At 60.3% G+C, this 42456-nt stretch carries 31 protein-coding genes, 6 pseudogenes and 1 riboswitch; of the genes and pseudogenes, 11 read left to right on the forward strand and 26 right to left on the reverse strand.

The annotated features are described in order from the left end of the window. The 11 genes and pseudogenes from AC0L2L_RS32125 to AC0L2L_RS32175 form a co-directional block, all read right to left on the reverse strand. Window positions 1-776, reverse strand: a 776-nt coding sequence (locus AC0L2L_RS32125; RefSeq protein ID WP_473583831.1) for an efflux RND transporter permease subunit, incomplete at its 3' end; no start/stop codon positions are given. A 2-nt stretch (window positions 777-778) separates the two neighbouring features. Then, a complete protein-coding gene (locus AC0L2L_RS32130) occupies window positions 779-1948 on the reverse strand; it encodes an efflux RND transporter periplasmic adaptor subunit (RefSeq protein WP_473583832.1) in 1170 nt (389 codons plus the stop codon). A 1006-nt stretch (window positions 1949-2954) separates the two neighbouring features. Beyond that, the gene (gene ubiM / locus AC0L2L_RS32135; protein ID WP_473583833.1) at window positions 2955-4136 is read right to left on the reverse strand and encodes a 5-demethoxyubiquinol-8 5-hydroxylase UbiM; all 1182 of its coding nucleotides are present in this window, start codon (window positions 4134-4136) and stop codon (window positions 2955-2957) included. 415 nt (window positions 4137-4551) lie between these two features. Then, the gene (locus tag AC0L2L_RS32140; protein WP_473583834.1) at window positions 4552-5526 is read right to left on the reverse strand and encodes a hypothetical protein; all 975 of its coding nucleotides are present in this window, start codon (window positions 5524-5526) and stop codon (window positions 4552-4554) included. Window positions 5527-5957: 431 nt separating this feature from the next. Beyond that, a complete protein-coding gene (locus AC0L2L_RS32145) occupies window positions 5958-7292 on the reverse strand; it encodes an ISNCY family transposase (protein WP_473583835.1) in 1335 nt (444 codons plus the stop codon). A gap of 143 nt (window positions 7293-7435) precedes the next feature. Beyond that, window positions 7436-7798 carry a hypothetical protein gene (locus AC0L2L_RS32150; protein ID WP_473583836.1) on the reverse strand — a complete coding sequence of 121 codons (363 nt, stop codon included), beginning with the start codon at window positions 7796-7798 and terminating at the stop codon, window positions 7436-7438. A 741-nt stretch (window positions 7799-8539) separates the two neighbouring features. Then, entirely contained in the window at window positions 8540-9955 is a 1416-nt protein-coding gene (locus AC0L2L_RS32155; protein ID WP_473583837.1) for a mannose-1-phosphate guanylyltransferase/mannose-6-phosphate isomerase, read from the reverse strand. Next, window positions 9952-11385 (reverse strand): phosphomannomutase, encoded by a 1434-nt coding sequence (locus AC0L2L_RS32160; RefSeq protein WP_473583858.1) that lies wholly within the window; start codon window positions 11383-11385, stop codon window positions 9952-9954. Before AC0L2L_RS32160 ends, AC0L2L_RS32155 begins: the two co-directional genes overlap by 4 nt. Window positions 11386-11743: 358 nt before the next feature. Further along, window positions 11744-12369: pseudogene (locus AC0L2L_RS32165) on the reverse strand (DDE-type integrase/transposase/recombinase); the annotation flags it as partial. A gap of 177 nt (window positions 12370-12546) precedes the next feature. After that, a complete protein-coding gene (locus tag AC0L2L_RS32170) occupies window positions 12547-12951 on the reverse strand; it encodes a ubiquitination-like system serine protease family protein (RefSeq protein WP_473583838.1) in 405 nt (134 codons plus the stop codon). Continuing rightward, entirely contained in the window at window positions 12948-13661 is a 714-nt protein-coding gene (locus AC0L2L_RS32175; RefSeq protein ID WP_473583839.1) for a hypothetical protein, read from the reverse strand. The genes AC0L2L_RS32170 and AC0L2L_RS32175 overlap by 4 nt, the downstream gene beginning before the upstream one ends. Before the next feature lie 91 nt (window positions 13662-13752). Between AC0L2L_RS32175 and AC0L2L_RS32180 the strand changes: the two genes are divergently transcribed. The 5 genes and pseudogenes from AC0L2L_RS32180 to AC0L2L_RS32200 all read left to right on the forward strand — a co-directional run bounded on the left by AC0L2L_RS32180 (window position 13753) and on the right by AC0L2L_RS32200 (window position 20296). Continuing rightward, window positions 13753-14397, forward strand: a complete 645-nt coding sequence (locus AC0L2L_RS32180; protein WP_473583859.1) for an OmpW/AlkL family protein — start codon at window positions 13753-13755, stop codon at window positions 14395-14397. Window positions 14398-14492: 95 nt separating this feature from the next. Next, window positions 14493-15818 carry a cytochrome P450 family protein gene (locus AC0L2L_RS32185; RefSeq protein ID WP_473583840.1) on the forward strand — a complete coding sequence of 442 codons (1326 nt, stop codon included), beginning with the start codon at window positions 14493-14495 and terminating at the stop codon, window positions 15816-15818. Window positions 15819-15985: 167 nt separating this feature from the next. After that, a complete protein-coding gene (locus tag AC0L2L_RS32190; RefSeq protein ID WP_473583841.1) occupies window positions 15986-17488 on the forward strand; it encodes a M16 family metallopeptidase in 1503 nt (500 codons plus the stop codon). 4 nt (window positions 17489-17492) lie between these two features. Continuing rightward, the gene (locus AC0L2L_RS32195; RefSeq protein WP_473583842.1) at window positions 17493-18869 is read left to right on the forward strand and encodes a M16 family metallopeptidase; all 1377 of its coding nucleotides are present in this window, start codon (window positions 17493-17495) and stop codon (window positions 18867-18869) included. Between the two features lie 231 nt (window positions 18870-19100). Continuing rightward, window positions 19101-20296 (forward strand): annotated as a pseudogene (locus tag AC0L2L_RS32200) (IS256 family transposase). 700 nt (window positions 20297-20996) lie between these two features. Here AC0L2L_RS32200 and AC0L2L_RS32205 read toward each other — a convergent pair. The 3 genes and pseudogenes from AC0L2L_RS32205 to AC0L2L_RS32215 all read right to left on the reverse strand — a co-directional run. Further along, window positions 20997-21167 (reverse strand): annotated as a pseudogene (locus tag AC0L2L_RS32205) (ISAs1 family transposase); the annotation flags it as partial. A 90-nt stretch (window positions 21168-21257) separates the two neighbouring features. Then, window positions 21258-22232 (reverse strand): omptin family outer membrane protease, encoded by a 975-nt coding sequence (locus AC0L2L_RS32210; RefSeq protein WP_473583843.1) that lies wholly within the window; start codon window positions 22230-22232, stop codon window positions 21258-21260. Window positions 22233-22516: 284 nt separating this feature from the next. After that, window positions 22517-23215 (reverse strand): DsbA family protein, encoded by a 699-nt coding sequence (locus tag AC0L2L_RS32215; RefSeq protein ID WP_473583844.1) that lies wholly within the window; start codon window positions 23213-23215, stop codon window positions 22517-22519. 2613 nt (window positions 23216-25828) lie between these two features. Between AC0L2L_RS32215 and AC0L2L_RS32220 the strand changes: the two genes are divergently transcribed. From AC0L2L_RS32220 to metE, 3 genes and pseudogenes are all read left to right on the forward strand, one after another. Beyond that, window positions 25829-27961 carry a prolyl oligopeptidase family serine peptidase gene (locus AC0L2L_RS32220; protein WP_473583845.1) on the forward strand — a complete coding sequence of 711 codons (2133 nt, stop codon included), beginning with the start codon at window positions 25829-25831 and terminating at the stop codon, window positions 27959-27961. An 879-nt stretch (window positions 27962-28840) separates the two neighbouring features. Beyond that, a pseudogene (locus AC0L2L_RS32225) lies at window positions 28841-29044 on the forward strand (cytochrome P450); the annotation flags it as partial. A 289-nt stretch (window positions 29045-29333) separates the two neighbouring features. Next, window positions 29334-29533, forward strand: a riboswitch (cobalamin riboswitch). Between the two features lie 113 nt (window positions 29534-29646). Continuing rightward, a complete protein-coding gene (gene metE / locus AC0L2L_RS32230) occupies window positions 29647-31977 on the forward strand; it encodes a 5-methyltetrahydropteroyltriglutamate--homocysteine S-methyltransferase (protein WP_473583846.1) in 2331 nt (776 codons plus the stop codon). A gap of 709 nt (window positions 31978-32686) precedes the next feature. Here metE and AC0L2L_RS32235 read toward each other — a convergent pair. Together AC0L2L_RS32235 and AC0L2L_RS32240 are read right to left on the reverse strand one after the other, a co-directional pair. Continuing rightward, window positions 32687-32935, reverse strand: a complete 249-nt coding sequence (locus AC0L2L_RS32235) for a DUF982 domain-containing protein (RefSeq protein WP_473583847.1) — start codon at window positions 32933-32935, stop codon at window positions 32687-32689. Between the two features lie 271 nt (window positions 32936-33206). After that, window positions 33207-33509 carry a DUF982 domain-containing protein gene (locus AC0L2L_RS32240; protein ID WP_473583848.1) on the reverse strand — a complete coding sequence of 101 codons (303 nt, stop codon included), beginning with the start codon at window positions 33507-33509 and terminating at the stop codon, window positions 33207-33209. Window positions 33510-33751: 242 nt separating this feature from the next. On the opposite strand from AC0L2L_RS32240, the gene AC0L2L_RS32245 reads away from it, so the two are divergent. Further along, window positions 33752-34213, forward strand: coding sequence for a Ros/MucR family transcriptional regulator (locus tag AC0L2L_RS32245; RefSeq protein ID WP_473583849.1), 462 nt, complete (start codon window positions 33752-33754; stop codon window positions 34211-34213). Between the two features lie 256 nt (window positions 34214-34469). On the opposite strand, the gene AC0L2L_RS32250 is transcribed toward AC0L2L_RS32245, so the two are convergent. The 5 genes from AC0L2L_RS32250 to AC0L2L_RS32270 form a co-directional block, all read right to left on the reverse strand. Then, window positions 34470-34652: a cold-shock protein gene (locus AC0L2L_RS32250; RefSeq protein ID WP_473583850.1), complete on the reverse strand. Its 183-nt coding sequence runs from the start codon at window positions 34650-34652 to the stop codon at window positions 34470-34472. A gap of 107 nt (window positions 34653-34759) precedes the next feature. Beyond that, the gene (locus AC0L2L_RS32255) at window positions 34760-35065 is read right to left on the reverse strand and encodes a cold-shock protein (RefSeq protein ID WP_473583851.1); all 306 of its coding nucleotides are present in this window, start codon (window positions 35063-35065) and stop codon (window positions 34760-34762) included. Between the two features lie 371 nt (window positions 35066-35436). Further along, window positions 35437-36429 carry an adenosine kinase gene (locus AC0L2L_RS32260; protein ID WP_473583852.1) on the reverse strand — a complete coding sequence of 331 codons (993 nt, stop codon included), beginning with the start codon at window positions 36427-36429 and terminating at the stop codon, window positions 35437-35439. 100 nt (window positions 36430-36529) lie between these two features. After that, entirely contained in the window at window positions 36530-37726 is a 1197-nt protein-coding gene (metK, locus tag AC0L2L_RS32265) for a methionine adenosyltransferase (protein ID WP_473583853.1), read from the reverse strand. Window positions 37727-37782: 56 nt separating this feature from the next. Next, a complete protein-coding gene (locus tag AC0L2L_RS32270; protein WP_473583854.1) occupies window positions 37783-39120 on the reverse strand; it encodes a serine hydroxymethyltransferase in 1338 nt (445 codons plus the stop codon). Window positions 39121-39783: 663 nt separating this feature from the next. Between AC0L2L_RS32270 and AC0L2L_RS32275 the strand changes: the two are divergent. Next, window positions 39784-40064 (forward strand): annotated as a pseudogene (locus tag AC0L2L_RS32275) (transposase); the annotation flags it as partial. A gap of 66 nt (window positions 40065-40130) precedes the next feature. On the opposite strand, the pseudogene AC0L2L_RS32280 reads toward AC0L2L_RS32275, so the two are convergent. The 3 genes and pseudogenes from AC0L2L_RS32280 to AC0L2L_RS32290 all read right to left on the reverse strand — a co-directional run. Beyond that, window positions 40131-40280: pseudogene (locus AC0L2L_RS32280) on the reverse strand (helix-turn-helix domain-containing protein); the annotation flags it as partial. Window positions 40281-40538: 258 nt separating this feature from the next. Continuing rightward, window positions 40539-40754 (reverse strand): helix-turn-helix domain-containing protein, encoded by a 216-nt coding sequence (locus tag AC0L2L_RS32285; RefSeq protein ID WP_019863473.1) that lies wholly within the window; start codon window positions 40752-40754, stop codon window positions 40539-40541. A gap of 298 nt (window positions 40755-41052) precedes the next feature. Then, window positions 41053-41265, reverse strand: coding sequence for a helix-turn-helix domain-containing protein (locus AC0L2L_RS32290; protein WP_473583855.1), 213 nt, complete (start codon window positions 41263-41265; stop codon window positions 41053-41055). Window positions 41266-41360: 95 nt separating this feature from the next. Here AC0L2L_RS32290 and AC0L2L_RS32295 point away from each other — a divergent pair, with 95 nt between their 5' ends. After that, complete coding sequence (locus tag AC0L2L_RS32295; RefSeq protein ID WP_473583860.1) at window positions 41361-41645, forward strand: DNA -binding domain-containing protein; 285 nt, start codon at window positions 41361-41363, stop codon at window positions 41643-41645. 30 nt (window positions 41646-41675) lie between these two features. On the opposite strand, the gene AC0L2L_RS32300 is transcribed toward AC0L2L_RS32295, so the two are convergent. Both AC0L2L_RS32300 and AC0L2L_RS32305 read right to left on the reverse strand, forming a co-directional pair. Then, window positions 41676-42104 (reverse strand): DNA -binding domain-containing protein, encoded by a 429-nt coding sequence (locus AC0L2L_RS32300; RefSeq protein WP_473583856.1) that lies wholly within the window; start codon window positions 42102-42104, stop codon window positions 41676-41678. 121 nt (window positions 42105-42225) lie between these two features. Continuing rightward, the coding region (locus AC0L2L_RS32305; protein ID WP_473583857.1) for a transcriptional regulator domain-containing protein at window positions 42226-42456 on the reverse strand (231 nt) is incomplete at its 5' end.

The raw sequence follows: 42456 nt of genomic DNA on the forward strand, positions 1-42456 counted from the left end.
ATGGTGGCGACGTCCTTGGCCTGGACAACGGCGTTCGGCGTGGCCACGACCGGCAGGTTGGCGACGTCCTCGGGCCTCTCGATCAACGACGGCACCTTGACCGCGTATTTGCCCTGCGACCCTTCGATGTTGCCGGCGGCGACCACGCTGTTGGAAGCGCCGACGGCGCCGATGAACTGGTCGAGTTGCAGCTCGTAGGACGACAGTTTCATCGGATCGATGACCACTTCGACGAGGTCGTCGCGCGCCCCCTGCAGCGAGCCCTCGAGCACGCCAGGCACTTGCTCGATGCGGTCGCGCAGCTGGCGCGCGGCAGCCGTCAGCACGCGCTCGGGCACGTCGCCCGACAGCGTCACCACCAAAACGGGGAACTCGGAGACATTGACCTCGGTAACGACGGGCTCCTCGGCGGCCTTCGGCAGGTCCGCCTTGCCGTCCTGCACCTTGCGGCGCGTGTCCTGCAGCGCTGTCGCCAGGTCGGTCTGCGGCTGGAATTCGACCAGCACGTAGCCACCGCCCTGGAAGGCGGCCGAGCGCATCTCCTTGAGCCCTTTGAGGCTCTTGAGCTTGCTTTCCATCGGCCGCAGCAGCAGGCGCTCGGAGTCTTCCGGCGAGATGCCTTGGTAGATCAAGCTGACATACATCGTCGGAATCGGAACGTCCGGCTCCGCTTCCTTCGGTGTCGACTGATAGGCGACCGCACCGGCAAGGATGAGGAAGACCAGGACCGAAATGGTCAGCCGAGCATTGCTGATTGCAAGTTTGACGATGTCCATGATTACTGCGTCCCGGTCGTCGCTTCGCCCAACAACTTTTGGATGGTCGCCTGGTCGGCCTCTACGGGCTTCACCAGATCGCCCTCCTTCACCAGCTCCTGGCCGGCGACGATGATGCGCGCGTCTTGTGGAATGCCGCCCAGCACCAGGCCGTGCGGCGTGTCGTCGACGAGGTCGATCGGGAAGAAAGCCACCTTGTCGTCCTTGCCGACGGCGCGGATGCCGAGGTCGCCCTTGTCGCCGAGCGTCACCACCGAGCGCGGCAACAGCACCGCATCGGTCGGCTCGGCGCTGAGCGCGATCTCGGCCGTCATGCCGGCGGGAATCGAGCCGTCGCCATTGGGGATCGCCACTTCGACGCGGAAGGTGCGGGTCTGCGAAGAGGCATCGCGGCTGATATAGCGAACGGTGCCCGTGACCTTCTGGTCGTTGACCAGGCGCACATCGGCTTCGTCGCCGATCTTGAGATGGCGCAGGTCGCGCTCGCTGATCTCGCCACGCGCGATGATCGGGTTGAGCTTGAGGATCGTCGCGACCTCGCCCTGCATCACCGAACTGCCGAGCTCCACCGGGATGCGATCGATCACGCCGTCGAACGGCGCCTTGACCTCGTTGCGGTCGAGTTCGGCCTGCGCTGTATCGAGCTGGGATTGCGCCAGGGTCAGATTGGAGCGGGCGGTGTCGAGCTGCAGCTTGGGCAAATTGCCGGTCTTGGCCAGCCGCTCGGAAGCGTCGAGCTCGGCCTTGCGCTGCACCAGGAGCTGCTTGGCGTTGTCGACGTTGGAGATCTTCTCTTCCGCCGCGAGCATCAGCACAAGGTCGCCGGTCTTGACGTGATCGCCCTGCTTGACCGGCAGTTTTTCGATGACGCCGGCGACGCGCGTCGCAAGCACCGCGCGCTTGTCGGCTTCGGTCAGGCCGGAGACGCGGATGGCGCGAGCATAGGTCTTGCGCGGCGGCGTCACCACCGCGACGGTGCGCGGTGCGGCCTTCGGCTCGGCCTCTGCCGTCTTCGGCTTTTCAGCGCCGGATTGCGCTGCTTGGTCTGCTTCTCCCGCCTTCTGGTGATCGGTGGCGCTGCCCACGGACCAGAACTCGCCCGTAGCCATCCAGGCAGCGAACCCGACAAGCACGGCAATGGCTGCAAGCTTGTGAGGCCTGATTTTCGGCATCGTCGTTTTTTCCAGTGCGCGGGGTTCGGCCGGGCCGCGTCTTCTAACTCGGCGCGTTGTCGATATGGGTGCACGCTTGCCGTGATCGGCGAACGAGCTTCTAGATCAAAGTTGCATCGCAATATCGTCAAAAAAGTTGGTAGGTAATACTTCGCTGGGCTGGATACGGTCGCCGTGACGGCGGACCAGCGCGGCCGTTCAACTTCGACATAACACTCGGCACAGCGCGGATACTAAGCGCTTCCCCGTGTGGTTGCCCACCTCGCGCCCTTCTGGGACCATTCGGCACCAATTTCCACTGTCTTCGGATCGTTGCCTTCTGTACTCCAAAGGGCATAGGTGGTTGATGCTCAGGCTTTTTCCTCGGGTGTGCCTGCAGGCCGAGGCATTTGATTTCGGTCACATCCCTAATAGGGTCGGCAGGATTGTGAAAATTGATTGTTCGGATGACTGTCATCCACGCCCTAAAAACATCGAAGGCGGAGTCGGGCGTGGCTGGGTCCGCGCCTGTGTGGCGGCGGCCGGCAAACGCTTGGCGGCGGACGGAATTCCGCACACACAGCGATTGATCCGCTGACGATCCGCAATGTAAGAGGCTCGCGGCATTCAGCAGCCCCGTCTTCATCAACGCATGGACCCCTACCTTGTGCATTGTCGATCTCGTAGACGCGATCGACGTTGAGCACTGGCCGAGGGACTCCGCGATGTGATCCATGAAACACCCCTCACCGGTGCTACCAAGCACAAGACGCCTGACGCCGATCGGCGTGGTCCGCGATGCCTTTGTCGGCTTCGCGGAGCGAGCCGGATTCTGAAAGACCCCGAGGTGGAAATGCCGTGGATCGCTGCTTCCAATTCGGGCGGTGGACAGGTCTGGTGCGGCTGCGCCTTATCCGGCTGAGCATGGCGGAGAACGACAAGCGCGCAACCGGAACCGGCTGCGCGCTGCGGGTCCAAAATTGCGGATACGCCGGCACGCTGATGATGAGACTATGGTGTCTGGGGTTCACCGCCTCAGCATCGCCGCAATGCCATGACGGACAAAGGGAAGATGTTGTCCGAGGCGCAGTCCCACATGCCTTGCAAGCCGTGCCGCCGGATGCTCGCTTGAGTAGAGTCCGACGAGGATATTCGTAGCATGATAGAGCGGCGCCGCCGACAGGCGCAATCGGCTTTCATATCTGTGGAGCATGTCGGGATCGGCAATGTCGCGACGGTCACGCCATGCTGTCTGGATACCACGGGCGAGCTGCTTCTGGCTGCCGAGGCCGATGTTGAAGCCGTGCGCGGTCACCGGGTGCATGCCGATCGCAGCGTCGCCGATCAATGCGGCGCTCGGCGCCCGGAACCTGTGCGCCCAGGTCGTGACCAACGGATAAATATGGCGTCGGCTTGCCAAGCTCATCTTGCCGAGGCGCCCCCGACACCGCTTTGTCAAATCCATCAGAAACAACTCGTCGTCAAGGGCAAGCAGTCCGTCGGCATCGTTTGAGGGCAAAGTCAAAAGCAGCGACGACACGCCTTGCGCGAGGGGCAACATCGCTACCGTCTGACGGTGATCGAACCATTCGATCGCGATCTGGTGGTGGGGGCGCTCGTGTCTCACGCGGCAAATCAGCATCGAGTTGCCAAGCCGATTGATGTCGGCGCTGATGCCGAGCAGATTTCGGGTGGCGGACAAACGCGAATCGGCGGCAACGAGAAGCCGAGCGGTCAGCCGCCTGCCATTGGAGAGCGTTATGACTGCTCCCTGGCGGCTGTTTGTTGCACGCACGACCGCGTGGCCGCACAGCAGCCGGGCATGGCCCTGCAAGCGGATGATCTTGAAAAGGGCATCGCGGATCTGGCAATTCGGGACCAGAACGCCCAGTGGTTCGGGGGATCCGTCGGGGGAATCGAAACACAGCGCAAAAGGGCTCGATCCATTGAGCACGCGTGCGCCTTGAAGCGGTGACTTGTCCGAAGCAGGGATAACATCCCAGGCGCCGAGCTCGCGAAGGATGCCAATCGAGGCGTGGGTGAGCGCGATTTCGCGACCGTCGAAAGCGGGACTTGCCAGTCTTTCCAGGGATTGCCCTTCGACAACCGCCAGTTTGAACTCGCCGTGGGCAAGCGATGCGGCGAAGGAAAGTCCGACCGGCCCGGCGCCAACGACAATGATGTCGAAGCTGTCGTCACAGCCGGCCATCAGCGTGTCGCCAGCGCGTCGGCTCTCTTCGCGAGACGCTGCTGGAGTCGAGCCGCATGGCGTGCGTCGAACGCGCTGCGATCCATTGCCCGCCGCATCGCCTCGAGCGCGTTTCTCACGTCGGTTCTTGGCTGGTGAAGCGTCATTTGCCCGCCGTACGGTCCGGATTGTCAAGACGTTAGGGAGCGACGACCAGGCTGTCGGTCAGCACATGCGTTTTTCCCTGAAGGACTGGTCGATCAAACCACGCCGACCACGACTTCGCCTTGATCTGGGTCAGTCGAGGCCCACCGGCGTCGGATGACTCGATCCAGTCATGTGCCAGCTGACGCCATGACGATGCCATGGCATCAGCCAGCCCAAGGAAGAACCAGGCGTCTGATCTGGGGAAGGCTGTTTCAGGACCTTTGCGAGATCAGCGAATAACCGGCTCGCCATGGAAGCGCCGGCGCGAGGGCGGCGACACGCCGAAGCCGACTTCCATCATCAGCCGCGGCGTGCGCGAAGGCACGGTGCCCATATGGAAGCCAAACGGATCCTCGACAAAGCCGAGGCCGGCTTCACCGGTCAGCGTGACGGGGCTGTCATCGCCATAGACCTTGAGAACCTCTTGCGCCGGATGGCCGACGAGCAGCGTCAGTTGATGCTTGAGGATGCGCCGCTTGTGGCTGCCCCGGACATAGACATGCGGGCCGGTGCCCTCGTCGACCGGCGCCAGATAGAAGAAGAATTTCAGCATCCGCCAGTCATCGAGATCGAAATGATACTTCCCGAGTGAGGCACGGTTCTTGTCGGCGTCGGAAGCCTGGCCGGTCGGAAAGCTCCACCACACGCGTGTGGTGATCAGTTTTGCCTGAGCACCCAGATAATGCGCGGCGATGTCGAGCAGCAGCGGGTCGTTCTGGATGGCGACCGCTGCCTCGCAGCCGAGGATGCGTTCGAAATAGTGGCCACTGAGCAAGGAGCGGCCGAAACGCTTCTCGGCCTCGGCATGGTCCTCCGGCATGAATTCGAGACGGCGATCGAAATTACCGAAACAAGGCGTGCACCGGGCGAAGGCGGCGATCTCCTCATGGATGAAGGTCGGCAGGGCGAGCCCGCAAAACAGCCCGTCCGACCGCAGCGCCTCGACAACGTCCTGGCGACTGACGCCGGCAAACATCGTGTTATGGGCTTTTTGCGACACGCGAACCGGCTTTGCCCCACGCCAGTGCATCCTGCGGGCCGGCATGGTGCGAGCGAGCACGAACATCGGCAGCCATGCCGGGTTCTCGCGAATGTCCGACAGATAGGTCGGAATGCGCACGGCGATGCGGCGCAGCACGCCGCCGTTTCGCGCGATGGCCTCGATACTGGCGGCACCGGATTTGTCAGGGCTCGAAAGGGTCATGAAGGTCCTCAGCTAGAATGCGATATCGACGAAGCATCGGTTCTCGCTGCCTCGCCGCTGGGATCCAAGCCCGATTCCCGCAACGGAAGGACGTCTAGCCGTGGGTCGGATTTTGTGCAATGCACAATAGCCTTGCGTGAGGCAAACGCTGTTCGGATAAGGCCGCTCATCCCGTTTGCTCGGGTGGCCACAATATATGGTGCTGCGTCTGTCCTCCTTCTCCCAGTCGATCAGCGTAGACTAGTGCCCGTCCATAAACCCACTATTTTATTGCGTTTACAATAGTTTGCGACTCAATGGGCAGCGCCTTCGAAGCTGTGTGGTCGGCATGATGGGTGCAAATCGCCGGCGAAAGGGCTTTCTGGCGAGAATACGCGCACAGCCAGCGACCGGCGCTCGCCGGTCCATCTCGACCTGGTCGAATGGGGATGTCAGGTTAGCCTGAGATGCGCGAAGAGGGCGAGGTTGTAAGCCACCACTGAGGACCAGACGTAAGTCTTGAAGTGGTCGAGCCCGCGCCAGGTGCAGCGTCCCAGACCATAGGCCCGCTTGAGGCAGGAGATGCCGGCCTCGATGCCGGCGCGGAAGTTTCTGAGCTTGCGGTAGACCCAGCGGCTTTTGACCATGTCTTCGATCTTGAGGCCGGCCTTTTTGTGGAAGGCCATGTCGCTGATGCCGAGCTCCTTGGCCTGGCGCAGATTGTTGTGGCTGGCATAGCCGCCGTCGGCTGCCGCCTGCTGCGGCGCCTCGCCATAGAAGGCGATGTGGCGTTCCAGCATCGGCAAGAGACGCTCGCTGTCAGCCGGGTTGCCGGCTTCGATGACGAGATCGAGGATCAGTCCGCTTCTGCCGCTGGTGAGGTTGATTTTGTGGCCATATTGGACGTCGCGGCTGCCCTTGATGATGATTTCGGCATGCGGCTCGAACAAGCTCACCAGCTTCTCGCCGGCCGGCACCGCCTCGCCGGCCAGCACCCGCCGCTCGGTCTGGGCGATGATCCGCTCGATCAGCAGCCGGTAGTGGCCGACAACGGCCTGCCACAGTTCGCCGGCCGGGCCCGACGCCAAGGGCAACTGCGCCGCCGCCTGGTTCAGATACTCCAGGGTTTTGTGGGTGATTGTGAGCAGCTCGCGGTAGCGCTTGATCCGTTTCGGGCGACCGCGGGCATACTGGATCGTCCGGGCCCGCTTCTTTGCCGCGCGGCAGTGATCGTGCCATGGGATGATGCTGCCCAAGGCATCGGCCGCATCGAGAAGCCGCACCATCACCCGCACGCAGTCCCACAAAAGGCTACTGTCGCTCGGCTCGTGCATTAGCGCTGCAGTGACGGTGCTGTCGACACGCACGAGCTTGCCGCTTTCCATCTTGTCCCGCCGGGCGCTCAAAAGCAGCGTCCGATTGATTTCTTCCCAGGTCTCGGCCCGAAGCGCGCTGATCGTCTTGTGCAAGACCGACTTCTTCGGGCTCCAGCCCCACGGCAGCCGGGCAAAAGCTCGGAACGAGGCGGAGTCTTCCAGATGGAAGGCCAGCTCTTGATAGCTCAGTTGGCGGTGCTGCTTGAGCAAAGCGCAGCGCAGCACGGCCTCCGCCGGCAGTCCCTCGCGGCCGGTTTCCTTGACCCCATGCCGGCGCAAGTCCCCAGCCGCTAACTCGAGCAGGTCGCGATGGGCGTCCAGCCATTGCGACATCGCTTTCAGTTCACAGCCGATCTCGTGTCCGCAGAAAAGATCGAATATACTGCTCTGGACGGTGCGTTCTTGACGCATTGTTGGCTCCGGCGGTTGCGGGTTTGTCTTTAGAATCAGTCGCTTGATCTAAAGTGTACCTGAAACCGCCGGGCTTTACCTGCGGAAATGTCGCGATTCTTCCAACAAATTCAGCAGCTTGCCGTTTATGGATGGGCACTAGACTAGGCACGATTCGGTGTTGCCAGCATCCGGCCAATTTGGAGATCGCTCAGGCCTTGGCGCTCGCCAGCACCTGACATACTTTCCATAAGCAACTTGCGTAGGGATCGCGTGTGCGGCCCGATGACATCGATCTCGTTCTGGACGCTGACATTTCGGAGGACCCATACGTCCTCCTTGATGTCGCCACCCCCGATGGCGTGCTTCAGCTCTTGGGGGACGTGGAGATGGGTAGCAACCATCTGGTCATCCGTGACCTCCATATTGGGGGGCGATACCCAGGTCCGATGGGGTTGGTCCAAATTGCGCAAGCTCGGTCGAGTGATCGCGGAGAAGAGCTTAATGTCGACTACATCGAAGTTCATGGAGCGGTTCGGACAACGGGTGCGAACCCGGGACGTCGTCCGGGTGTCGTCAGGCTCTCCCGTCCGGCTGAGCCTCAGCTTTCTACACGGCGCGAATACTCCTGAGGCTGCTCGGATTCTCGTCAGGAGACAGCTGCCGCTGAGGACGGCCCATGCGGTCCTCACGGAGATGGTCGATCACGGCAAGGCGTTCGTGACTGTTCCTTGCGTCGACGACCTGCGGGCACTGAAGGACGAACTCTCGTCCGCAGGAGTGATCGCGAAGGTCATGCGCCGCGGCCGATAAGCGTTCGCGAAGTCCAGGGTAGCACGAAGCTGTCCCAGGAGGCGTTCTCCGTGAGGTATGGCCTCGATCTGGCAACGCTTCGAAACTGGGAGCAAGGTCGCTCGGAACCGGATGCAGCGGCGAATACTCTCCTTTGGACCATCGCCCGGAATCTGGAGGCAGTCGAAAAATCGCTCGAGATGGAGGACGAAGTGGCGGCGCCGTCTCACTAGGAGTCTAAGTCCAGGTAGAGGGCCGTCGGAACGGCCACTCCATCGCGCGGCTACTCGGCCGCCAACGCGATGCCGGCCGCCGGACGGGAGGCAACGCCAGGATCCGCGGGATGAGCGGATCCGGCCTGCTGTAGCGCCTTCCAACGCAATCTTCTCGCTAAACTCGGCACGCCATCAGCTTAACGAGGAAAGGAAAACGTGAACGAAGTTCCCTTCTGATCACGACCCCTAGACGTTGGACTGTCAGGTTCGACCGTATACGTCCTCAAGCCGCACAATGTCATCTTCACCTAGATACTCGCCGCTTTGGACCTCAATCATCACCAATCCGATATTGCCGGGGTTCTCGAGCCGGTGTTTGTGCCCGCACGGGATATGGGTGGATTGATTGGTTGTCAGCAGCAGTTCCTGGTCCCCGTTGACAATCTTGGCGGTGCCGCTGACCACGACCCAGTGCTCCGAACGATGGTAGTGCATCTGCAGGCTCAAGCGCCCGCCCGGCTTCACCTCGATGCGCTTGATCTTGAAGCGCTTGCCTTCCTCGAGCACAGTATAGGTGCCCCATGGCCGGTGCACCGTGCTGTGAAGCAGATGCGCCTCGTGCCCCGAAGCCTTGAGCCCCTCGAACAGTCTCTTGACGTCCTGGACGCGATCGCGGGATGCGACGAGCAGCGCATCGGGAGAATCGACAATCACCAGGTCGCTGACGCCGACCGTGCCGATGACCCGTTTGTCCGAGCTTATATAGGTGTCGAGGGTGTCCACCACATGGACATCGCCGCGGATCCTGTTGCCGCTCTCGTCGGGAGGGATCAGTTCGGCCATTGCGTTCCAGGAACCGATGTCGTTCCACCCCATCTCGCAAGGAACGACGGCGAGATTTTCCGCTTTTTCCATCACCGCCCGGTCGAGCGAGATTCGCGGAGCCAGGGCGAAATGCTTGGCCGAAAGCTCGATGCTGGCAAAGCGCTCACCGTCAACGATTTCGGCGTTCTCGTAGCTGCCGAGAACGGCATCGACTACCTCCTTGCAATGCAGGGCCATCTCATCGAGCATGACCTGCGCCTTGAAGCAGAAGATGCCAGCATTCCAGAAGAAACGTTTGGAGGCGACATAGGATTTGGCGGTCTCGACGTCAGGCTTCTCGACGAAACGGACGACGTTTTCGCCATCGGCCTCGATATAGCCGAACCCCGTGTCCGGCCTGTCCGCATTTATGCCTAGGGCAGCAATGCGCCCCTGCCGCGCATGCTCGATTGCCCGACTCATGGCGATTCGGAAAGTCGGAAGGTCGCCGATCATCTGGTCCGCGGGAAAAATGCACAGGATCGCATCCGGGCCCTGTGTCGCCTTGGCGTGGATGGTCGCCGCGGCGACAGCGGCGGCCGTGTCCCGACCCTCCGGCTCGAGCAGGAAGGTGCGCGGCAGCACGACGGAATCGAGCTCGTCAAAATGGTCTTTCGTGACGAAGAGATGGTCCTTGGAGGTCACGGTGACGAGCTCGGCCGCCTCCACCATCGAGGCCGCGCGCAAGGCGGTGTGCTGGATGAGCGAATGCCCGTCCGCCATCTTGAGGAAAGGCTTGGGATGCGATTGCCTGGAGGCGGGCCATAGTCGCGAGCCGGCTCCGCCGCTGATGATGACCGGAACCACTTTCATCGAATGCCCTCTACCGTCTTTGACGCGAATGCCTGTGCCCTTTTCAGCACCGAGGCGACGATCGCCGTGGCTCTGCTCTCGGTCGAAGCTTCCGAATAGCAGCGCAGTTCCGGGGCATTGCCGGAGGGCCGCAGATGTATGATCTCGTCTGTGCGCATGCGCACCCTGAAGCCGTCGGTTTCGTCAACCTCGGCTACCGTCCCGAACGGGGTGAGAAATTGCTGCAGCACGTCGAAATTTGCGAGCCGATCCATCAATCTGCTTGAACTTTCCGTGGAGAAATCCCGGAGCCGGTCGCTCGCGCACACCGGAAGGCTCCAGAGCTCGCGCAGTTGGGACAGCTTCTTTTTTGTCGATGCCATGGAGGCAAGAACAGCCAGGATGGGGAGAAGAGAGTCCCGTGTCGGCAGTGCGGTCAAAGTCTTTCCGTTCAATGTGCAATCCGACCCCAGGAGAACGCCGCCATTGGCCTCAAAGCCGAGGACGACGCCGCCGGCGGCGGACGATGCTTCCATGGCTTCGATGACAAATGGAGAACCGACCTTCGTCCTCCGGACTTCGAAGCCAAAGGCTTTCGAAATGCCTGAGTTTGAGGTCACCGGCGTCACAACGGTATCCGCCTTCAGGAAGAGAGCCGTGGCGAGCCCAACCAGATCGCCGCGAAACAGATCGCCATTTTCATCGGCAATGAGTGGCCGATCAGCGTCCGCATCGGTCGACACGATGGCGTCGAGGGCGAATTCGCGGACCCAGCCTTTCAATCTCGCAATCGTGTCGGCGTCGACCGCTTCAGTATCGACTGGCACGAAGGTTTCGGTTTTCCCGAAGGCGACCACGCCGGCGCCGAGAGATTGAAGAACTTCCACCAAAAGTCTTGCTGCTACCGAACTGTGCTGGTAGACGCCAAGTCTCATGCCGGAAAGGGAGCCCGGCTCCAGCATGTCATTGGCGCGCTCTCGATAAGAGGCCATCGCTTCTTCATGGCGGATGGGCCACGTCGTTTCCAGAAGAGCCGGTGGCAAGCAATATGCATTTGATCTTTCGGCTACAAAGCGCGTAATCGCGGCCTCATCCGCCTTGCTGATCTCACCATTCGGGCCGTAGAATTTGATGCCGTTGCGATCGGCTGGAATGTGTGAGCCAGTGACCATAAGAGCCGCCGCGCCGTGTCTGCGTGCATATAGTGCCAGGGCAGGCGTAGGTATGGCGCCGCAATCGATCGGCTGGAAACCATTTGCGGCCAATGCTGCCATGCAATTGTTGGCTATCGCCTGACTGCTGTCACGTAGGTCGCGGCCTATGAAGACCGAGCTATTCGGCTGAACCCCGCTCGAAATCAAATGCGAGGCGAAAGCTTCGGTATAAAGTCCGCTGGCCTTGCCGACCAATTCCGACCCCAAACCTCGAATGCCGCTTGACCCGAATTTCATGATTTCGCTTTGCTGGTGGACAGGCACGGTGGTGTAACGTTGCGGTGGGCTAGTGCTTCTATTGAAAGCGCCATCGTTCTCAGCCACCTGCTGTTCAGATATGCGGCTTCTACAACACGGTAACTGCCGATCAAATTTGCCGAACTATCCAAACAGGAACTCAAAACGGAAGTTGGAGCCTCCCACTGGCAGTCGGGGCATCCACAGCTGTCCTTCTATTGGAATCTCTTGGCGCGCTTCATCGAATGATCAAGCAGCGGAGTGATTGATCCTTGCCTGCCGGTATTTCCGCTATGCAGCATCATGACACATCCGTAAACTTGGTTGTTTGGATGGAATGCATCCATGCCATGGATAGGCTCGAAGCCGGCGTATAAGGCTTTGTGCGGACCTGCTTGAGCCCGAGCTTGCGGCAAGCAGCCTTGGACCTGTAGCAGGAGCCGCTGTCGGTATGACGCGCTCGACGGTAGTCCCGAGACCGGCATAAAAGGCGAGAGCAGCCTTAACGAAGGCGATGGCGCTTTCCTTCTTCTCGTCGGGCCAGATTTGCGAGAAGGTGACACGCGAAGCGTCGTCGATGCAGACATGGACGAACTTCCATCCGATGCCGCGGCTGTTGATTGTTCCTTTCGATCGCCGGTGATGCAGTGGCCAGACGATCGAACCGACTTTCTTGAAGTCGATGTGGATCATCTCGCCTGGCGTGTCGCGCTCATAGCGGCGAACAGGCTCGGCCGGCTCCATGTCCCTCAGCCGTGACAGGCCGGTACGTGTGAGCGCCCTGCTCACAGTCGTTGGCGAACACCTGTACGCTTGGCGATGTGCTGGCCCAACCGCCGTTGACGGCGCAGGGCCAAATCTGGTCGGCCACTGCTGCTGCAGTTCGCTTTGGAGTTGTCTCGGTCTCGATGAGCGGCCGCACATGCCAGCGCAGCCCTCAGCCGCGAATCGCTCGACCCAGCGCGCAACCACCTTCGGCTTCACCGAGGTTCGCGCCGGAGCTGCGTTCGGGCCATCGCCTCTCGAGGCCGCGGATCATCCTACTGCCGAACAGCCGCTAGTTGCAGGCGCAATAGTTGCGCTCGCGGGAGGCCGGCTTTCCCGAAGCCGTCGCCAACCTGATCTGTGGCTGCAAACGCTATGCCGTCGGCCGCACGCTGATTAGCCGATCAACTTGATCCACAGGCGCTTGAACCATGCGAGGACGGCCCTGAGCCCCTTCGGCTGGGCGCCGCGTTTGAGAAGGCGGTCATAGGCGCGGCCGGCTTCGATCTGCTCGCGAGACATCTTGCCGGCCCAATGGATTCGGCCACGTTTGATGATGTAGTGCGAGCCACAAGGGAAGTCATGGTTGCCGATCGAGGGCCAGATCGAGGCGCCCTCGTCCTCCATGACAAGGTCATATTCGGTTGGAACGAGCGGTGTTGAAACCTCCTCGCCACACCCACAGGCGCAATTATGGAGGGCAACGTGGCATTGGCGCGACACGTAAAGGAGCCCGTCTTCCAGCTGTTCGGGAATGTCTTCGACAAAGACTGTTGTAAGACAGTCCACCCGAGCCATCATGCCCCCCGGTTCGTGATGTTGTTGCCCTCGATCATGTATGTCGCATTCCTTTCGTTGCGCTCATCACGATAGAAGGTCAACCAGCGCTTCCAGCGCATGATCGCCATGATCGCGTTCAACGAATTCAGCTCGGCGGTCTGGATTTCGGTTCCGTACACATCGGCCTCTTCATCGTCGTCACCGAACGACAGATGGGTCGCCACCTCCGCCCACGGCGTGCCGGCGGCAATGAAAGTCGCCCGTGCGCAACCGTCGAGCGTGTTGTCATCGTGTCCGAGACCGATGCCAGTGTCGACGAATGGAATGCCCAGGCGAACCAGCCCTTCGGCAATCACGCGCCGCGACGATCCCTTGTCAACACAGACGAAGACGAAGTCATAAGCTGCAAATTCGTCAATGTTGTCAGCCTTGACCCTGGTGGCGTGCGGTTTCACGCCCTTGTGCATGCGCGCGTAAAGCGCTGCGTAGCAATCTACCTTGCGGGGAAAATTCTTCGCCAGCGCCAGTTCGGGAGCACCGGGCGAACGGAAAAGATTGAGGTTGAGAAGTTGGTCGTTGTCGGATCTCCGACGAAGTCGGACACGAGACATAGCGCCATTAGAATGATCGCGTTGTTTTGCAATGATTTTCTCATTTGGCACGACCTTTGCGGAGGCAATCCCGCATGAGCGCTCCGCCAATCTCGATTGATGCGAGCGGGATTGAATCATGGCGAAGTGCGTCGTTTCTGAAGATCAAGGAGAGAAGAGCATGGCGAGAGCGCGAATTGGGGTGGCTGGGGCAGTGACAGCGGGTGTCGTCATGATGCTGGTAGGGCAGCAGGCGGCTGCGGCCGACCTTCCAGAAGTCCCATGCGACCCGGATGAGGGTGCCGTATTCACGGAAGCGCCAAGCCCCTGGCAGATCCGTCTGCGGGCGTTGGGGGTGATCACGGAGGATTCGGGCTACGTCAACGCGGTGCCCGGCTCCGGTCTTTCGTATTCGAACACCGTGACGCCGGAACTCGATATTTCGTATTTCTTCACGGACAACATCGCCACCGAACTCATACTGGGCACCACCTATGCCAACATCACAGGCCAAGGCTCGATCGGCCCTCTGGGGGATATCGGTAAAGTTTGGCTGCTGCCGCCCACCCTCACATTGCAGTATCATTTTACCGATTTCGGCGCTTTCAAGCCCTATGTCGGCGCTGGCGTGAACTATACGATCTTCTATCATCAGCAAACCGGCAGCGCCGATGATCTGAAGGTCAAGAACACATTCGGCGCCGCGCTGCAGGTCGGATTCGACTACATGGTGGACCAGCACTGGGGCGTCAACTTTGACGTGAAGAAGCTTTTCCTTAAGCCCGACTTCGACGTCACTGTCGCCGGCGCCAAGCTCACAGGCAAGGCCGCGCTTGATCCCTGGCTGGTAGGCGCAGGTCTCACCTACCGCTTCTAAGGACGAAGCAACTCAAGGCGGCGCGTTTCGAAGTCCGCGCGCGGATGATCCGTGCCGAGAAGTGGACCCGCGATGGTTCTTAAAGGAGTGCTGGCATGCGCGTGGAAAACGATCATTGCGACGTGATCGGCGTGCCGGTCGCTCCCAAACAACTTGATAGTCTGTCTTCTGCGATTCTGCAGCAGGGAGCGATGGCGCGAGTGTCGCTGCCAGGCGATGTGGTGACCTGGGCGGCAGGCCGTCACCAGACGCTCAGGCGGATGCTTTCCGACCAGGGTTTCAACAGGGACTGGCGACAGTGGCGGGCGCTGCAGGACGGCGAGATTCCCGAGGACTATCCGCTGATCGGGATGTGCAAAGTGGACAACATGGCCACGGCGCATGGCGCCGATCACCGGCGCCTGCGCGGCCTGCTGTCCAGGAGCTTCGCGCCGGGTCGTATCGCGTTGCTGACGCCACAGATCGAACAATGCGTCGATCAACTCCTGACCGAGATGGCGCGGCGCGGCGGCAGGGCCGATCTGATGCGCGAGTTCGCCGCTCCGCTGCCCATCAACGTCATCGCCGAACTGTTCGGTCTGCCGGACGAACAGCGCGAGGAGATCGTCGCGCTCACCTACAGCCTGGCCCACACCTCCGCCACAGCCGCAGAAGTGCGACAGACGCGGCAGCGCATCCCGGAATTCTTCCGTCGCCTGATCGCGCTCAAGCGGGGACAGCTCGGCGACGATCTGGCTTCGGCCCTGATCGTCGCGCGCGAGAAGGGCGAGCTCGTTTCCGATACCGAGCTCATTGACATGCTGTTCATGGTGCTTTCTGCAGGCTTCGTGACCACCACCGGCGTCATCGGCAATGGCGTGCTGACGTTGCTGACGCATCCGCAGCAACTGCATCTGGTGCGCAGCGGCCAAGTTCCGTGGTCACAGGCGATCGAGGAGATCCTGCGTTGGGGCAGCTCAGCGGCCAATCTGCCGTTCCCCTATGCCACCCAGGATGTGGAGATCGACGGTTGCATGGTCCGCCGCGGTGACGCCGTCCTGATGGCGTTCCATGCGGGCGAACCGGGACGAAAGGACCTTCGGTTCCGGCGCCGACAGGTTCGATGTCACCCGGCAGCACAACCCGCACCTGGCGTTCGGCGACGGACCGCATTCCTGCCTCGGCGCTGCGCTGGCGCGCCTGGAATTGGGCTGCGCCTTCCCCGCGCTGTTCGGGCGCCTGGAGGATCTGGCGCTGACCATCGCCGCGGAGGACGTCGTTTACATGCCGTCTTACGTCATTCGCTGCCCGCAGAGCCTGCCGGTCACCTTCCGCCCCTCCATCGCTTAGAGAGTGCGGCATTCACCCCGGGTTCATTGATTCTGAGTGGAAGGCTCGACCAGTTGTTTCGCGATTTGCCTGAGAAGCAGGCACTCGCATAGCAGAGTCCGATCACTCACATTGCCGAAACGAGTCTTCTCGTTTGGCGGCATGTGCGCGGCCCCGCAACGCCCCACAGACTAAGGAGAAGCCATCCCATGATCACCCACCAAAGTATCCCCCTCACGTTGATTCACGCAAAGATGACGCTCGGGTCAGGCCTCGCAACATGCTGATGACCCGTCTGGCTCGGGGCTGCCCCCCGCCCGACTCTGTCTCACTCAGTGCAACGAGCACGCAGCACCCTCAAGACAAGGGACAACTCACCTTGCATCAAACCTTGCCCATTGGCCGGTCGCGACAACAGAAGCCATCAGCAAACCTCCTGTCCGGTTGGCCGCGCCGGACACTTTTTGCGATCGTGCTGGCTTTCGTCACCACCGCTCCTGTTCTGGCGGCCACTGATGACATCAAGGCAACGAATTTCCTGCTCGACAATGGCATGGAAGTGGTCGTCATTCCGGACCACCGCGCCCGCATCGTCACGCACGTGGTCTGGTACAAGGTCGGCAGCGCCGACGAGCCGGCCGGCAAATCCGGCATCGCGCATTTTTTCGAGCATCTGATGTTCAAAGCGACGGCCAATCATACCGCCGGCGACTTGAGCCGCGCAGTGGCCGAGATCGGCGGCTCGCACAACGCCTTCACCTCCTACGATTACACCGCCTTCTTTGAAACGGTGCCGCCCTCGGCATTGGAGCAGATGATGGGATTCGAGGCCGACCGCATGCGCAACCTCACCCTTACGGATGATGTGATCGAAGCCGAACGGGACGTGGTCCTGGCGGAGCGACGCTCGCGCATCGACAACGATCCGAAAGAAATACTCGACGAGGAGGTATTCACTACGCTCTGGCAGAGCCAACCTTACCGCATCCCGGTGATCGGCTGGATGCACGAGATCGAGAAGTTGAATCGCAGCGACGCGGTGACGTTTTATTACAAATATTACTGGCCGAATAACGCCGTGCTGGTGGTGGCGGGCGATGTCGAACCGGAGAGCGTGAAGGCGCTCGCCGAGAAGACCTATGGCAAGCTCCCGCGTGGACCGGAGCTGCCGCCGCGTGAGCGCGCGTCTGAGCCGGTGCAGAACACCAGGCGCGTATTGACGCTGAGCGACGACCGCGTTTCGGTCCCCTTCTTCTCCAGCCATTGGGTGGTGCCGTCCTATCGCACCGCTGAGCCCGGCGAAGCCGAGGCGCTGGACCTGCTGGCCGACATTCTCGGCGGAAGCAACCGCAGCCGGTTGTACCAGCAGTTGGTGGTGAAACAGGGCATTGCCGCCGAAGCCGCCGCTGGTTTCGAGGGCGACATGCTGGATGCAACCAGCTTCAACATTCATGCCTCGCCGCGGGGGGATGCCAAGCTTGCCGACGTCGAGGCTGCGGTCAACGCGGAGATCGCCCGCATCGTCAGGAACGGCGTCACTGCCGACGAGCTAGACATGGCAAAAGACCGCTATGTCCGCAGGGTAATCTTTGCGTACGACCATCACGCTTCCATAGCCATGATGTATGGCTCCGCGCTTGCCGCCGGAGGCACTTTGAAAGAGGTCGAGGAACGGCCGGACCGCATCCGCAAAGTCACCGCCGATCAGATCAGGGCCGTTGCCGCGCACTACCTGGTGTCCGACCATTCAACCACTGGCTATCTCTTGCCCAAGGAGAATTGAGACCATGACAAACCAATTCCGCAGCGCCATCGCACAGCCGTTGGGCGCCTCTCTTGTTGGAGCAGAGCGCATGGCCGCCTGGGGGCTGACCGTCCTTTACTTTGCTATTTTCTTCCTCATCCTGCCGGCGCTTACTGCCCGTGCTGCGGTGAACATCCAGGAGGTGAAATCTGAAAAGGGCATCACCGCCTGGCTGGTGGAAGACCATACGCGGCCGACCGTCACGCTGCATTTCCTCTTTGACGGCGGGACCACCCAGGACCCAGTCGGCAAGGAGGGGCTTGCCAATTTGATGACCGGGTTGTTCGACGAGGGCGCCGGTGATTACGACGGCGACACCTTTCAGGTGCGGCTCGATCATGCGGGCGTTGAGATGAGCTTCAGCGCGCGGCGTGACGGCATCTATGGCTCGGTGCGCATGCTTTCCGAACGTCAGGGCGCCGCTTTCGATCTCATCAGGCTCGCGGTGAACAGGCCTCGCTTCGACCAGGAGCCAGTTGACCGCATCCGCGCCCAGATTCTATCCGATGTCATAGCCAACGAGCGCGAACCTCGCGCGATCGCCGAGCTTGCATGGCGGCGCGAACTCTTCGGCACGCATCCGTACTCGAGGCCGAACGAGGGCACCAAGCAAAGCCTCGCCCGCATTACGCCCGCCGATCTTGGCACCTTCCATAAGGCCGCTTTCGCGCGCGACGGGCTGCACGTGGCGATCGTCGGCGACATTGATGCCAAAGCCCTGAGTGCAAGGCTCGACCAGTTGTTCGGCGATTTGCCTCAGAGGCAGGCCCTCGCCCGGGTACCTGCTGTCACCCCGAAACTGGGCCGGTGGATGTTGGTCGAATACAACCTGCCTCAGACTTCGCTCCAGCTGGCTTTCCCCGGCATCGGACGCACTGACCCGGAATTCTATGCCGCAGAGCTGATGAACGATGTACTCGGAGGCTCGCCATTTACCTCACGTCTGTTCCAGGAAGTGCGCGAAAAGCGCGGCCTTGCCTACGGCGTCTCATCTAGCTTGGGGTCCAAAACGCTCGTCGTGACCACGTCGACCCGTGCTGACAAGGCGGCCGAGACCCTCGACCTCATAAGACAAGTGATCAAGGAGCTGGCGGACAGGGGCCCAACAGCGGCCGAGCTCGATGCGAGCAAGAAGTATTTGGTCGGCGCCTATGCTATCGGCAATCTGAGTTCCTCCAGCTCTATTTCAGCCACGCTTCTCGCGTTGCAGCGTGACAAGCTCGGCATAGATTACATTCAGCGCCGCCCGGCCCTCATCGAGCAGGTGACGCTCGACCAGGTCAGGGCGGCGGCGAAGAAGCTGCTTTCTGCCGAGCCCGCGATTATGAGCGTGGGCCCGCTCCTTACGGGTGTCCCGTGACGACGAATAATCCCGCCTCTACAATAGTTGCTGACCGTCTCCGCCGCAGAGATGCATAGAAATACATCTGTCCATTTGATGCGTCTCCATTCGCCACCGACGCATCCCAGGCCTGGGAACCAGCGGTCGGCAAGGTAGTGTGCTGAGAGTTCTGCAAATTCGCTGAGAGAGGGGCGGTCATGGCAGGCTGGTGATTGTTCACGTCACCGATTCCCGCGAAGGAACGCCACCATGACCAAGATTGAAAGTAAGACCGCCAGCGCTGCCGTCAAAGACATTCTGCTTTCGAACCCGGACGGACTGCACGAAGTGATCCGCGCGGTGATGCAAGAGGTGCTCGAGGCCGAGATGGACGAAGCGCTGGGTGCTTCGAAGAGCGAGCGCACGCCGGAGCGTCTGGGCTATCGCTCTGGCTATTACGGCCGCACCCTTGTGACGCGGGTCGGCAAACTTGAGCTGCGGGTTCCGCAGGACCGTGCCGGGCGCTTCTCCACCGAGTTATTCGAGCGTTACCAGCGTTCCGAGCGGGCCTTGGTGGCGACGCTGGCCGAGATGTATGTGCAGGGTGTGTCGACCCGCAAGGTCAAGGCGATCACCGAAGAGCTGTGCGGCCATGCCTTCTCGGCCTCGTCGATCTCGGCCATCAACAAGCGGCTGGACGAGAGCCTCGCTGCCTTTGCCAGGCGCCCCCTTCAAGAGCCGTTTCCTTACCTCATCCTCGACGCGCGCTATGAGAAGGTGCGTGAAGCCGGCGTCGTCATGAGCCAGGCGGTGCTGATCGCGGTTGGCATCGACTGGGACGGCCGGCGCCAGATCCTGGCTGTGGAGATGGCCAATCGCGAGAGCCGTTCGGCCTGGAAAGACTTTCTCGTCGCGCTGAAGGCGCGCGGCCTCAAGGGTGTCGAGCTGGTCGTCTCCGACGACCATGCCGGCCTGGTCGCGGCGATCGGCGAGGTGATCCCGGAAGCAGCCTGGCAACGCTGCTACGTCCACTTCCTCAGGAACGCGCTCGATCACCTGCCGCGCAAGCACGGCGACGACTGCCTGCAGGAACTGCGCTGGCTCTACGACCGGCGCGATCTCACCGAGGCCAGGGCCGATCTCGCCGCATGGCTCGCCAAATGGTCGCCTCGCTATCCGCGCCTGACAGGCTGGGCCGAGGATGCCATCGAACAGACCCTGACCTTCTTCAGGCTGCCGAGACAGCACCACAAGCATCTCAAGTCCACCAACATGCTCGAACGCCTCAACAGGAAATCCGCCGGCGCACCTATGTCGTACGCATCTTCCCCAACGCCGAGAGCTGTCTGCGCCTCGTCAGGGCCTTGGCTGTCGAGACCAACGAAAACTGGATGGAGGCCAACCGCTACATCAACATGGACGACCTGCGCGAGCACAAGAAGCTCGCTCTACGCCAAGCCGCATGACCAGCATCATGGCCGCCCCAATTTGCAGAACTTGACGCACACAACCGTCGGCAATGGGAATCCACAACTCCCGGGCCAGAAGAACGGCTGCTCCACCCGCGCTCGGATGGAGTAATCGGTTCGATGTCCGACGGGCTCGCGCCAATATCTCGCAATCCGTCGTTGCATCTCCTCCAAGGACTCAGCGCTGTTGATCACGCCGAATGCTCCACGCGGGTGAGATGGGCACAATCGACGCATGTCCGCACAACCCCAACCGTACAGTCGTGGGGAGAACCGAAACGGCACGATCTTGAACCGCTTGCCATTCGACCGGTGCTGATCCGCCGAGGTGAGAATGGCGTTCGAGATGAACTCGCTGCCGTAGCTGACCTGTGGTGAGCCGATCCAAAGCGCCTGGGCGCTCTTTGGACCTACCTAGCTATTAGGTCAGAACGACCGCGGCCTGCCAGGGTTTGGTTAGGCGGGGCCATGCGCTGAGCTACGGATATGCGCGCTTCGAAGCGGCTTCGCACACCAGTGCCAGACGCCCGCCGGAACTGAAAATTTTGTCGGCCGGCGAACAACACCTTCACGCCCGCCGGGTCACGCCCGCCCGGATAATCCTGAGATCCTGGCCGAACTCGGCGCCCTTTGGGCAGGCTCCGAATCGGGGTTAACGGCGAAGTTCTCCGAGGATTGTAGCGAGAGAGTCGGTGCTTCAACCGGCCTTTTTGCCCCTGAGCTTGATGAAGCGGTTGTCGCTGACGGCACGGTTGATGGCGAAATCTCCTGACGATCGCCATGTTGCGCGCCCCGTGCCCCCCTTTCCGAGGCGGGATTGATCCTCGCTGAAGGCGACGTCGAGGATCCAGTGCAGCGCGTTCTCGATCAGGATTGCCCGCAGATGTATTGTGCGTCCTTACTCCAAATCATCACTCCACGCATCATCTTTACGGCTCAGCGTCAGACACGACTGCGCTCAAAACGTCAGCTTGAAGCCGGCCGACAGGGTGAAGGCATAAAAGTCCATGCCAGCGCTATCCTTGTAGGCTCCTTGTTGTTGGCCGCTCGCGATGCTGTAGGTCGTTGTGTCGCCTTTCCTGCGAAAATATTTATCGCCATTGCCGGCCAGGGAGACGCTGGCGCGGTCGGTCATCTGATAATCGATCTTGGCGCCGGCCGAGATGAACGGCACCGTGAAGAAGTCGTCCTCAAATCGCAGACCGCGCCCCCCGTAGCGCAGCCAGTGATGGTCAACAGCGCTTGCATCAACGGCCAAGCCGCTGCGGAGCAGCCCCGAGAGCGTCAAGTTCCCGAGCGTCGTGGTCGTTTCCGCACCCAGGAACAGGCCCAAATAGCGCTGTTCGTAATCGATGATCGGTTCGCCATGGGCGAAGTCGCCGGAGAGATCCCGGAAGCCATGCTTGCTGCTGTCGGTGTAGGAGCCGCCATAGGCCTTCCACTTCATGTTAGTGTATTTGACACCGCCATGCAGGTTGATAACCGTGGCATCGTTGATCACAAAGTCTGGGCCTGCTGCGATGTCAAGATCCATGTATCGGTGAAGTTCGGTGTCGGGGCTGATCGAGCGTGCCGACCAATCTCCTTCGGCAAACCCAAAGCGTTTCGCCCAATCATAGTCTTCCATATGGCTGTTGCCAGAGAAACCGAAGACGGCGTTGGCTGAAATGATCCAGTTGTTCCAGACCTCGGCCTTTAGCCCGGTGGTCAGAACCGGCGCGCCGGTTTCCCAGATTAATTTGCTGATACGATTTCCCACTTCGTCGTAGGCAAGCTCGTTGCCCTTTAGCCATGTGTAGCCAACACCACCAAGAATGGTGACGCTTTTATCGGGCGCTGAATAGATGGTCGAATGCGCCGCCATGGCGATGGTCGACGATGTGCAGAACGTGCCGAAAGCAAGAAGTGCAAATAATGATGCGCCGCGATTCATGAGGCAGCCTCGTCGGGATGGCGTTGGGTGATCTTTCGTTGAACGACGGGGCTCTCAACCCCGTTCGCAGGAGTTATTGTCGCGGGGATCATTCTTGGGGTTCCTGCAAAGACCTTGAACTCCGATACGATGTCCAGGACGGCCTGGCATTGCTCTTGGTCTGATGCGCTGCATAGACCGCGTGGTCCGGCCACTACCATGTTGCCGGCATATCAGAGATTTGGCCCGGCGCGAGAGGCGATACTCGTGGCGAGAGAACGGGATTGCACCGGCCGCCGGCGCTATCAAAATGCCGAAGTTGGTGATCCGGCAGGACGCTTAGCTTTCTCCCGCTCTTCGGCGATTAGGCGTTCCAGCTTGTGAATGTTGGGCACGCCTGGGATCACTTCGAGGCCGAGAACGAACGCAGGCGTGCCGTCGATGTACAGATCCTTGGCGACCGCGCGATTGCGCTCGAGGAGGTTTTGGAGGGCGGGGTCTCCCATCTCCCGCTTGAGCTGTTCAACATCGAGGCCCAGGTCTCGTGCGATAGTCAAAATGTCGAATTCGCTGAGCTGGCCGCTAGTAGCCATCAGGGCGTGATGGAACGCCTCATATTTTCCCTGTTTGATGGAGGCGAGCGCCGCCAGTGCGGCAAATTTGGAACCGGGTCTCTCGCCCGGATAATGTTTGTATACAACCGTCAGCTTGGGATCATCCCTGAGGGCTTGCTGGATTATACTGTCTTCCGCCCGGCACTGCGGGCAGTTGTAGTCCAAAAATACGACGAGGGCGACGTCGCCATTCGGGTTGCCAGCAGATGGCGCAGCGGCGTCATTTAAGAGTGCGTCGCGCCGCTCTGGAATGAGCTTCCGCCAATCCGCGGCGAGCCGGCGATAGTTTTCGTGCTCGTGCACGTAGTCTATGGCAACTGGACCAAATCGCATCGCCATAAGCAGGGCTAGGACTGAAAGGGCGATAGCGCCGGCTTTTGGATTAAGCATAGGGGCTCCAAGCAAACGGTGAACGGCAGGGCAGCAACAGCCGGCTTCTGACACCCTTAGGTGACAGCAGCCTGAAAGCCTCAGGACATTTGCGTCACGCGAGATTCAGCGTAGCGTCACGTTCAGAATGGATCCTGCCCTCGAACTGGAGCTCGGCACCCCCCTGATTAATCTCAATTGGATCCATTTTGATTTGCCATGACCGTCTATGGCATTCCCGATGGGCGCGGCAGATCGAGGACTTTTTGAAAGAACGATAATCAAAAGGCATCTGCCTTCACTGGCTGCTATGCACTGGGCTGGAAAACGCCCGCTGAGGCGCTTGACGAGTGGTTGCGGCAGGTCAAACACATTGGTGTTCCGACCCCGACTAAGTGACCGCAGATCTTACAGGACTTCTGGTTCTGTAATGCACAGTAGCCCAAGTATACACCGCCAGCTTGCAACAACCGAGCTTTGGTCGGAGTAGTGCTTGTCAGCGTCTTGAGGGTCGGCTGGAGCTGGAGCGGTCATTACGATGGCCAACGCCGTGGCAGCAAGTATCGTTCGTGGCGAATGAGACCGCAATTTCTGGAGCCTCGAGCGCCCCACAGTGTCTTTTTTGGAAGTAGGCATTTTCTTATCCTTTTGGATCATCACGGATTTGAAGAGGATCTGGTGTTATGTGCCGTTGGGAGAGCCGGCGAAGCGGCCGATATCATGTGGTCGAGTCATAAATTCTCATGAATGTTGGTTTTACGAGAACCCTTATGGCAGCCCTAGCTGACAGCTGAAGCGATCTGCAGGACGCAGATCCTGTCTGCCGATCGCAGTGAGATCCAACGGAGCTGGGGCGTCCCTCGGGATGCGCAGCCTGTATTGCGTTCGGACGAACGTCACGTGAACTCCTGGCTAAGACTGCGCGACGGGCCATGTCAGAACACCTGTCATGGTTATGAATAAGCAATTGGCATGCCACCAAATGGGTTGTGAGCAGCGACCACAAATCGGAGGAGTCGCCCCCTGGCCGGCTCGATCCTAACCCCTAGGATGTCTGGATCTGAACACAGATTGTCGTCAATCGAACTCGGACAAATGCTGTGACCGGCTTTGGCACCGGTTGATACCCGACTCCTCGGTTGGGAATTGCGCGTTTGAGAGCGGATTGGGGCAACAGGCGATCGCCGGGGCCGGTCAAGTTGCGCAGCCGTGTGTTGCTGTTAGCGTGGCGGGATAGGCTCGCAGGTGTGACCAGAGCGCCGAATGCTGGCGCCGTTCGCGGCATCCGGCGACCATCTAGCGATCACTGATCGCGCGTGATCGAGGTCATACTGAGTTCAATCGCTCGTCCCCGGTGCGGCCGTTCAAGGCTTCGCAGATTCGGTTCTGCATCGGCTTGCCTGGGGCGACAAGGTGCTGGGCTCCTGCCGTCCAGGCGAGCATGGCGTTCGAGGTGACCCCGGTGCCGTGCTCCGACGGAATTCAGATTGCGTCTCGCCCCGACTTGGCAAGTGTCCAGACGGATGAAAGACGAAGCCTCGATCCTTCTCTTGAGCTGCTGCTTTGTCCCTAGACTGCACAGGCGCATTGCCGCTCTTTCGAGACGTGCACGCTTCGACCACCTCTCGGCAGCGCGATGTCGTGTGACGGTCCTGCTGGCGCCCGACAAGGTACCTGTATAATTGTACAGGTTAAGCCGACTGTTCAGTCGAACGCAAAAACGAACCGGCGAGGCGCGCAATCGCTCCTTTGGGTGGTGCCCACGGCGGCTGTTTGCGATTGGCATGGAGATGGAGCGCGGCCAGGCTCCGCCTGCCCCAGCGGCAGCCAATTGCTCCAGGCAGAATTGCCTCCGCACTGTCTATTGTTTGCCGATAGCCAATGCGCGGCGTCAGCAAAACATCGCCGACCATTGGCCGTCTCGCATAGATAGTACGCCGAGCCGGAGCTCCCCTATCTCCAGACCCTATCGCACCTTGCATATTGAACGGCGGCTCGCAAGCAGCTGAATGCCCTAGCGGCCACTGCCATGTGTTCGCCCGAATGCATCTTGCTCGCGTGCTCGACAGACTTCAGGAATACGGTCGAGGGGACGAGCAGCGAAGCTGCTGGCAGGCCATAATAACATCAGGCGGGCGAAGCAGTGCCCATCGTTCTCCTCGGATCTCTGCTTTTTTCCAGCTGGCGGCTAAACCACAGGCGCAGCCAGCTTGGTCGCTCACGACGGCCATCGCCTGATGGTGTCTGGCATTGAATCCGTGTGCGTGAAGCGCTTCAGAGCGAAGACGTTGGGCGCCAATCAGGTTCCCTGTGAGCTTCACTGCTTGAGTTCTGCACGGCGTCAGCTATCGCGCCGGAATTTGATCCGCTGATTGCGGGGTACGCTCGTTGTCGCATTCGCGACGATGTCTGACATCTGACACAGCGCTGTTCAGAGCGGTCACATTGTTCCGAAACGATTTTCCCAGTTGGCACGATGGTTGCTGTTCTATGCGCAAAAGCACTGCGACGCCGCCGACCGAGAAGAATCCACCTGATGATCACGCTGTTCCAACACGCGGGCGCCGCCGCGAACGCCGGTCGTTCCCGAGCAGACGGAAGCCATTGCGCTTTCATTCCTCTGGTTGTCCGGGCATGACCGAATTCGATTTCCGTCCAACGCTGGATGCACCTGACGATGACCCCCATCTTTGGCTCGAAGATGTAGAAGGCGAACGGGCACTTGCGTGGACCGCCAGCCAGTCGGCGAAGACCCTGAAGCACTTCGCGGGAATGCAGTTCGAGCGCGACCGGGCGGCGCCGCCAGCCATTCTCGACCGTCCCGGCAGAATTCCCCTGGTCACGCGCCGCGGTCAGTACCTCTACAATTTCTGGCAAGATACTGGCAATCCGCGAGGACTGTGGCGCCGGACCACCCTTGCCCTCTACATGCAGGCGGATCCCCAATGGGAATTACTGCTCGATCTGGATGCCCTCGCGGCTAGCGACGGAGAGGACTGGATCTGGGGCGGCGCGGCGACGATCGAGCCGGAAAGACGGGAAAGAGCCGTTCTGCGCCTGTCGCGCGGCGGCAGCGATGCGGTCGTGCATCGCGAATTCGACCTCAGCTCTCTCAGCTTTGTCGCCGACGGTTTCAATCTCCCCGAGGCCAAGGGCGACATTGATTGGCTCGACCCCAACACGCTTCTGCTATCCAGTGCGCTTGGTGATGGAATGGCAACGCGCTGCGGCTACGCACGCACCGTGCGACTGTGGAAGCGTGACGCGGATCCCCTCACCGCGCCGGTAATCTTCGAGACCGGTTCCGAAACCCTCGGTGTGTCTGGCCATCTGGACCGTACCGCCGAGAGCGAGCGCCTGTGGTTCGTCGAGCAGTTGGCCTGGCTCGAGAAGAAAGTCCGCATTGGTGATAGGAGCGGGCCGAAGACAGAGATCGACCTTCCCAAGGACGCCAGGTGGGCTAACTTCGGCGATTGGCTGGTGGTAAAGCCGCGCAAAGCATGGACGGTTGCTGGCACAACCTATTGCGCCGACGCGCTGATCGGCATTTCGCTTTCCGCTTTCCTGGCTGGCGAGCGCCGTTTTAGTACCCTGTTTGAACCAGCCCAGAGGCGCTCCCTGCGGTCATTCTTCTGGAATGACAGGAAGCTCATTATCGGCTACCTGGCGAACCTCGCTCCGCGTTTCGAGGTGTTCACCCCAGGCCCGCAGGAATGGACACGCCGAGCCCTGGACACAGTGCCCGCGCAAGGGGCCGTTGGGCTCTGGTCACTCGATGCGGCAGTTCACGAGACCAATGGAGAGGTCGTCGTTTCGGCTCAGGACCCGATCACGCCGCGGCAGCTTTTCCTATTCGATCTCAATGCCGCGCCGCCGATCGGTGCTCCAGTGATCCTGAAGCGCAACCCGGAGACTTTCGACGCATCCGGACTGGTGGTCACGCGCCACGAGGCAGTCTCGATCGATCAGGAGATGATCCCCTATACGCAGGTTGGTCCGGCGAACGGGAACGGAGATGCCCCGGTTCACCTTTCCGCCTATGGCGGGTTCGGCATATCGCTCCTGCCCTGCTACTACTCCTCGCTCGGCAAGCTGTGGCTCGAGCGCGGCGGCACGTGTGTGGTGGCGAACATCCGCGGCGGCGGCGAGTTCGGCACCTGCTGGCACGATGCCGGGCGCAGGGAGGGCAAGCGTCTCGCCCATGACGATTTCGCCGCCGTTGCCGCCGATCTCGTGCGAAGGGGCATCACGCTGCCGAGGCGGATTGCCGCCGAGGGCGGCTCAAATGGCGGCCTGCTGATCGCCAACATGCTTACCCGCTATCCTGAGCACTTCGGCGCGCTGTTCTGCATGGTTCCACTTATCGACATGCGCCGCTACACCAAACTCCTGGCGGGCGCGAGCTGGATCGACGAATATGGCGATCCCGACAAGGCTGACGATTGGGCTTTCCTGAAGGAAATCTCGGCCTATCACACTGCCACGCCGGGACAGCCCTATCCGCCTATTCTGCTCGCCACCATGAGACGCGACGACCGCGTCCACCCGGGCCATGCGCGTAAGATGGCCGCCAAACTGCAAGCTCTTGGCTATCCCGCTTACTTCTACGAGGCCAGCGCCGGCGGGCACAGCTACGGCAAGGACAATCGCGAGCAAGCCGCACTCATCAGTCTTGGCACCAATTTCCTTCGCAGCGCGATCGGGTGGCATGCCGATGGCTTCAATAAAGGACCGGGCGCTCGACAAGGGCGAACTTCGGATGACTGAGTACAGGTCGAGGACTGCGACAAAGGTGCAAATCATGCGAGTACAGTTTGCACAAATGCGCGCTAGCGCTTTGTCGATCTCAATCAATCGACGGGGCTATTCACACCACAGTGTAAAATTCTGAAGAGCAAGGAAAAATATCATGGCAACAAAGCGGATGAATGTGGCGCGGGGAGTAGCAGCGGCCGTCGTCCTGATGCTGCTGGCACAGCAGGCAATCGCGATTCCAAAAGCCCCCTGCGCGTCTTACCCTCCCCCTCCACCTCCCCCTTATTGCTCGCGCCCGTCTACGACACCGATCTGCGAGCCAAGCTCTGGGCAGTTCCGCCTGAGCGCCTCGGGGGCATATTCGGGCTACGTTAATACCGTGCCTATCCCGCTTACTTCTATGGGATCAGCGCAGGCGGGCACAGCTACGGCAAGGACAATCCCGAGCTCGCCACATTCATCGCCTTGGGCGACGATTTCCTTGCCAGCGCGATCGGCTGGCACGCCGATAGCGTTCATTAACGACCCACAGCTCGACAAGGCGAACTTCGAAGAAGCGAGTCCGGGTCTTTAATCCGTGAGAGTGCTGCAAACAATGCGCGCAATATTTGCGAAGAATGCGCCAGTTCTCTGAGAGAGCTATCAGCACAGCAGAACTATTCACAGCGAAGTCTAACGATGAAGGAAACAACATTATCGCAACAAACCAATGAACGTATCGCGGGGAGTCACAGCGGGCGTCGTCCTGTTGCTGGTAGGCAGCAAGCCGTTGCGGTAGACCTTCCGGAACGACCCGCGGGAGGGTGCCTCGATTGAATCCGCCGTGGCAGATCCGCCTGCGGGCGTGCGGGCGATCACTAAAGATCGGGCTACGTCAACGCGTGCCCGGCAGGTTCACCGGGGTGGCTGGTCGCGCGCGCGGGTGGCGAGCACGACCGGTTACGCACGATCGTGGGGCCTTCAAGAACCGCAGGGTGAAGCTGCTCGCGCAGCAGTGTCGAGGCGATCGCTGCGCAGTTGGTCGAGACGCTGGCGGCCCAGCCCCAGCCCGCCGACCTTCGGCGCCACCTCTCCTTCCCGCTTCCGCTCATCGTCTTCGGGGGCCGGTGAGCGAATGCGCGAGCACGCTGAGCGAGCCGAGCGGGAACACGCTATTGGAATTCCCGGCGGACCGTGACGACCTGGCCCGACTTGACACTTTGAGCCCGGGGACCTCGATCTGATCCGGCGTCGCCGATGGGGATAAGGACCTCTCCGAGCCTGCGCCGATGAGAAACCGCATCGTATGCGGCTTTGGGCGAAAGAGACCGATCAGCGCATGGGCGTAATTCGCATAATCACATAAACATCTCGTTATATGTATTGACAGGGAGCGAAGCTGCTGTGATTGTGCGCGTGTCATGGTTCTCCGCGCGGCACTGCCGTAGCGGAGCTAAGAGGGAAGCCGGTGGGATGCCGGCGCTGCCCCCGCAACTGTTAGCGGCGAGCCAAGCCCATTGATGTCACTGAGGCGAACGGCCTCGGGAAGACGGGCAGAGGCTTTGACCCGCGAGCCAGGAGACCTGCCACGACGAACAACGTCCACGGGCGGGGTGTCTGGTGGTCGCGCTAGCTCGGCTTTGTGCCGCCTACTCGCGCGTTCCTTGTCCCCGCCCCAACCATCGGGGTATGGCATGACTGTCTCTCAACGAATTCCTGTGGCAACGCTCGGCGTGCCTCGCATCGGTCGACGGCGGGAACTGAAATTCGCGCTTGAAAGCTACTGGTCCGGAAAATCTCCCGCTGCCGACCTGCTCGCGACGGCGAAGACGCTACGCGCCGTTAGCTGGAGGGAGCAGCACGATCGCAGCGTGTCGAAAATCCCGTCCAACGATTTCTCGCTTTATGACCATGTGCTCGACACAGTCGCCATGGTTGGCGCGGTGCCGGCACGATACGCCTGGACTGACGGCGAGGTCCCACTCGATATCTATTTCGCCATGGCGCGCGGCAATCAAGGTCGGGAGGTGGATTGTGGACATGCCGGTGACGAGCATGTGGCCAATGGGCATGGCCTTGCCGCGATGGAAATGACCAAATGGTTCGACACCAACTATCACTACATTGTGCCGGAACTCACGGACGATCAGAGCTTTGCCCTCTCGTCGGCGAAACCGGTCGTTCATTTCCTCGAGGCCAAGGCGCTCGGCATCCATACTCGCCCGGTCCTGCTTGGACCGGTTACCTTTCTCAAGTTGGCGAAGTCACCTGAGGAAGGTTTCAACCCTATCGCGCTCCTGCCACGGCTGCTGCCCGTCTATGAGGAGCTCCTGCAGAGGCTGACGCTCGCGGGAGCCGATTGGGTGCAGATCGATGAGCCGGCGCTCGTGCTCGATCTGATTCCCAACGAACGGGATGCGCTCCAATTAGCCTACTCCCGGCTGTCGAAAGCAGCACCCGAGTTGAAGATCATGGTCGCTACCTATTTCGGATCGCTGGGAGACAATCTCGAGACCGCAATTTCTCTGCCCGTGGCGGGACTGCACGTCGATCTCGTGCGCGCTCCAGAGCAGTTGGAGACGGTCGGCCGCCTCGCGCAGAAAGAACTTGTGCTCTCGCTCGGACTGATCGACGGCCGCAATGTCTGGCGAGCGAACCTGCCTGCCATATTTGACCGCATCAAGCCGATCGTCGCCGGCTGGCCGCTGGAGCGCGTGGAGATCGCCCCGTCCTGCTCGATGCTGCATGTGCCGATCGACCTGGACATGGAAACGGCCCTCGATGCCGATGTGAAGTCGTGGCTGGCCTTCGCGGCGCAAAAGACCGGCGAGCTGGTCGTGCTCGCCCGTGCCCTGGCCGAAGGCCAGGACGCGGTCGCCGCCGAACTGGAGGCATCAGCTGAGGCTGCTGCCGTTCGCTCGACATCCGCGAAGGTGCATGATCCGCTCGTCGAAGGCCGGGTCGCCAGCATCAAGGTCGGCATGACGCGCCGCAAGAGCGCATTCGCCGTGCGCTCCAAGCTTCAGGCCGACACATTTGGCTTGCCTTCCTTCCCCACCACGACCATCGGCTCCTTCCCGCAAACAGCCGAGGTTCGCAAGGCGCGGGCAGCTCATGCCAAAGGCGAGCTGAGTTACGTCGACTACGAGGCGTTCCTGCAGAAAGAGATAAAAGCCGCCATTCGATGGCAAGAAGAGATCGGACTCGATGTGCTGGTCCACGGCGAATTCGAGCGCAACGATATGGTGCAGTATTTCGCCGAGCAGCTCTGCGGCTTCGCCTTCACACAACACGGATGGGTGCAGAGCTATGGCTCACGCTTTGTGCGACCCCCGATCATCATTGGCGATGTGTCGCGACGAAATCCGATGACACTACACTGGTGGCGATATGCCCAGTCGCTGACGCTAAAGCCGGTGAAGGGCATGCTTACCGGCCCGGTGACGATCCTCAACTGGTCCTTCGTCCGAGACGACCTTCCGCGCTCAGCCGTCTGCCGCCAGGTCGCGCTTGCCATTCGCGATGAAGTGAGCGACCTCGAAAAGGCCGGCGCCAGGATGATCCAGATCGACGAAGCCGCACTGCGCGAGGGCTTGCCGCTTCGTGAGGCCGACTGGGAGACCTATCTCGACTGGGCCGTCGAATGTTTCAGGCTGGCTTCAACGGCCGTCGGCGATGCGACCCAGATCCACACCCATATGTGCTACTCCGAGTTCGGTGACATCGTGGACGCGATTGCCGCAATGGATGCCGACGTGATCTCCATTGAAACCTCGCGCTCGCAGATGGAACTGCTCGATACGCTTCGAACCTTCAAGTATCCGAACGACATCGGTCCTGGCGTCTATGACATTCACTCGCCGCGGGTCCCGGAGGTGGGCGAGATTTCCAACCTCATTATGCTTGCGCGCGATCGATTGTTGGATGGCCAACTATGGGTGAATCCCGACTGCGGTCTCAAAACGCGCAGATGGGAGGAGGTCCGCCCTGCCCTGGTGAACATGGTGGCTGCGGCACGCGCAATTCGCGAAAAAGCGCAGACGGCGTAGGGCTCGGTGTCACTCGCGTGAGATGAGCGGCGACGCCACACCCGGGCAATGTAGGTGGGTCTATCCGGCGCACCCAAAGAAATCGGGCTGCGGCTGACGAAGCGCCTCGGCACCTTGGTATGGCCGAGGCCCTTGTTATGGTGCGGCGAAGTCAGCTGTTCCAGAGGCCGGCGTCGGCTGTGATCGAAGGAGGCCGGCCTCAAATGAGCCGGCCAGAAACGAGACGGCTCACCGCCAGCCAGTTTCGGATTATTCCGGATTTGTATAGTCCAGGTAGCATTATCATCTCCCCGATCTTGATCGCCGAAACGCAGCTCCCGACCGTCGGGAGAAGCATCGGCGATCACGCGGCGCCGGTCCGCCGAGCGCGTTCCGGAAAACCGGATGCAAGGCTAAACTGAGGGACGCTTCAAACGGCACTTCTGGAGACTACTGGGCGGAATCGACGCCCATCTGCATCAGGCCAACTCCCGCTCAATGGCTCCGTCTGCCTCTGTCTCCATCATGATCGCCGCGAGGCGAAGCCGAGCGGCCCAAGCTGGCTGGCGGACGCCTTGTGTTTTGACGGTGAATATCTGGCGCGCGACCAGGAACGCCATCGCGGAAAGTGCGAGGTTGGCTTGCTCCTAGCGGATGCCGGCAGCGACGTTCGGACCGCGCCCAACAGCGATGCGCAGATGGCCGAAATTGATGAGCAGCATCCTAAATCTCAATCGCTGCGCAGAATGCGCGCTTCGAGCGCGGCCGCGACGAAAGCTCGTCGAGCAGCTGGTGGATGGGTCTTACCGCGTAACACCTGTAGACAGGTGTCCATCGCTATTCTGCGCTTATCGGTCTCATGATGCAGATCCCGCAGCAAGATAGCCGCCGCGTCGTTGACGTCGAACACGACACACTCCGAGCTGCGGCGGCTGACCTGAACAACGACTGGCCTCTCAAATCTGATCAACCCGGTCATCCCCCTCCTCCACAGCCACTACGCGGCAAACAGCCCGGGTCGCCTTTCTTCACTCAGCTGAACGCGTCCGCTGCACCCGTGCCGCCGAGCCTGCCCATTGCCGGGCAAGCGATCGCCATGAGAGGCGTCTGGCCATGGTCAGCTTGCGTGCGATCTGCGGTTTTGCAGTGGGTGTGAGGAGCTGCTTCTCATTCGCGTGCTCTAGCCGTGAAACCTGGACAATAGTGCACTGTTTGACGCGCCTTGCCAGTCTCAAACATGCGGTCGAGGTCTACACCTGCACTTTTCCACTGCCCGATCTGCAGGCGGCGATCCACTGCATCGCGGAGGTTGGATCTTCCAATATCGCGACCCGCTTCGCAAAGCCGAAAAAGGCATTGCGCGCCGTGCTTACCGGCTTGCGCCCATCATACGCATCGTAGCATGCCCTCAGGGCGGCTTCGTGGATCATGTCTCTGCGATCTTCTGGCCATTGGTTGAGAAAATCGATCGCATCCGCAAGGCCGGCAATCTCTTGGATAATGTGCGTTGCGCGCTTCACGAAAAGCGGGCTGCTGAAAGCTTCAGCGTTCATTCGTTTCTCCAATCTTCCAAATAGCCAATTTGCGTGAAGAGGCTCCGCATCGACGCGGCGACCATGGCACAACGTGTTGTCAGGGCGATGACGGTTCAGGAGGAAGATCGGCGACTGCGGCGCGGCGGATAGCGATCCGCCAACACATCATGCAATGGCTTGGTTGCCATCAAACGCGGTCGTCACTATTAAGCTATGAAATGATTCTTACCCGGCTATTCTAAGCCCGCAGGAGCGTTTTCATGACCGAAGAAACTGAGAGCAAGGCTGACGACCTCATCGAGCTCACCGCGCAAGTGGTCTCAGCCTATGTTTCGAATAATCCGGTTCCCGTCGGTGAACTGCCTGGGCTGATCGGCCAGATCCACCTCGCTTTGAAAGGCACTGCTGGTGCCGCACCAGAAAAGCCGGAACCTCTCAACCCTGCCGTACCGATCAGAAAATCGGTTACACCCGATTACATCGTCAGCCTGGAGGACGGCAAGAAATTCAAGTCGCTCAAGCGTCACCTAGCCACCCACTATGGCCTTACGCCCGAGGAATATCGCGCGAAATGGGGGCTGCCGGCGGACTATCCCATGGTGGCGCCGAATTACGCTGCGGCGCGCTCGGCATTGGCCAAGACCATGGGGCTGGGCCGCAAGCCGAAGGAACAGGGAACGCTGGTACCTGCCAAGCGTGCCCGCAAGAATGGCGCAGCCTGACCACAATTTTTCAGGATCGGCTGAGATCCGGCATTCATTTCGCAGTCGCGAGATAGAATTTGTGCGTTGCAATATCCGCAGCGATCGGTATGATCATGGGGTCGACCATCTACTCCTCCCAGATGTGGTGCCGACGCTGAATGGGGCGCACCTCCTCCCGCGTCTCATTCGAAAATCGAGCCCGCTGCCACCTCCTCCCGGCAGCGGGCTTTTTCTTGTTTCAGGCGCGATTTCGGTAGGGCAAACGCATTTGGCTCTACGCGAGGCGAATGCTCCGCACTTCCAGGCCTTTCTTGCCCTGACCGCATTGGACAAACACCTTCTGACCCTCCATCAGCAAGCTCAGTTCTGAGCGGGTCAGCGCGGTGGCCTGAACGAAGATGTTCTTTTCACCGTTTTCAGGAGCAATGAAGCCGAAGCCCTTTGGGGATTGTACCACTTGACCGTGCCCTCGCTCTCCAATTGGGCACTCGTCCCGGCGGCGGGCTCTTCAGCGCAACGCGTATCCACCTGCGTTCTTGTGGTCTGATCGCCGGCCTCCAGCACTTACGAGACCTGGTGACCTCTTGGACTTTCTTCCGTTGTGACCTTGAGACGCGTTCCCTCGGAAACACCGCGGCTCCCGGCTGCCTCCAGCGCCCGGGTGTGCAGATAGGCTTGGATGCCTTCCGGAAATTTGACAAAGCCAAAACCCTTGCTGGTGTTGAACCACACCACTTCGGCGTCGACAGGCTCCGCGGTTACGGATGAACCCTGAAAGTAGCTTGGCTCGGAAGACCGATCGGAAAAAGAAACCGCGTCATGGTCATGGCGATGCCGGCGTGGCTCACGATGGTCCTTATATTTACCCATGATCGCCCGACTGGCAGGAAGAATGACAACACTCCGGCAAGATAATCTCAATCGGGCGATGCGTTCATGTCAACTGACCAGTTGGCCGCTTCACCCGCTCTGTCGTATCATGATCCGGGTCGACCTGTTGGCACACGAGGTCGACCATGGCGGGCGAGCAATATGCGACAGGTCGAGCTGCTGATCCGAACGATTCCCAATATCACACGCCAGAAACTTCGCACTGGAGGGCTGGACTGCCATCAAGCTTTCGATCGTGACATTCAGCGGCTGCCGTCTCACCCTGGGGCATCCGACATTTCGATTTACACCCACTTTCCCTGCAAAGCCTGCAGGAGGGGAAACGGGCAGCTTGTTGTTGAATCGCCCGGCTAAATCAGCCCTGCCTGTTCAGCCTCGTGGCGCAAATTCTGCCGCGGCCTTGGCCCGAGCTGCTGGATGACCAGCCCGGCCGCCAGTGAGCCGAGATCGCCGCAGTCCTTCAGGCTGCGTCCCGTCGTGTAGCCATAGAGAAAACCGGCGGCATAGAGGTCGCCAGCGCCTATCGTGTCGACCAGTTCCCTGATCGTCGTCGCATTTATGGCGACGGTCTCATCGCCGCGCACGATTACCGAACCTTTTTCAGAACGGGTGACAGCGGCTATTCTGCAATCCTTGCGCATGGCGGCCAATGCCTCCTCGAAGGATGCGGTCTGGTAAAGCGACTTGATCTCGTGGCTGTTGGCAAACACGATGTCGACCGTGCCCGAACGCATCAACTCGAGGAACTCGTCGCGGTAGCGGTCGACGCAAAAGGAATCCGACAGCGTCATCGATACTTCACGTCCGGCCGCATGCGCCAGCTTGGCTGTCTGGCGGATAGCCTCCTTGGCGCGCGGCGGATCCCAGAGATAACCCTCGAAATAGGTCACCTTGGCGCCGGCGGCCTTGTCGGCCTCGACATCCTCGGGGCCAAGCTCGATGCAGGCGCCGAGATAGGTGTTCATCGAACGCTCGCCGTCGGGCGTGACGAAGATCATCGAGCGCGCCGTCGGCGGTTCGCCCTTGAGCGGTCCGGTATCGAAGGCCACGCCCTGGGCGTGGATGTCGTGCGTGTAGATTTCGCCGAGCGCGTCGTTCGAAACCTTGCCGAAGAAGGCGGCACGGCCGCCGAAGCTGGCGATGCCCGCCGCCGTATTGCCGGCGCTGCCGCCGGAGGCCTCGATCGCGGGGCCCATGCGGCTGTAGAGCAGCTCGGCGCGCCTGGTGTCGATGAGGTTCATCGCACCCTTGATGATGCCGTTGGTCTCGAGGAATTCCTCGTCGCACTGGGCGATGATGTCGACAATGGCATTGCCGATGCAAAGCACGTCATAATCCGGCATCAATGTCTCCGCCAGCTACCCACCGGCTTTCTGCTATGCCCGCCGGACGCGGTCTGGCGAGTTGAAATGGGTTGCCGCATGCGCCTTGATGAAGCCGCCCTCACGCAGCTGCCGGTCCTGCTTCACGCAGCAAGTCGTCGGCTCTGTCCGTCTTCTCCCAGGTGAACTCAGGCTCTTCACGCCCGAAGTGTCCGTATGTCGCGGTCTTGCGGTATATCGGGCGTAAGAGATCAAGCATCTTGATGATGCCTTTCGGTCGGAGGTCGAAAAGCTCAAGAATAAGGCGCTCGATCCTTTTTTCCTCGATCCTGGCAGTTCCGAAGGTGTTGACCATGACGGAAACCGGACTGGCCACGCCGATCGCGTAGGCAAGCTGAACCTCGCAAACCTCCGCAAGTCCGCTGGCAACGATATTCTTCGCGACATACCGGGCGGCATAGGCCGCCGAGCGGTCAACCTTGGATGGGTCCTTGCCCGAAAAGGCGCCGCCGCCGTGACGCCCCATTCCACCGTAGGTATCGACGATGATCTTGCGTCCAGTGAGGCCGCAGTCGCCGGCAGGCCCACCGACCACGAACCGCCCTGTTGGGTTGACCAGAAATCTGATCCCCGTCGTATCCAGGTGGGTCGGCAGGACCGGTTTTATGATCTCCTCAATGACGCCCTCCCGGACTGTATCTTGGGAGACCGCCTCGTCATGTTGCGTTGACAGGACTATGGTGTCCAGCGCCACCGGGCGGAGACCCTCGTAGCGTACGGACACTTGAGATTTTACGTCCGGACGCAGCCAGCCAAGCTGTCCCGTTTTCCGGATCTCTGCCTGTCTTTTTGTCAAATGGTGAGCCAGTTGGATCGGCAAGGGCATCAAGGTTTCGGTCTCGTTGCATGCGAATCCAAACATGAGGCCCTGATCCCCCGCCCCCTGCTCGAGATCCTGCCCTCGTCCTTCGTCAACGCCCTGGCTTATGTCGGGCGACTGCTCGGTGAGAGCCAGAACGACGGCGCAACGTCGACCATCAAAGCCGATGGCATCGTCGTCGTACCCAATATCGAGGATCGTATCGCGGGCAACTTGGCTGTAATCGATCTGCGCATGGGTGGTGATCTCGCCAGCCAGAACGACCATCCCTGTCTTCACCAACGTTTCACACGTCTTCACCAATGCTTCACAAGCGACGCGCGCCTCAGGATCCTCGCGAAGAACCGCATCGAGGATGGCATCCGATATATTGTCTGCCAACTTATCCGGGTGTCCCGCACCGACGGATTCGGAAGAGAACACGAATTGTCTGGTCATGGAATGCCCTCGCTTCAGGTGTTGGAGTTAGCTGGATGTTTCTGGATTGGGGTGGCTTACCGGTCAGGGATGCCGGGGACGTCGAACGCAGTGCAGAAGTCGGCAACGTCTTTTCGTACGCTCGCATGAACTTCCTGGTCGTCGGGCTGGCGGCAAACCGAGTCGATGAAAGCGGCGATCTGCACCATTTCCCCCTCGCGCATGCCCATGGACGTCACTGCCGGCGACCCCAAGCGGATCCCGCTTGTGACCGCCGGGTCGCGCGGGTCGCCCGGCACCATATTAAAGTTCGCAATGATACCTGCCCTTGCCAGGCGCTCGGCATAGGCTTTGCCTGACAGCGGCCGGTCCCGAAGATCAAGGATCAGCATGTGATTGTCAGTGCCCCCGGTGACGAGTTCATAACCACGATCCAGAAGCGCCTCGGCCAGAGCCTTGGCATTCTTGACGATCTGGTGACCGTAGGTACGGAAAGAGGGGGTCGCGGCTTCCTGCAAAGCAACAGCTAGCGCGGCGATAGTGTTCATATGCGGTCCGCCTTGCAGGAGAGGGAACACGGCGCGGTCTATACGTTTGGCCAGATTGTGTTTGCTCTTCGGATGATAGAGGGGCTGATAACGGTCTTCATTCCTTGACAAAATGAAGCCACCCCGAGGGCCGCGGATCGACTTGTGAGAGGTGCTGGTGACCACATCGCAATGGCGCACGGGGTTCGGATGCACTCCTGCGACAACTAGACCGCTGATGTGGGCGATGTCAGCCACCAAATACGAGTTCACCTCCGCAGCGATTTCTGCCATTGCCGCGTAGTCAAAAATACGTGGATAAGCAGTTCCGCCGACCCAAATTAGCTTCGGGCGTTCCCGCTTGGCGGTCTCGCGCAAGCGGTCATATTCAATTTGCTGCGTGGTTTCGTGCAGCCTGTACGGGACTCGCTGATAATCGGTGCCGGAAAAATTGACGGACCAACCGTGAGTCAGATGGCCGCCTTCGGGTAAAGGCAAGCCCATGACTTTATCTCCGGGAATCAAAAGCGCGCGATAGACAGCCTGATTGGCCGGGGAGCCGGAATATGGCTGGACGTTAGCGTGTTCACAGCCGAATAGCGCCTTCAAGCGCTCGATAGCGACGTTTTCAAGCTCATCGACGATCTCGTTTCCGGCGTAGTAGCGCGCACCGGGGTATCCCTCGGCATACTTGTTCGCGAAAATCGAGCCGGTCGCTTCCAGTACGGCTGAGGAGGCAAAGTTCTCGGAGGCGATGAGTTTGAGCGTCGTCCGCTCCTGCCGCCTCTGTCGTAGAAGCAGTTCGTGAACGCGGGAATCGACGTGAATCAAGGAAGACGATCCGTATGTGCCGGGCTCTGCGAAGACTGCGTCAGCGGATTTTTTCATGGTAGTTTCGCACTCCCACCTAGGCAGATCTTTCACGATCAAGCAGCAGTTCCCTTCGACACGCGTCTTGCACCGGCTCGAGCCGCTCCAGGTCCCGCTTATGATGCCCATCGTCGTGTGGCAGGAGATCGACCAAGAATTGAACCAACCCCCCGTCCTTGCCCCCTGCATTGAGATGATATGAGAACCAAGGACGTTGTCCGTTGCCGCAAAGCAAGTCGGCTCTGGCGAGCATCCGGACGTGTCCAGCAACGCGCTCCCGACGAAGATCGAGAATTTCCGCTAGCTCGCAGACAGTAACGTCGGCATGCGCGCAAAGGCCCAGGATCCGAAGGCGATCAAGATTTGCTGCTGTCATTAGCGGTCGACAAGTATCATCATTGGTCAGCACGACGCCAGATAGAAGAGCCGAACCCTCGTCCTGCTGGCTTTGTCATTTTGCGCTCTCCGCAGATGCTGTCCGGCGGCGGAACATAAACGACACCAGGTTTTTGCCGCCACTGAACTTGAACGTTGTGGTGAGCGTACCACTGACAGCGATTTGCGGTCGCAAAGATTCCATGAATTTCCTTGAAGGATCTGTTGCAACGCCTAAACAAGAACTCAACGAGATTGGCGAGGTGCTGGTAAGACGGCAAGCTGGCGAACTGCTTGGCCAAGCGGGAGGCGATCGGCGCCGCCTTTCCCCAGGCGACAGTGCTAACCTGCTGGTGCACCTGATCCGCCATTTACTTGATTTCGTGCCACGGAAGGATCGCAAAGCCGTCGTGCCGACGCTCAGCGCCATCTGTCGGGGCGCGGGCGCCAAGCCGGCATGAAGGCTCTGGAGGTTCGAGGCCGGCGACTGGGCCGGCGGTATCCAGCGATCACTCAGAGCTGGCGGCGCGACTGGCAGCACGTCGTGCCTCTTCTCCTATCCCAGTTTGCGCAGGATCATCTACACTGACGGATGCGGTCGAAATGTCCGCGGCGCGTTGGCGCCATTTCCAAATAGCGCCTAATCCTGGCCAGTCAGGTCGCACCAAATCAATGTGGCTGACTCGGAGGGCTTGTGCCAGTTCGGAAAGCGTGACGACTGTGGGGTTCCTTTTGCCCTTCTCCAGCCCAGGGATGCGATTTTGATGACGTTGGTCGCTCCAGCCAAGCACAGCACGAGCTATCGGTCGCGCAAGCGACGCCCGTCTGCGAGAATCTCGCAAGGGTCGAGTTCGAGCGCTTCCGCTACGTCGAGGAACTCAATGACGGCCATGCGACGTTCACCGCCATCATACTTGGCCACGGAATACTGCAGGCGGCGAAGCGCTTCGGCAACCTTGGCCTGGGTTTAGCCCTTGTTCTTGCGCGCCGCTATCAGCTGCTCCAGCAGCCGGCGTTGGTGGGGCGATCGAAGGGATCTCGGCATCAGATGGTGCTTAAGTCTATTCAGATCGCGGATCGAGCAGCGTTGCCGGCTCAACCTCCAGCACCATAGCGAGCTTCTCGACCATGTCGATGCTAGCAGCATATACACTGCGCTCAAGAGCGCTGATGTAGGTTCGATCAACACCAGCTTCATGCGCCAGCGCCTCCTGCGAGAGTTTCTTTTTCTCGCGAAGCCTACGCAGATTGCGGGCAAAGACCTCTCGGATTCCCATACGCGAGAGGCCACCCTCTTGTTGAGGATTTCACCACGGAGTATACTCTACAAACCAAGGAGCAACTCGCACGAGCATCGACTTTGCCCGAACTACCTGCTGTTAGGGATCGCGACTTCGCGGATGCGATCTGACGATGATTATCGCTCAAGGTCAGCTCTGTAGGTCACGACAGCTGCGCCAGGGAGCGAAGCCGAATGGTCTAGACCCATGTCGAAGAAAGCGGGCTTTCACCGGCGGCCGGCTGCTCGCCATCAAAATCGATTGCGGCAATCCGGGATGGGCCGGATCGCCTTTGTTACTGCGGCGGCCTAATCAACTCACAAGGATCAACGTTAAGCGCTTTTGCGAGTTGGCCAAGCACAGTAACGCTTGCGGAAACCCGAGCACGCTCGATCGAGCCCACATAGCGCATGCTCAGCTCTGCGCGGGCAGCCAATTCTTCCTGCGTCAGGTCCTGATCATGGCGCAAACGACGCATGTTGATCGCCATGACCTCCTTGAGGTCCATGGCGAGATAGGGACCAGAACCGGAACTATCGTTCCAGGAACGATCGTTCCTATTCCATATGATTGACCCAACGAGGAGATGTCTTGCCCTATCCGATGACGACAAACCCGAAACCGCAGGAGGTCGCGATAAAACCCAAAGTTCAAGACGAAGTCCCGTGGTCGGACCGTCTGACCGCTTACGACAACGAGCATTTCACGATCTATATGAGGCTCCTGGACGCGTCCGCCGACGATGCCAGCGAAGACGAGATGGCGCAGCTCGTACTCGGCATCGATCCGATGCGAGAACCTGAGCGCGCCCGAATGGCCGTTCGCAGCCATCTCGATCGGGCAAACTGGATGGTTACGACTGGATACAAAGAACTGTTCGCGCGCTGACCGGCTCCAGGTGAGCTATTCCAATTACTTTCAGGCGAGCAAATCCCGATAACCACGATCCATGAGCATGTGACCGCGCCGGACGGCACGGCGGATGCGATCGCGAAGGTGGTTGCGCGGATCCGTCCAGTCGGCCTGGACGCGTTGCCGGCACAACAGGGCCATTGCGATTTGCCGGTGCGATGCCCCGCCTAGCGACCCGTCGAGCGCCTGGAGGACAAAGCGCAGACGGCTGGCGCGCGCTTCGGAGGGAAACAGCCTGTCGGGAAGTTGTCCGGTCGCGTGAAGAGCATTAAGGCATTCGAGCGCATTGAGGTACTGCCTCATCCGATCGGCGGGCCAGATCGCATTGACGGAAAGGCGAACGGGGTGCAAAACGTCGGCGCCCTCCACGACCAGCTGTAAATCCCGGTGAGCATTTCGCAGAACGACATGCTGGCGACCGTCCGCCGTGATCACGAGTGCCGCCGGACATGGTAATGTAGCGAGATCAAACGAAAGCGTTTCGGGCGACAATGCCTTTTCCGCAAAGACCTGCAGAACATGAGGGCATTGGCGGAAGCACCAGAACACAGCCGCATCACGCCTCAACGAGCTCGCGAAACAGGAGCCCCCACCGCGTCAGATCGAGCGACGATCTCACCACTTCTACGTCGAAGCGACTTTCTTTACATTCTGACTGCTCAAGCGCTTGCCTCAAATCACGCTGGAAGGCCGGATTGCGCCGCAGAAATTCCCAGGCCCAGCCGCGTCGCGTCAGTTGTCGCGTATAGCGATAAGACTTCTCATTCTGCCAGTCGGGCCAGTCGGC

Source organism: Mesorhizobium sp. WSM4832 (genome assembly GCF_055811115.1).

Bases quoted from the DNA above. Each gene is read 5' to 3' on its own strand.
- AC0L2L_RS32130 (WP_473583832.1), bottom strand. From the start codon at position 1,948: ATGCCGAAAATCAGGCCTCACAAGCTTGCAGCCATTGCCGTGCTTGTC.
- ubiM (WP_473583833.1), bottom strand. From the start codon at position 4,136: ATGGCCGGCTGTGACGACAGCTTCGACATCATTGTCGTTGGCGCCGGG.
- AC0L2L_RS32140 (WP_473583834.1), bottom strand. From the start codon at position 5,526: ATGACCCTTTCGAGCCCTGACAAATCCGGTGCCGCCAGTATCGAGGCC.
- AC0L2L_RS32145 (WP_473583835.1), bottom strand. From the start codon at position 7,292: ATGCGTCAAGAACGCACCGTCCAGAGCAGTATATTCGATCTTTTCTGC.
- AC0L2L_RS32150 (WP_473583836.1), bottom strand. From the start codon at position 7,798: ATGAACTTCGATGTAGTCGACATTAAGCTCTTCTCCGCGATCACTCGA.
- AC0L2L_RS32155 (WP_473583837.1), bottom strand. From the start codon at position 9,955: ATGAAAGTGGTTCCGGTCATCATCAGCGGCGGAGCCGGCTCGCGACTA.
- AC0L2L_RS32160 (WP_473583858.1), bottom strand. From the start codon at position 11,385: ATGAAATTCGGGTCAAGCGGCATTCGAGGTTTGGGGTCGGAATTGGTC.
- AC0L2L_RS32170 (WP_473583838.1), bottom strand. From the start codon at position 12,951: ATGATGGCTCGGGTGGACTGTCTTACAACAGTCTTTGTCGAAGACATT.
- AC0L2L_RS32175 (WP_473583839.1), bottom strand. From the start codon at position 13,661: ATGATTCAATCCCGCTCGCATCAATCGAGATTGGCGGAGCGCTCATGC.
- AC0L2L_RS32180 (WP_473583859.1), top strand. From the start codon at position 13,753: ATGATGCTGGTAGGGCAGCAGGCGGCTGCGGCCGACCTTCCAGAAGTC.
- AC0L2L_RS32185 (WP_473583840.1), top strand. From the start codon at position 14,493: ATGCGCGTGGAAAACGATCATTGCGACGTGATCGGCGTGCCGGTCGCT.
- AC0L2L_RS32190 (WP_473583841.1), top strand. From the start codon at position 15,986: ATGCTGATGACCCGTCTGGCTCGGGGCTGCCCCCCGCCCGACTCTGTC.
- AC0L2L_RS32195 (WP_473583842.1), top strand. From the start codon at position 17,493: ATGACAAACCAATTCCGCAGCGCCATCGCACAGCCGTTGGGCGCCTCT.
- AC0L2L_RS32210 (WP_473583843.1), bottom strand. From the start codon at position 22,232: ATGAATCGCGGCGCATCATTATTTGCACTTCTTGCTTTCGGCACGTTC.
- AC0L2L_RS32215 (WP_473583844.1), bottom strand. From the start codon at position 23,215: ATGCTTAATCCAAAAGCCGGCGCTATCGCCCTTTCAGTCCTAGCCCTG.
- AC0L2L_RS32220 (WP_473583845.1), top strand. From the start codon at position 25,829: ATGACCGAATTCGATTTCCGTCCAACGCTGGATGCACCTGACGATGAC.
- AC0L2L_RS32235 (WP_473583847.1), bottom strand. From the start codon at position 32,935: ATGACCGGGTTGATCAGATTTGAGAGGCCAGTCGTTGTTCAGGTCAGC.
- AC0L2L_RS32240 (WP_473583848.1), bottom strand. From the start codon at position 33,509: ATGAACGCTGAAGCTTTCAGCAGCCCGCTTTTCGTGAAGCGCGCAACG.
- AC0L2L_RS32245 (WP_473583849.1), top strand. From the start codon at position 33,752: ATGACCGAAGAAACTGAGAGCAAGGCTGACGACCTCATCGAGCTCACC.
- AC0L2L_RS32255 (WP_473583851.1), bottom strand. From the start codon at position 35,065: ATGGGTAAATATAAGGACCATCGTGAGCCACGCCGGCATCGCCATGAC.
- AC0L2L_RS32260 (WP_473583852.1), bottom strand. From the start codon at position 36,429: ATGCCGGATTATGACGTGCTTTGCATCGGCAATGCCATTGTCGACATC.
- metK (WP_473583853.1), bottom strand. From the start codon at position 37,726: ATGACCAGACAATTCGTGTTCTCTTCCGAATCCGTCGGTGCGGGACAC.
- AC0L2L_RS32270 (WP_473583854.1), bottom strand. From the start codon at position 39,120: ATGAAAAAATCCGCTGACGCAGTCTTCGCAGAGCCCGGCACATACGGA.
- AC0L2L_RS32285 (WP_019863473.1), bottom strand. From the start codon at position 40,754: ATGGGAATCCGAGAGGTCTTTGCCCGCAATCTGCGTAGGCTTCGCGAG.
- AC0L2L_RS32290 (WP_473583855.1), bottom strand. From the start codon at position 41,265: ATGGACCTCAAGGAGGTCATGGCGATCAACATGCGTCGTTTGCGCCAT.
- AC0L2L_RS32295 (WP_473583860.1), top strand. From the start codon at position 41,361: ATGACGACAAACCCGAAACCGCAGGAGGTCGCGATAAAACCCAAAGTT.